Origin of the sequence: Mediterranea sp. An20 (assembly GCF_002160055.1) — a bacterium.
In the GTDB taxonomy this organism is placed as follows: Bacteria; Bacteroidota; Bacteroidia; order Bacteroidales; family Bacteroidaceae; genus Bacteroides; species Bacteroides avicola.
In genome coordinates this window covers 1-57,671 of the sequence record NZ_NFJV01000015.1, presented here as the reverse complement: position 1 = coordinate 57,671, position 57,671 = coordinate 1, and the positions used below count along the sequence as shown (strand labels likewise).

52 protein-coding genes and 2 pseudogenes (1 of these 54 running past the window's edge) are annotated in these 57,671 nt (G+C 47.6%); 11 read left to right on the top strand and 43 right to left on the bottom strand.

Annotated elements, in window-relative coordinates; translation table 11 throughout:
- Nucleotides 1-207 carry the final stretch of a DUF308 domain-containing protein gene (locus B5F34_RS10160; protein WP_087338384.1) on the top strand. 366 nt of this gene lie to the left of the window's left edge, so only the last 207 of its 573 coding nucleotides appear in the window; its start codon lies beyond the left edge, outside the window; the stop codon is at nucleotides 205-207.
- A gap of 153 nt (nucleotides 208-360) precedes the next feature.
- Here the strand turns inward: B5F34_RS10160 and B5F34_RS10155 are convergent, their stop codons facing one another.
- The 9 genes from B5F34_RS10155 to B5F34_RS10115 form a co-directional block, all read right to left on the bottom strand.
- The gene (locus tag B5F34_RS10155; protein ID WP_087338268.1) at nucleotides 361-1,380 is read right to left on the bottom strand and encodes a hypothetical protein; all 1,020 of its coding nucleotides are present in this window, start codon (nucleotides 1,378-1,380) and stop codon (nucleotides 361-363) included.
- Between the two features lie 386 nt (nucleotides 1,381-1,766).
- Complete coding sequence (locus tag B5F34_RS10150; RefSeq protein WP_087338263.1) at nucleotides 1,767-2,201, bottom strand: dTDP-4-dehydrorhamnose 3,5-epimerase family protein; 435 nt, start codon at nucleotides 2,199-2,201, stop codon at nucleotides 1,767-1,769.
- Between the two features lie 597 nt (nucleotides 2,202-2,798).
- Entirely contained in the window at nucleotides 2,799-4,988 is a 2,190-nt protein-coding gene (locus B5F34_RS10145; RefSeq protein ID WP_087338260.1) for a glutamine synthetase III, read from the bottom strand.
- Nucleotides 4,989-5,123: 135 nt separating this feature from the next.
- Entirely contained in the window at nucleotides 5,124-6,395 is a 1,272-nt protein-coding gene (locus B5F34_RS10140; RefSeq protein WP_087338254.1) for an ammonium transporter, read from the bottom strand.
- A gap of 62 nt (nucleotides 6,396-6,457) precedes the next feature.
- Nucleotides 6,458-6,814 carry a P-II family nitrogen regulator gene (locus B5F34_RS10135; protein WP_087338251.1) on the bottom strand — a complete coding sequence of 119 codons (357 nt, stop codon included), beginning with the start codon at nucleotides 6,812-6,814 and terminating at the stop codon, nucleotides 6,458-6,460.
- A gap of 60 nt (nucleotides 6,815-6,874) precedes the next feature.
- Nucleotides 6,875-8,107: an LL-diaminopimelate aminotransferase gene (locus B5F34_RS10130; RefSeq protein WP_087338249.1), complete on the bottom strand. Its 1,233-nt coding sequence runs from the start codon at nucleotides 8,105-8,107 to the stop codon at nucleotides 6,875-6,877.
- A gap of 50 nt (nucleotides 8,108-8,157) precedes the next feature.
- Complete coding sequence (dapF, locus tag B5F34_RS10125) at nucleotides 8,158-8,982, bottom strand: diaminopimelate epimerase (RefSeq protein WP_087338245.1); 825 nt, start codon at nucleotides 8,980-8,982, stop codon at nucleotides 8,158-8,160.
- A 326-nt stretch (nucleotides 8,983-9,308) separates the two neighbouring features.
- The gene (locus tag B5F34_RS10120; protein ID WP_087338242.1) at nucleotides 9,309-9,494 is read right to left on the bottom strand and encodes a hypothetical protein; all 186 of its coding nucleotides are present in this window, start codon (nucleotides 9,492-9,494) and stop codon (nucleotides 9,309-9,311) included.
- A 5-nt stretch (nucleotides 9,495-9,499) separates the two neighbouring features.
- Nucleotides 9,500-10,567: a DUF4468 domain-containing protein gene (locus B5F34_RS10115; RefSeq protein WP_087338381.1), complete on the bottom strand. Its 1,068-nt coding sequence runs from the start codon at nucleotides 10,565-10,567 to the stop codon at nucleotides 9,500-9,502.
- A gap of 210 nt (nucleotides 10,568-10,777) precedes the next feature.
- Between B5F34_RS10115 and B5F34_RS10110 the strand changes: the two genes are divergently transcribed.
- Nucleotides 10,778-11,260, top strand: coding sequence for a ferritin (locus B5F34_RS10110; RefSeq protein WP_087338238.1), 483 nt, complete (start codon nucleotides 10,778-10,780; stop codon nucleotides 11,258-11,260).
- A gap of 340 nt (nucleotides 11,261-11,600) precedes the next feature.
- On the opposite strand, the gene B5F34_RS10105 is transcribed toward B5F34_RS10110, so the two are convergent.
- From B5F34_RS10105 to B5F34_RS10095, 3 genes are all read right to left on the bottom strand, one after another.
- Nucleotides 11,601-13,382, bottom strand: coding sequence for an ATP-binding protein (locus B5F34_RS10105; protein ID WP_087338235.1), 1,782 nt, complete (start codon nucleotides 13,380-13,382; stop codon nucleotides 11,601-11,603).
- Nucleotides 13,357-14,046: a response regulator transcription factor gene (locus B5F34_RS10100; RefSeq protein ID WP_087338232.1), complete on the bottom strand. Its 690-nt coding sequence runs from the start codon at nucleotides 14,044-14,046 to the stop codon at nucleotides 13,357-13,359. The genes B5F34_RS10105 and B5F34_RS10100 overlap by 26 nt, the downstream gene beginning before the upstream one ends.
- A gap of 232 nt (nucleotides 14,047-14,278) precedes the next feature.
- Nucleotides 14,279-16,114, bottom strand: coding sequence for a YgiQ family radical SAM protein (locus B5F34_RS10095; RefSeq protein ID WP_087338229.1), 1,836 nt, complete (start codon nucleotides 16,112-16,114; stop codon nucleotides 14,279-14,281).
- Nucleotides 16,115-16,546: 432 nt separating this feature from the next.
- Here B5F34_RS10095 and B5F34_RS10090 point away from each other — a divergent pair, with 432 nt between their 5' ends.
- Nucleotides 16,547-18,472, top strand: coding sequence for an NAD(+) synthase (locus tag B5F34_RS10090; protein WP_087338378.1), 1,926 nt, complete (start codon nucleotides 16,547-16,549; stop codon nucleotides 18,470-18,472).
- On the opposite strand, the gene B5F34_RS10085 is transcribed toward B5F34_RS10090, so the two are convergent.
- Nucleotides 18,450-19,238, bottom strand: coding sequence for a patatin-like phospholipase family protein (locus B5F34_RS10085; protein WP_087338225.1), 789 nt, complete (start codon nucleotides 19,236-19,238; stop codon nucleotides 18,450-18,452). The two genes, B5F34_RS10090 and B5F34_RS10085, sit on opposite strands and share 23 nt — an antisense overlap.
- Nucleotides 19,239-19,317: 79 nt before the next feature.
- Here B5F34_RS10085 and B5F34_RS10080 point away from each other — a divergent pair, with 79 nt between their 5' ends.
- On the top strand, nucleotides 19,318-19,890 hold the full coding sequence (locus B5F34_RS10080) for a flavodoxin family protein (protein ID WP_087338222.1): 573 nt from the start codon (nucleotides 19,318-19,320) through the stop codon (nucleotides 19,888-19,890).
- A 1-nt stretch (nucleotide 19,891) separates the two neighbouring features.
- Here the strand turns inward: B5F34_RS10080 and B5F34_RS10075 are convergent, their stop codons facing one another.
- Nucleotides 19,892-20,272, bottom strand: a complete 381-nt coding sequence (locus tag B5F34_RS10075) for a hypothetical protein (protein WP_087338219.1) — start codon at nucleotides 20,270-20,272, stop codon at nucleotides 19,892-19,894.
- Nucleotides 20,269-20,823: a sigma-70 family RNA polymerase sigma factor gene (locus tag B5F34_RS10070; protein WP_087338216.1), complete on the bottom strand. Its 555-nt coding sequence runs from the start codon at nucleotides 20,821-20,823 to the stop codon at nucleotides 20,269-20,271. Before B5F34_RS10070 ends, B5F34_RS10075 begins: the two co-directional genes overlap by 4 nt.
- Nucleotides 20,824-21,020: 197 nt before the next feature.
- On the opposite strand from B5F34_RS10070, the gene B5F34_RS10065 reads away from it, so the two are divergent.
- Together B5F34_RS10065 and B5F34_RS10060 are read left to right on the top strand one after the other, a co-directional pair.
- Complete coding sequence (locus tag B5F34_RS10065) at nucleotides 21,021-21,446, top strand: DUF6249 domain-containing protein (RefSeq protein ID WP_087338213.1); 426 nt, start codon at nucleotides 21,021-21,023, stop codon at nucleotides 21,444-21,446.
- Nucleotides 21,447-21,567: 121 nt separating this feature from the next.
- Nucleotides 21,568-22,956, top strand: a complete 1,389-nt coding sequence (locus B5F34_RS10060; protein ID WP_087338209.1) for an MATE family efflux transporter — start codon at nucleotides 21,568-21,570, stop codon at nucleotides 22,954-22,956.
- A gap of 18 nt (nucleotides 22,957-22,974) precedes the next feature.
- On the opposite strand, the gene B5F34_RS10055 is transcribed toward B5F34_RS10060, so the two are convergent.
- The 3 genes from B5F34_RS10055 to B5F34_RS10045 all read right to left on the bottom strand — a co-directional run bounded on the left by B5F34_RS10055 (nucleotide 22,975) and on the right by B5F34_RS10045 (nucleotide 28,834).
- Nucleotides 22,975-24,351: an efflux transporter outer membrane subunit gene (locus B5F34_RS10055; protein ID WP_087338206.1), complete on the bottom strand. Its 1,377-nt coding sequence runs from the start codon at nucleotides 24,349-24,351 to the stop codon at nucleotides 22,975-22,977.
- 230 nt (nucleotides 24,352-24,581) lie between these two features.
- On the bottom strand, nucleotides 24,582-27,713 hold the full coding sequence (locus tag B5F34_RS10050; protein WP_087338203.1) for an efflux RND transporter permease subunit: 3,132 nt from the start codon (nucleotides 27,711-27,713) through the stop codon (nucleotides 24,582-24,584).
- A gap of 20 nt (nucleotides 27,714-27,733) precedes the next feature.
- Entirely contained in the window at nucleotides 27,734-28,834 is a 1,101-nt protein-coding gene (locus B5F34_RS10045) for an efflux RND transporter periplasmic adaptor subunit (RefSeq protein WP_087338202.1), read from the bottom strand.
- Nucleotides 28,835-29,040: 206 nt separating this feature from the next.
- Here B5F34_RS10045 and B5F34_RS10040 point away from each other — a divergent pair, with 206 nt between their 5' ends.
- Nucleotides 29,041-29,955, top strand: coding sequence for a helix-turn-helix domain-containing protein (locus tag B5F34_RS10040; protein WP_140392992.1), 915 nt, complete (start codon nucleotides 29,041-29,043; stop codon nucleotides 29,953-29,955).
- Here B5F34_RS10040 and B5F34_RS10035 read toward each other — a convergent pair.
- On the bottom strand, nucleotides 29,927-31,069 hold the full coding sequence (locus tag B5F34_RS10035) for a glycerate kinase (protein ID WP_087338196.1): 1,143 nt from the start codon (nucleotides 31,067-31,069) through the stop codon (nucleotides 29,927-29,929). The two genes, B5F34_RS10040 and B5F34_RS10035, sit on opposite strands and share 29 nt — an antisense overlap.
- Before the next feature lie 73 nt (nucleotides 31,070-31,142).
- On the opposite strand from B5F34_RS10035, the gene B5F34_RS10030 reads away from it, so the two are divergent.
- From B5F34_RS10030 to B5F34_RS10020, 3 genes are read left to right on the top strand one after another with little or no spacing between them, the layout of a single operon-like run.
- The gene (locus tag B5F34_RS10030) at nucleotides 31,143-31,742 is read left to right on the top strand and encodes a YigZ family protein (RefSeq protein ID WP_087338193.1); all 600 of its coding nucleotides are present in this window, start codon (nucleotides 31,143-31,145) and stop codon (nucleotides 31,740-31,742) included.
- Between the two features lie 29 nt (nucleotides 31,743-31,771).
- The gene (locus B5F34_RS10025) at nucleotides 31,772-32,887 is read left to right on the top strand and encodes an HpaII family restriction endonuclease (RefSeq protein WP_087338190.1); all 1,116 of its coding nucleotides are present in this window, start codon (nucleotides 31,772-31,774) and stop codon (nucleotides 32,885-32,887) included.
- Nucleotides 32,888-32,907: 20 nt separating this feature from the next.
- Nucleotides 32,908-33,471: a nitroreductase family protein gene (locus B5F34_RS10020; protein ID WP_087338187.1), complete on the top strand. Its 564-nt coding sequence runs from the start codon at nucleotides 32,908-32,910 to the stop codon at nucleotides 33,469-33,471.
- A 292-nt stretch (nucleotides 33,472-33,763) separates the two neighbouring features.
- Here B5F34_RS10020 and gcvP read toward each other — a convergent pair whose 3' ends face one another.
- The 5 genes from gcvP to B5F34_RS09995 form a co-directional block, all read right to left on the bottom strand.
- Nucleotides 33,764-36,613: an aminomethyl-transferring glycine dehydrogenase gene (gene gcvP, locus B5F34_RS10015; protein ID WP_087338184.1), complete on the bottom strand. Its 2,850-nt coding sequence runs from the start codon at nucleotides 36,611-36,613 to the stop codon at nucleotides 33,764-33,766.
- A 31-nt stretch (nucleotides 36,614-36,644) separates the two neighbouring features.
- A complete protein-coding gene (locus B5F34_RS10010) occupies nucleotides 36,645-37,286 on the bottom strand; it encodes an MBL fold metallo-hydrolase (protein ID WP_087338181.1) in 642 nt (213 codons plus the stop codon).
- A 121-nt stretch (nucleotides 37,287-37,407) separates the two neighbouring features.
- A complete protein-coding gene (gene rsmG, locus B5F34_RS10005; RefSeq protein ID WP_087338375.1) occupies nucleotides 37,408-38,043 on the bottom strand; it encodes a 16S rRNA (guanine(527)-N(7))-methyltransferase RsmG in 636 nt (211 codons plus the stop codon).
- Between the two features lie 33 nt (nucleotides 38,044-38,076).
- Nucleotides 38,077-38,925, bottom strand: a complete 849-nt coding sequence (locus tag B5F34_RS10000; protein ID WP_087338178.1) for a DUF3298 and DUF4163 domain-containing protein — start codon at nucleotides 38,923-38,925, stop codon at nucleotides 38,077-38,079.
- Nucleotides 38,926-39,050: 125 nt separating this feature from the next.
- Nucleotides 39,051-39,890 carry a helix-turn-helix domain-containing protein gene (locus tag B5F34_RS09995; protein ID WP_204245596.1) on the bottom strand — a complete coding sequence of 280 codons (840 nt, stop codon included), beginning with the start codon at nucleotides 39,888-39,890 and terminating at the stop codon, nucleotides 39,051-39,053.
- Nucleotides 39,891-40,189: 299 nt separating this feature from the next.
- On the opposite strand from B5F34_RS09995, the gene lipB reads away from it, so the two are divergent.
- The gene (lipB, locus tag B5F34_RS09990) at nucleotides 40,190-40,876 is read left to right on the top strand and encodes a lipoyl(octanoyl) transferase LipB (RefSeq protein WP_255376962.1); all 687 of its coding nucleotides are present in this window, start codon (nucleotides 40,190-40,192) and stop codon (nucleotides 40,874-40,876) included.
- A 107-nt stretch (nucleotides 40,877-40,983) separates the two neighbouring features.
- On the opposite strand, the pseudogene B5F34_RS18070 reads toward lipB, so the two are convergent.
- The 19 genes and pseudogenes from B5F34_RS18070 to B5F34_RS09895 form a co-directional block, all read right to left on the bottom strand.
- Nucleotides 40,984-41,079, bottom strand: a pseudogene (locus tag B5F34_RS18070) (helix-turn-helix domain-containing protein); the annotation flags it as partial.
- A 111-nt stretch (nucleotides 41,080-41,190) separates the two neighbouring features.
- On the bottom strand, nucleotides 41,191-42,147 hold the full coding sequence (locus B5F34_RS09985) for a hypothetical protein (protein ID WP_087338172.1): 957 nt from the start codon (nucleotides 42,145-42,147) through the stop codon (nucleotides 41,191-41,193).
- A gap of 279 nt (nucleotides 42,148-42,426) precedes the next feature.
- On the bottom strand, nucleotides 42,427-42,978 hold the full coding sequence (gene rfbC, locus B5F34_RS09980; RefSeq protein WP_087338169.1) for a dTDP-4-dehydrorhamnose 3,5-epimerase: 552 nt from the start codon (nucleotides 42,976-42,978) through the stop codon (nucleotides 42,427-42,429).
- A 9-nt stretch (nucleotides 42,979-42,987) separates the two neighbouring features.
- A pseudogene (locus B5F34_RS17890) lies at nucleotides 42,988-43,230 on the bottom strand (glycosyltransferase family 2 protein); the annotation flags it as partial.
- Between the two features lie 72 nt (nucleotides 43,231-43,302).
- Entirely contained in the window at nucleotides 43,303-44,064 is a 762-nt protein-coding gene (locus B5F34_RS09970) for a glycosyltransferase family 2 protein (protein ID WP_239448915.1), read from the bottom strand.
- Between the two features lie 32 nt (nucleotides 44,065-44,096).
- On the bottom strand, nucleotides 44,097-45,026 hold the full coding sequence (locus B5F34_RS09965) for a glycosyltransferase family 2 protein (RefSeq protein ID WP_087338366.1): 930 nt from the start codon (nucleotides 45,024-45,026) through the stop codon (nucleotides 44,097-44,099).
- A 90-nt stretch (nucleotides 45,027-45,116) separates the two neighbouring features.
- Nucleotides 45,117-46,289 (bottom strand): glycosyltransferase, encoded by a 1,173-nt coding sequence (locus B5F34_RS09960; RefSeq protein WP_087338166.1) that lies wholly within the window; start codon nucleotides 46,287-46,289, stop codon nucleotides 45,117-45,119.
- Entirely contained in the window at nucleotides 46,286-47,380 is a 1,095-nt protein-coding gene (locus B5F34_RS09955; protein ID WP_087338163.1) for an EpsG family protein, read from the bottom strand. Before B5F34_RS09955 ends, B5F34_RS09960 begins: the two co-directional genes overlap by 4 nt.
- A gap of 119 nt (nucleotides 47,381-47,499) precedes the next feature.
- Nucleotides 47,500-48,264, bottom strand: a complete 765-nt coding sequence (locus B5F34_RS09950) for a glycosyltransferase family 2 protein (RefSeq protein WP_239448908.1) — start codon at nucleotides 48,262-48,264, stop codon at nucleotides 47,500-47,502.
- 31 nt (nucleotides 48,265-48,295) lie between these two features.
- Nucleotides 48,296-49,459 (bottom strand): adenylyltransferase/cytidyltransferase family protein, encoded by a 1,164-nt coding sequence (locus B5F34_RS09945; RefSeq protein ID WP_239448906.1) that lies wholly within the window; start codon nucleotides 49,457-49,459, stop codon nucleotides 48,296-48,298.
- Nucleotides 49,460-49,522: 63 nt separating this feature from the next.
- Nucleotides 49,523-50,698, bottom strand: coding sequence for a glycosyltransferase (locus B5F34_RS09940; RefSeq protein WP_162609316.1), 1,176 nt, complete (start codon nucleotides 50,696-50,698; stop codon nucleotides 49,523-49,525).
- 367 nt (nucleotides 50,699-51,065) lie between these two features.
- A complete protein-coding gene (locus tag B5F34_RS09930) occupies nucleotides 51,066-51,788 on the bottom strand; it encodes an SDR family oxidoreductase (RefSeq protein WP_087338148.1) in 723 nt (240 codons plus the stop codon).
- Nucleotides 51,785-53,008: a fatty acid--CoA ligase family protein gene (locus B5F34_RS09925; protein WP_087338147.1), complete on the bottom strand. Its 1,224-nt coding sequence runs from the start codon at nucleotides 53,006-53,008 to the stop codon at nucleotides 51,785-51,787. The genes B5F34_RS09930 and B5F34_RS09925 overlap by 4 nt, the downstream gene beginning before the upstream one ends.
- Entirely contained in the window at nucleotides 53,008-53,232 is a 225-nt protein-coding gene (locus B5F34_RS09920) for a phosphopantetheine-binding protein (RefSeq protein WP_087338144.1), read from the bottom strand. Before B5F34_RS09920 ends, B5F34_RS09925 begins: the two co-directional genes overlap by 1 nt.
- Nucleotides 53,192-53,794 carry an acyltransferase gene (locus B5F34_RS09915; RefSeq protein ID WP_087338141.1) on the bottom strand — a complete coding sequence of 201 codons (603 nt, stop codon included), beginning with the start codon at nucleotides 53,792-53,794 and terminating at the stop codon, nucleotides 53,192-53,194. The genes B5F34_RS09920 and B5F34_RS09915 overlap by 41 nt, the downstream gene beginning before the upstream one ends.
- Nucleotides 53,794-54,903, bottom strand: a complete 1,110-nt coding sequence (locus B5F34_RS09910; RefSeq protein WP_087338138.1) for a DegT/DnrJ/EryC1/StrS family aminotransferase — start codon at nucleotides 54,901-54,903, stop codon at nucleotides 53,794-53,796. Before B5F34_RS09910 ends, B5F34_RS09915 begins: the two co-directional genes overlap by 1 nt.
- Nucleotides 54,904-55,036: 133 nt before the next feature.
- Nucleotides 55,037-56,485, bottom strand: a complete 1,449-nt coding sequence (locus B5F34_RS09905) for a lipopolysaccharide biosynthesis protein (RefSeq protein WP_087338135.1) — start codon at nucleotides 56,483-56,485, stop codon at nucleotides 55,037-55,039.
- 281 nt (nucleotides 56,486-56,766) lie between these two features.
- The gene (locus tag B5F34_RS09900) at nucleotides 56,767-57,258 is read right to left on the bottom strand and encodes a hypothetical protein (RefSeq protein WP_087338132.1); all 492 of its coding nucleotides are present in this window, start codon (nucleotides 57,256-57,258) and stop codon (nucleotides 56,767-56,769) included.
- Between the two features lie 26 nt (nucleotides 57,259-57,284).
- On the bottom strand, nucleotides 57,285-57,671 hold a 387-nt coding region (locus B5F34_RS09895), incomplete at its 5' end, for a PD-(D/E)XK nuclease family transposase (RefSeq protein WP_204245595.1).

Here is a 57,671-nt window from a genome sequence, read left to right as displayed (position 1 = left end):
CCCGTGCTGATTCTGCTGGCAGGTTTGTTTGCCTTGTTCAATCCCTTAGGAGCACGTTCGACGGCGTTCATCATCATCGGCATCAGTTGCCTGGTGTATGCGCTATCGGAGTTGGTCAACTGGTTTGGCTTTTCCCGGAAGCGTCCCCAAAAGAGTATTTTGTCCAAGCGTGGGGAAGACGTGGAAGAAGCTGAAATCGTGGACTGATGCAGTATTTGACCCAGAGTTTCAGAGCTACGTTTAGATACAGATAACGCAGGTTCTAATGATAAAGAAGCAATTATCCATTAGAACCTGCGTTATCTGTTTTTCCAAGTACCTGGAAAGAAAAACATGCCAAGCAACCTTTGCGCCCTTTTCTTATTCAGATAGCAAAGCAGATACCATTTCCTCAGACACCGTCAATACAGAAGCTATATCTTTCACGGACATACCGCGCTGAGATAGATTTCGGACAGTTGTGCGCAAGATAGATTTTTGTTGCTCGATTTCTTGAGACTTCTGCTTGATCTCTTGCGATTTCTGCTCGATTTCTTGCGATTTCTGCTTGATCTCTTGCGATTTCTGCTCGATCTCTTGCGATTTCTGCTCAATCTCCTGGGTATTCAGTTCAATCTCTTTATCTTTCATCATGATGGCTGTATCCCGTGCCTCTATTTCAGACAGAATTTCGTCTTCTACCTGCATCTCCCGTCTGACATCGGGAGAAGCTGCCGCCATCACCAGGCGGTTCACCAGCAACCGCCCTTCCTTATCCATGTCCTCGTCATTTATCTGAAGGAAATGAACATCCGTAGCCATCCGGCATTCCTGGTCGAAAACGCTCAGTAGACGTTCCAGATGATTGCGTGCCCGTCCCTGCAGGTAAGGGATTTGGACGATGATGCTGTCATGCGTCAGGCTTTCGATGAAAGGATCCGGAACGCCCTGCACGATATCCCGGTTGTCATAATCCAGATAACGGCGGCGCACGTACACCACCGGTTCGTTCAGGTCTCCCAATTTATGTCCCAGGATATAAATCGAAATGATGGGCAAGCCGTATCCGGCCCCGCTCCCCGACGACGAGATATTCTCCATGTCCAGATATTGGGTGCCCAGATACTGGCGGAAACGCAGGGTCTCCGTCATCAGCCAGGTCTTCTGAAGCTCTATCAGCACCAACTGCTCCCTGCCCGCAGCATCCTTAATACGGGCTGAGAAATCAATGCGGAACAATGATATACGGGTCTGGTTAAGATTGGTATATTCATTGCGGCGCATCTTCAGGTCATGCACCTCCTGCTGCAGCAGGGCAGAAAGCAGCACCTTTGCCGCACGTTCATCTTCCATCAGGAACTTGAACACGGAATCGTATATCGGATTGGCGATGATGGTCATAAAGCGGAATGTTATTGGTTACTGATGCAAATATATAACAATATAACGAATTTATGAAAAAGACAACAGAAAAAACTCTTGATAATCACAAGCACTAATTGCAAACACTCAATTTAGAGCATCCCCATTGAAAGAAGTATTTTCAGCGCCCTAAACTGATTCGTTTTAAAAAATCACCTTGGCTACAAGCCAAGGTGATTTTCTCTGGGAATATATTCACATAGTTCCTGCATCCTTTAAAGATAATTTTGAGAAAAATCCCAATGAATATCTTTATACCATTACTGGAAAATGATATAAAGTACCTTGTCTTTCAGAAAAATGAACGGGAGAATTCTATTTTTTTTAGCCCTAAATTGAGTGCTTACATATTTATTGGGATTGATTTAAATCGAATTCCAGTTCATCCAAAGATGCGAGTCATATCTCCAGCTGTCATTCACAGCTTCCGACAATATCTTATTGGAAAACACCAACAGGATAGAATCCGGTTCCTCTGCTTTGAAACCGTTGGCATACCCTTCAGGGACACAAACCACACGGCTCGTCTCAGCCGACAAGTGGAAAACCTCCGGCTTCAAGTCCAAAGACGGTTGCTCCCAATTATCAATCTTCACAAAAGCGCTGGTAAACGCGCCCTTCAACACATAAAACCATTTCTTTTCCTTCTGATGTGCATGCCAGGCACGAACCACGGAAGTGTCACTGTGATAAATTGCATAAAACCTGGCCACCTCGCTCATGTCCAAATCATTGACATGAGATATCCGCCCACGACTATCGGTAAAGATACCGCCTTCTATAATCTTGATTTCACTCATGTTCTAATTTGTTTAAAGCAACTGTTTCAATGCACTATCTATAATATCCATGCAAATATCCTTATGAAACAAGCCCATTGGCAGAGTCAAGTATGCGCTGACTTAATTCCGCCAACGGGTGAGAATATATAAAGTAATAAGGAGAGAACCCGCTTCTCAGCGTTTTCCCTCCTTGCAAACTTAAAACAACCAACAAAAGAATCTAATAAATGAAGATTTAAGTATGAAGAATCTGTTTAAACTGTTATTGCCTCATTTAAAAGATGCGGAGAAAAACCGGAATATTCTGCTTTGCGTATGGTGAGCCTTGTTTTTCCCTTCTTCATCTCTCCTTCTTCATTTCTTATTTTTAGAAGTGATTTCAACTTTTTATGCCCTGTACTGATGCTCCGTGTGTATAAGTCAGCTTCCTGATAAGCTCTTCCTGAAAAGTAGCCAAGCTATAAGCAGCGTATTGCCAAGCTATAAGCTGCATGCTGCTAAGCTATAAGCAGAGTGCTGGTTGTATATTAGGAGTAGCATGCTGATTATTCATAGAATACACGCACCCCGAGTAGGGCGAAAAGTTTAAGTCACTTCTCCATTCTTTATTAAAAACTATCTGATAAACAGAAGTTCCCGATATTTGGGCAATGTCCACATCTGGTTGTCTACAATCAGCTCCAGCTTGTCGATATGATAGCGGATTTCCTCCATGGCAGGAACGATGGTGTCATGATAAGCCACGGCTTTCTCGCGCTGGTTCTCTATCTTGTTGGCCACCTTGCGGGCTTCTACCATCGCATCTACATGCTCTTTGATGAAGGCAGTCCGGTCGGCAATCTCCTCGATGAGCTCCAGGTTCTTGGCAGAAAGCTTGTCTGCCTTGTCGGCGGGGAAGAGCTGGTGTATTTTGTAGACATTGTCAATAAGTCCCGTCTGGTATTGTGTGGCCACGGGGATGATATGGTTCATGGCCAGATCGCCCAGTACGCGGGCTTCTATCTGTATCTTTTTGGTGTACATTTCCCACTTCACTTCGTTGCGTGCCTCCAGTTCCTTGCGGTTCATCACGCCGGTCGATTCAAACATGCGGATGCTGTCTTCCTTGAGATAATTATCGAAGATGACTGGTACGCTTGTCTCACAATCCAGACCGCGGCGTGCGGCTTCTTCTTTCCATTCATCGCTGTAGCCGTTTCCGTCGAAGTGGATAGGCTTGCACTTCTTGATGTAGCGTCGCACTACTTCGAGGATAGCCGAGAATTGAGGCTCCCCTTTTTCTGTCAGTTCGTCCACATCGTGTTTGAAGTCTGTCAGTTGTTCGGCCAGAGCCGTGTTGAGAGCTATCATGGCACTGGCACAATTGGCCTCGGAACCTACGGCGCGGAATTCGAAGCGGTTGCCCGTGAAAGCGAAAGGCGAGGTGCGGTTGCGGTCGGTATTGTCGATGAGCAGTTCGGGAATCTGGGGAATGTCCAGCTTCATGCCCTGCTTGCCGCCAAGGTTGATGAGCTCATCCTTGTCGCTGGCTTCGATGTGTTCCAGCACCTGGCTGAGTTGCTTGCCCAAGAAAGAAGAGATGATGGCGGGCGGTGCCTCATTGGCTCCCAACCGATGGGCATTGGTGGCACTGGAGATGCTGGCTTTGAGCAAGCCGTTGTGGCGGTAGACAGCCATCAGCGTATTGACTACGAAGGTGATGAAGCGCAGGTTGTCTTCGGGAGTCTTGCCGGGAGCGTGCAACAGGATGCCGGTGTCCGTCCCTAAACTCCAGTTGTTGTGCTTGCCGCTGCCGTTGACTCCTTTGAAAGGTTTCTCGTGCAGCAGGACACGGAAGCCGTGGTTGCGTGCAATCTTGCGCATCAGCGACATGATGAGCATGTTGTGGTCTACGGCCAAGTTGCATTCCTCGAAGACAGGAGCCAGTTCGAATTGGTTAGGAGCTACTTCGTTGTGGCGTGTCTTGACGGGGATACCCAGTTTCAGCGCTTCTATCTCCAGGTCTTTCATGAAGGCTGCTACACGGGGCGGGATGGCTCCGAAGTAGTGGTCTTCCAGTTGCTGGTTCTTGGCTGAGTCGTGTCCGGTCAGGGTGCGGCCTGTCATCAGGAGGTCGGGTCGGGCTGCATAGAGGCCTTCATCTACGAGGAAGTATTCCTGCTCCCAGCCCAAGTAAGCATAGACCTTCTTCACCTCCGGGTTGAAGTAGCGGCATACATCTGTGGCGGCCTTGTCAACGGCACGCAGTGCCTTGAGCAAAGGAGCCTTGTAGTCCAGCGACTCACCCGTGTAGGCAATGAATATGGTAGGGATGCACAGCGTATCGTCCACGATGAAGGCAGGCGATGAGGGGTCCCAGGCCGAATAGCCGCGTGCTTCGAAAGTGTTTCGGATGCCTCCGTTGGGGAAACTGGAAGCGTCCGGCTCTTGCTGTACGAGCAGTTTGCCGGTAAATTCTTCCATGACACCTCCCTTTCCGTCGTGCTCGATAAAAGCATCATGCTTCTCGGCCGTGCCTTCGGTCAGCGGGTGAAACCAGTGCGTGTAGTGCGTAGCACCCATTTCGATGGCCCATTTTTTCATGCCGGCTGCCACTTCGTCGGCAATGCTGCGGTCCAGTGGAGCACCGTTGTCGATGACGTCGGTCAACTTTGCGAAGACTTTACCGGGCAAGTAACGGAACATCTTATCCCGATTGAAAACATACTTGGCGAAATACTCCGAAGGGCGTTCCGCCGGTGGAGTTACTTCGACGGGACGTTTCTTGAACGCCGTCTCGACCACTCTGAATCTTAAATCTGACATAGTTGTCTTTTTTTGTCTGTTGGTTTATAATGTTGTTAGAGTAAAGTTCTGCTTTCCGCCCTTTCCGCTGGGGAATGGTACGACCTGCGGAGATGGGTGTCTGAAAGGACTTGTCGAGGGATGTCGGGCCTCAGGTTAATTGTAGGCCGTTTCGCCATGTTCGTAGATGTCCAGACCTTCCTCTTCAATGCGTCGGTCTACCCGTATGCCTACGAACTTGTCTACTATCTTATATAGGACGAAAGTCACTGCGGCACTGTACACGATAGAGAACACCGTGGCGACTATCTGTACCCATAGCTGGTGCCAGTCGCCGTACAACGCTCCCTGTACCCCGCCTTCGCCGGTGACGGCCTGCGTGGCAAACACGCCTGTGAGGATAGACCCTACGATACCTCCCATGCCGTGCACACCAAAGGCATCGAGCGCATCGTCATAACGCAAGCGGGGCTTCACGGCAGCTACCATCAGGAAGCAGATGACAGGAGTAATGAGCCCGATGCAGAAGGCACCAAGGAGACTGACCGACCCGGCTGCCGGGGTGATGGCTACAAGCCCTGCCACCGCTCCCGTACAAGCACCCACCGTCGTCGGCTTCCGGTTGCATAGCCAGTCAATCGCCATCCAGGTAATGGCTGCTGTTGCCGTAGCGATGTGTGTCACTACGAAAGCATTGGCGGCCAGTCCATCGGCGGCCAGTCCGCTGCCGGCATTGAAGCCGAACCAGCCCAGCCATAGGAATGAGGTGCCCATGAATACGAAGGTCACATTGTGAGGAGTGATGTGACGGCCCCGGTGGAAATCTTCGCGCTGTCCCAACAGGATGCACATAACCAGGGCAGAGATGCCCGCGTTGATATGTACCACCGTGCCGCCGGCAAAGTCGATGGCTCCCATTTGTTGCAGGAAACCGCCGCCCCACACCCAGTGTGCCAGCGGGAAATAGGCCAGGATGACCCATAGTATGATGAACACCACGTAGCCGCTGAACTTGATACGCTCGGCGAAGGCCCCGAGAATAAGGGCCGGAGTGATGATGGCAAACATGCACTGAAACATGACGAAAGCCAGTTCGGGTATCTGGCCCGTTGTCAGCGTATCTACATGGATGCCACACAGGAATGCCTTGTCAAAGCCCCCGATGACTTCCCCCAACGGGTTACCCGTTTCAGTGAATCCTGTGCCGAACACCCAACTATAGCCAATGGCCACCCATAATACGCTGACCACAGCCACCAGAAACAGAGTCTGCATGATGATGCTCAGTACATTCTTCTGCCTCACCAATCCGCCGTAGAACAGGGCGATGCCGGGAATGCTCATCAGCAGGACCAGGATAGAGGCTGTCATAATCCATGCCGTGTTGCCGCTGTCCAACACGGGAGCAGAGGTTAGAATCGTTTCCATAATGCTTGATGTTTAGTTGTATTTGTATAGGATAGTGTGAACTTGTGGTTTTGCTGTTCGTATCATTCTTCCTGCTCGGCATTATAGAGTGCGATGTCTCCTCTCTCTCCCGTGCGGATGCGTATGGCGTCTTCTACCGGGCTGATGAAGATACGTCCGTCTCCTATCTCTCCCGTCTGTGCTGAGGCGATGATGGCTTTCACTGTTTTCTCTACGTTTCTGTCACGCACCACGATGGAGAGAAGGATGCGTTCGATGGAACTGGTGTCATACATGATGCCCCGGTAGATACGTGCCTGGCGCGACTTGCCCACGCCTCGTACATCGTAGTACGAGAACCATTCGATGCCTGCCTCCAGCAAAGCATCTCTGACCTCTTCAAACTTGGTCTTTCGGATGATAGCTTCAATCTTCTTCATATTCGTTTTCCCGTTAGAGTTAGAGTATCCTGATGAATGTCGGTTATCTGGTCACGCCTGTCATCGCAACCACTGGCGGATGCGTTGCATGGCTTCCTGGCAGTCTTCGTGTGTGCCGAAGGCTGTAAGGCGGATGTATCCTTCGCCGCTGGGACCGAAACCTACGCCGGGCGTACCAACCACGTTGGCGTTGTAGAGCATCTGTTCGAAGAATTTCCACGAGCCGGTTCCGTCTGGAGTCTGTAGCCAGATGTAGGGGGAGTTGACGCCGCCGTAAACAGTCAGTCCGGCGGCTTCAAGCTCCGTTTTCATAGTTCGGGCATTGGTCATATAGTATTCAATGTTTTCTTTCACCTGCTGTTTGCCTTCGGGCGTATAGATGGCTTCGGCGGCACGTTGGGTGATGTAGCTGGTGCCGTTGAATTTGGTGCATTGGCGGCGGTTCCATAACTGGTTGAGAGGGATACGTTCACCGGTCAGCGTGGCGGCAGTCAGTTCCTTGGGCACTACGGTGTAGCCGCAGCGTACTCCCGTGAATCCGGCCGTCTTTGAGAAGCTGCGTATTTCGATGGCAACCTTTTTGGCCCCTCGTATCTCGTAGATAGAGTGGGGGACGTTGTCTTCGTGTATGTAGGCTTCGTAAGCAGCGTCGAATACCAGCAGGGTGTCGTTCTCCAACGCATAGTCTACCCATTTCTTCAACTGGTCGTGGGTCAGCGTGGTGCCTGTGGGGTTATTGGGATAGCACAGGTAAATCAGATCTACCCGGTGGTCGGGTAGGGCAGGGACGAACTGGTTCTCTGCCGTGCAAGGCAGGTAGGTGACATTGCTCCATTTGCCGTCTTCCCCCAACACTCCAGAGCGTCCGCACATGATGTTGCTGTCTACATAGACGGGATAGACGGGGTCGGTGATGCCCATGCTGTTGTCCCATCGCAGTAGCTCGCCTATGTTGCCCGTGTCACTTTTGGCTCCGTCACTGATAAAGATTTCTGAGGTGCTGAAGTGGATGCCGCGGGGCGCATAATCGTTTTTGATAATTGCCTCAGTCAGGAAGTCATATCCTTGTTCGGGACCGTATCCGTGGAAAGTGGCGGCGTCTGCCATTTCATCCACAGCTTTGTGCATAGCTTCGATGCAAGCAGCAGGCAGGGGACGGGTGACGTCGCCGATGCCCAAGCGGATAAGGCGCTGTCTGGGATGCGTTATTTTAAACGTATTTACTTTTTTTGCGATGTCCGAGAACAGGTAACTGCCTGGGAGTTTCAAGAAATGTTCGTTTACTAATGCCATATCTTCGTGTTGTTTTAAGTTGTTCTATAATATATTATGGTATGCAGCTTTTATTGTGTTATTTCAATTTCTCCGTCAAATACCTTGGTGGCTCCCCCCGTCATCAGTACATGTCCGGTGTCCTTATCCCAATCGATGGTAAGGTCGCCACCATCCATCCGGATGACAGCATGCCGTCCGGTACGTCCTGTGAGGCAAGCAGCCACGGCAGTTGCACAAGCTCCGGTTCCGCAAGCTTGTGTGATGCCCGAACCGCGTTCCCATACCCGCATACGAATGCTTCCATCCGGCCATATCTGGGCGAATTCAACGTTGATGCGGTCCGGAAACCACGGGTGATGCTCCAATTGGGGACCGACCTCAGACAAGGGAATCTGTGCTAAGTTGTCGGTAAAGATGACCAAGTGAGGATTGCCCATAGATACTGTTGTGCCGATAAAGGCATATTCTCCGGCTCCAATGGTTTGTTCCCGTAGGTTACCGGGACCGGGTGTCGGTATTCCCATGTCTACTGTGACGGTTTCGACCCGGTTATCTTTAGTATGTAGTTGCAAGGTCTTGATGCCAGACAACGTGTCGAGGGTGACAGTTGTTTTCTCTGTCAGTCCGTAGTCATATACATATTTGCCGATACACCGGCTGGCGTTGCCGCACATCATGGCTTCCGATCCGTCTGCATTGAAGATGCGCATGCTGAAGTCTGCTTGGGTAGAGGGGCCGATGAGCACCAGTCCGTCACTTCCTATCCCCGTATGGGGCGCACTCCATTGGCGGGCAGCCTCCTCGGGGTGTTGCACGGGGTAGCGGAGCGTGTTTACGTAGATGTAGTCATTGCCTGCTCCCTGCATCTTGGTAAATCTGATTGTTTCTGCCATTTTGATTGCGGTTTAATTATAATTGTTTCTTTTTGTCTTGTTGGTTGTGCAAAAGTATGTCGTTTTGCTTAAATAAATGGCGTGTTTGCCTGCTTTTTTAGTTAAAATTGCAGGATTGTTTTATTCTGATGAAAAATGGTGTTGGTAGGTTTTGTATTGTAAGTTGTTTTGTGTGTTTTTGAAACAAATTGATAGTTCTCTTTGGCAGAAGCAGGAACGGCGTAGCTGAATAAGGAGAAAAAGAGAGAGCAGAGCGCACGACAGCAGGTGTTCCCTTTCGGTTTCGTTGCGCTCCGCTCTCTTGAGTCGAGAATTTTTAGGGGCGTTTATTTTTTATTCCGGTTGGCCCGCCGCCGTCTTATGTCGGCTTTCATTTTGGCAGATGCCGAGCCATGTTGCCCCGTAATATATGTTTTCTTTTTGGCTTTCGTCTTTATTTTGTTTTCTTCCTGCGGCTTGTCTTTTTTCCCTTTAAAGACAATGCCTTCCATGATAGCTTTTTCTATGCTCATAACATTTACTGGTTTACTTTCTCGGCTTTGACAATTTCGCCCATGTAGGTGCGAGGCATTCCGTCGGGTGTTGCGGGCGAAGGCAACTTGCGGCACTGTAAGATGAGTGTCGGTTCGTTGCTGCCGTTAGGATAGAAACGGACAGTATATTCCGTGGCCTGGTCCAAGGCATCGTGGGCCTGTTCGGGCGAAAGGATAGTGAACACCACGGGTTTGCCCTCTACCTGTCCCAGCGAACCTCCGGCATTGGCCGTCATGACTGTCTGGTTGAAGGGATCGGAGCCTATGGCGATGACCAGCCGTCCGCTGCCTGTCTGAATATCGTTGGCCGTCAGGGAAGCGGGAGCTACCTCACTGTAAGCGGCGGGCGACTTTTGCGGAGTATCGGCTTCTTTGGCGACTTCTACTTTTTTCTTAGGTACAATCACCATCGGTGCCTGGGCAGCTTCTGCAGGTGCAGTGACTTCGGCCTTTTCTGTTTCTTGGGTTTCGGTCGATTCAACTGCGCTCAGGGCATCAGCTACCTGTTGGTAATAGCTTTCTGCAAAGTCTACGGTCTTGCGGCGCCATTTGGCCAGTCCGCGCACTAACTTGGTTTGCGACTTGTTCAGGGCGTATTTGTCCGTAATCCATTCTTCTGCCGTATATTTCTCTTCGCCCTCCCGGTAGATATAACGTATTTTCTCAATGCTGAAATCACACTTTTCGGGCTGGCAGACTACCGTGAGCTGGTAGATGATGCGTGTGCGGTCCAGCGACAAGGCAGTGGAACTGAATACAATCCAATCGTCTCCTGTGCCCACAATCTGTCCTTTCTCCCGGTTGTGGTAGAGTACGCGGCTGTCGTTACCGTTCTCTTTCAGGCGGGTTTCCATCCACTTCAGCATCCGGTCGAAAATCTCGTCTTGCGACATGCCGGGAATGCTGTATTCTTTGCTGAACACTACTTTTCCTTCTACTTCGGGCACAGCCCCTTTCAGGTATTTGCTGTCGTTATTCTCTTGGGCATGCAGGATGCCTGCCGTAAGAATCATGCAGAGCAGCAGAAGTCCCTTTTTCATCAAATTCTTCATGATATACATTACTTGTTTTTTGAATTAAAATTGAGTGCAATATTACAAAAAACGCCCCAGAATGCTTTTCTTTTTCTTGTTATTTTTCCGTAAAAACGCCATATTCCCTTTTCTGTGTGTATCTCCTGTTTAAAAAATGTTATAATGAGAACAATCTCCATTGATTCTCGTTACATTTGTGGCGTTTTCAATATAAAACTAATTAAGATTATGATTACAGAGAAATTGCAAAAAGCTATCAATGACCAGATTGCAGCAGAGCTGTGGTCGGCTAACCTTTATTTGTCGATGTCTTTCTATATGGAAAAAGAAGGTTTCGGCGGCATGGCCAAATGGCTGAAGAAGCAGTCAGAGGAAGAAAACGGACACGCTTGCGAAATGGCTTCATACCTGATTAAGCGCGGTGGTGTGGCTTTGGTGGACAAGGTAGACGTGGTGCCCAATGAATTCGGCACTCCGTTGGAAGTGTTCCAGCAGGTGTACGAGCACGAATGCCGTGTGTCGAAGATGATCGACGAGCTGACAGACATCGCTTCTGCCGAGAAAGATAAGGCCACGCAGGACTTCCTGTGGAGCTTCATCCGCGAGCAGGTGGAAGAAGAAGCTACGGCTGCCGGAGTAGTTGAGGTGCTGAAGAAGGCAGGTGAAGCAGGCATCTACTACATCGACGATAAGCTGGGTGCCCGTCAATAAGCATTGTTCGGACATTCGGATACGAATAAGTAAAAAGAGAGAGAAGGTTGCTCCGGAGATGGATGCCAATCTTCTCTCTCTTCTTTTTGCTGTGTGGATTTTGACCTTTATATGGCGATGCGCAGGCGGGCTTGGCTGCCAGATTGCCTTCGTTGGTATCTGGAGCCAATTTCCAAGCGCTTGGAAGCAGACTTCCGAAGGCTTATAAGCTGGCTTTGAATATATGACAACCAACGGCCTGTCTGATAGGTTGTTGCCGTTGACAGTCTACAACGTGCCATTGCCCTGCCGGGTGCGGTATGGCGTCACTCTTCCGAAGGCAGGACCTTGCCAATCCCTATTACTTTTCTTTTGCGAGGGTGAAAACGAACTCCAGTCCTCCACCCGGACTGTTCTTGGCAGAGATGGTGCCCCCGTGTATGAGGACTGCGTTTTTCACAATGGCCAGTCCCAGGCCGGTGCCGCCCAATTTGCGCGAACGCCCTTTGTCTACGCGGTAGAAGCGCTCAAACAGGCGATTCAGATGTTCGGGGGCTACGCCTACACCTGTGTCGGCAAAGCTGAAATAATAGAAATTCTCGTCTTCGCGGAAGCAGGAGATGTTGATGCGTATGTTGGTGCCCGCATAGGCTATGGCATTGTCCATCAGATTGCGGAAGATAGAGTAGAGCAGCGAATAGTTGCCACGCAGCTGTATCTTGGACTTCAGTGAGTTGACCACCGTGATGTGTTTCTCTTCCAGTTCCAGGGCCACTTCGTTCACGATGTTGGCCACCAGCAGGCTGATGTCCACCTTCTCCATGTCAATCATATTGGCAGCTTCGTCCATACGTGTCAGTACGGAAATGTCGCGCAGCAGTCGGGTGAGCCGTGTGCTTTGGGCATAGCAGCGTTCCAGAAAGATTTCCATTTTGTCGTGCGGCAGGTTTTCAGTGCTGATGATGGTTTCCAGATAGCCCTGTATGCTGCTGACGGGTGTCTTCAGTTCGTGGGCTATGTTTTGGGTCAGCTGCCTTTTCAGTCGAATCTGTTCTTCTTCCTGGCTGACATCGTTGATGGAAATCTCAAAGCAGAGGTCTTGGAAGATGATGCATTCCACAATGAACATCCTGCCGTTCTTGTTGATGTGGATAGACATCCGTTTCTCTTCGTTGGACGGCCTCTTGGGAGTTTTGTCGATGAAGTCCGTGATAGGCTTGAACTCATTGATGTTAAAGATGTCCTCTGTTTCTTCCAGGTTGGAGTCGGAAATCAGGTTGCTGTATTGCGTAAACAGATTGTTGACCAGGATTTCTTTTTTGTCTTTATTGAACACCCCCAAGCCCTCTCGTGAAGTCTGCAAGTGTGTGATTAGCTTTTCCCGCTCGATGTAGAGAGCTTCCTTGGTTTCCCGCAGCCGCTTGTAAATCTGCACAATGTGCTCCGAAATCTCTCCCAGCTCGTTGTGTGGGAAATCTGAATCCATGTCGATGGGTTCGTTCTTGTCCGCCCGTTTGGCAAATTCGCGCAACTGGTTGATGGCTTTACCCAGTCTGGCAGTGAAACGGTAGAAGAAGAAAGCCAGCAGCAGGGTGATGGTTACTGTAAACCAGATGTAGTGCGGGTCGGCCGAAAGATGATTCAGCAAGTTCAGGCTGTAGGGTAGTGCAGAGCGTATGATGAACTTGTCGTAAAGTGTGCTGGAATAGAAATAAGACACACCGGTCGTTTCCGATACGCGTCTCACATCGTACCCCTTTCCATCGCGCAGCGCCTTCTGTATTTCAGGTCTGCCAATGTGGTTTTCCATGAGCAGGCTGTCTCCCATGTTATCATACAGCACCTTTCCCTGAAGGTTGATAATGGTTACTCTCAGTCCTTTGCTGACGTACCTGGCAATGTACCGGTCCAGTACGGAATCCCATAAGCTATCGTTCAGCGCATGCAGTTCCATGTACATGCGTTCGTTGTAGTCTTGTAGCTGCATGTTCAGCAATTCTACCTTGTATTCTTTTTCGCGCTGATATTGATAAGCAATAAAACACAAGGCAAAAACGATAAACAGCGATATGACAGACAGGAAAAGTTTCCAGCTGAACGAGATGCAGTGTCTGTTTTTATTCGGCTTCAAAGCAGTATCCATATCCTAATCGGGTTACTATGCATTTACCATACGCACCGATTTTTTTGCGCAGGCGGGTGATGTTCACATCGATGGTGCGGTCGAGCACATAAACTTCGTCACTCCAGATGCGGTGCAGGATGTCTTCGCGGGAGAAGACCCTTCCTTTGTTTTGCAGCAAGAGGAGGAGAATCTCGAACTCTTTTTTGGTCAGAGAGGCCTCTTCGCCGTCGATGCTTACTTTTTTCTTTACTATATCCAGAACCAGTGTCTTGTAGGTAAGCTGTTCGGGCAATGCAGCCACTTCTTCCTGTTTGGTGCGTCTCAGCACGGCCTTGACGCGTGCGGTGACTTCGCGCAGGGAAAATGGTTTGGAGATATAGTCGTCTGCCCCTAAGTTGAACCCGGTGATGGTGTCGTTTTCCGTGTCTTTGGCCGTAATGAATATGATTGGGATATGTGCCGTTTTCCGGTCTTTCTTCAGGATATTGGCCATTTTGAATCCGGAAATTTCTCCCATCATAACGTCAAGCAGCAAGAGGTCATAACTGCTGATGTCCATTTTCAGGGCTTCTTCGGCAGAATTGGCTGTTTCTATTTCATAGCCTTCATTCTCCAGATTGAATTTCAAGATTTCGCACAAATCTTCTTCATCATCCACTACTAAAATCCGATAATTGCTCATTGCTATACTTTTTTGATTGTTCCGGCTATCTTTGCTTCTTGGTATCTCAAAGTTTTCAGGCACATCTTTTCTTGTGTCTGTCTGCAAAGGTAAGCGTATTTTCTTTTGTGCGGCAAAAGTGCGTCAGATTTGTTACGTGGGAATGAAACAGAGGTTACATTTCTGTTACATCCGGTATATTTTGTATTATTTGTTGCATGCCATTACCTTGCCCTCCTGATTCCGTCTGTCTTTATTTCCTTTTCCCGTAGAGTTTATCAATCAGGTCATCTCTTTTCAGTTTTCTGAGTTCCTGAATGATGTTACGTCTTTCCTCCGGTTTGTACCAGAAGAAGAACTGGCGCTGGGCCAGCTTTTCCTGTTTGGTCCGTGCGCTGAACACCGGTTCGAGCGTATAGGGGTGATAACCGGTGTACCAGGTTTCGGTAGCCACGGTCATGGGGGTGGGAGTAAAGTCCTGCACCTGTTCCAGATGGAAGTCCAGCCGCTTGGTGATGACAGCCAGCTCGGCCATATCTTCTTCGTGGCATCCCGGATGGCTGGAGATGAAATAAGGGATGAGCTGTTGGCGCAGCCCGGCTTCGCGGTTGATTTGGTCGAATATTCTCTTGAAAGCTTCGAACAGTCTGAAAGATGGCTTGCGCATGATGCGGAGTACGCGGTCGGACGTATGTTCGGGAGCCACTTTCAGTCTTCCGCTGACATGGTGGGTGATGAGTTGCCTGGTGTATTCGCGGGCAGCCTTATCTGTTTGCGGGTCGTTGGTGGTATGCAGCAGCAGGTCATAGCGCACTCCACTTCCGATGAATGATTTCTTGATGCCGGGCAGCGCATCTACCGCTTGGTAAATGTCGAGCAGCGGGCGGTGGTCGGTGTTGAGGTTAGGGCAGACGGCCGGGTGGATACACGACGGTCGCTTGCATTTGTGACACAAATCTTCGTTCCTGCCTTTCATCCGATACATGTTGGCACTGGGACCTCCCAAGTCGCTCAAGTACCCTTTGAAGTCGGGAAGTTCCATAATGGCCTTTACCTCACGCAAGATGCTTTCCTTGGAACGGCTGGTGATGAATTTTCCCTGATGGGCCGAGATGGTACAGAAGGCGCATCCACCAAAGCATCCCCGGTGAATGTTGACGGAGAACTTTATCATGTCATAGGCCGGGATGCGCTTGCCTTTATACTTGGGATGGGGCATGCGCGTATAAGGCAGGTCATACGAATGGTCCAGTTCGGCTTCCGTCATCGGTGGATAAGGAGGATTGACCACTACGGTCTGTAGGCCGGTCTGTTGCAGAATGCGGCTGGCGGTGTATTTGTTGCTTTCTTCCTCAATGTGCCGGAAGTTGGCTGCCTGTTTCTTTTTGTCCTGCAGGCACTCTTCGTGCGCATACAGCACCACGTCGCCCTCCTGAGGCTTCAGGGCTGTTGGGGTCAGGTAAGCAATTTGCGGCACATCCTGCACCAGTGCCAACACTTCGGAAGCCGGCGTATGGGGTGGGACGCGTCTGGCGAGTTCTGTTATCGGCTTTTCGCCCATGCCATAAATCAGGATGTCCGCTCCGCTGTCTTGCAGGATACTGGGACGTAGTGCGTCTTGCCAATAGTCGTAGTGCGTCAGGCGGCGCATGCTGGCTTCTATGCCTCCCAATACGACGGGTATGTCGGGGAAAAGTTTCTTCAATATCTGTGTATAGACAATAGAAGGATATTCGGGGCGCATGTCGGGGCGTGCATCGGGTGTATAAGCATCGTCGCTTCGCAAGCGTTTGTTGGCGGTATAACGGTTGACCATGGAGTCCATGCAGCCGGCAGTGATGCCGAAGAACAGGCGTGGACGTCCCAGTTTCTTGAAGTCGCGCAAGTCGTCCCGCCAGTTAGGCTGCGGCACGATGGCCACACGCAATCCCTCTGCTTCGAGAATGCGTCCGATGACTGCCGCTCCGAAAGACGGGTGGTCTACATACGCGTCACCGCTGAACAGAATCACATCCAATTCTTCCCAGCCGCGCAACTCTATCTCTTTCTTGGTGGTAGGTAACCAATCTGTCAGTTTGTATTCTTTCATGTCGCAAACTTAGAAAAAATCTGTGAGATAATTGCATGGAATGTGCAGATTTGCATAACCGGGAATCGGGGATAACGGTTCGGGAAGCAGTTTTCTTCGCAAAAAACAGCGGGCGCACAGGCTGTTGGTTCCTAAGCAATAAGCAGTCTGCTTCCAAGCGACAAGCAGCCTGCTTCCAAGCGATAAGCACTTGGGTCGTTATACGTGTGAATTAATATTGTGATTGTCAGTTGTCTGGCTGTTTTGTGGCTTTCAGTCCGCTAACTATGACTTTCAGTCCGCTAACTGTGACTTTGAGCGTCGTAACTCTCCATTTGAGAAATCCAAGTGTAAAGATTCAGATTCTTTTCCTCAACCTGGAAGGCTTACTTTTTTTGACTTATGAAGAATTTGTCGTACTTTTGTTTACTCATTTATATAATTAAGGTATTTATGAATTACGGATTCGTGAAAGTAGCAGCAGCCGTGCCGCGGGTAAAGGTGGCCGATTGCAAGTTCAATGCTTCTCAGATAGAGAAAGAAATCATCATTGCCTGTGGCAGGGGAGTAGAAATCATTGTCTTCCCCGAATTAAGCCTGACGGGTTATACGTGCGGTGACCTGTTTGCCCACCAGCTGTTGTTGGAGAACGCTGAGATGGGGCTGCTGCAGATTCTGAACAATACGCGACAGCTGGAAATTATTTCCATTCTCGGGATGTCGGTACCTTTGAACGGAATGTTGCTCAATGCAGCGGTAGTTATTCAGAAAGGACGTGTATTGGGAGTGGTTCCGAAGACCTATCTGCCCAATTATAAAGAATTTTATGAAAAACGCTGGTTTACCTCTGCCGCTCAGGTGAGCGAACGGAGCGTGCGTCTTTGCGGGCAGACCGTCCCGATGGGAGTAGATTTGCTGTTTGACACGGTGAATACTACTTTCGGCATTGAACTGTGCGAGGATCTTTGGGCGCCCGTTCCACCCAGTTCGGCATTGGCCTTGCAGGGTGCGGAAATCATTTTCAACCTGTCGGCAGACAATGAAGGGGTGGGCAAGCATGCCTATCTGCGTTCGCTCATTGCCCAGCAGTCTGCCCGGTGCATTGCAGGCTATGTGTTCAGTTCGTGCGGTTTCGGCGAATCTACCACCGATGTAGTCTTTGCAGGCAATGGCCTGATTTATGAGAATGGCAGTCTGCTGGCTGCAGGCAAGCGTTTTTCATTGGAAGAGCAGGTAGTGACGAGCGAGATAGACGTGGAACGTCTGCGTGCCGAACGCCGGGTAAATACGACATTTGCCTCCTGCCGTTCGCTGGTGGCCCAGGATGCCCCCCGGCGCATTGCTGCCGAATATGTCAACCTGCCGGAGCTTCAGCTGACCCGCACTTTCGACCCGCATCCTTTTGTTCCTCAGGGACCCGCACTGGATGAACGTTGCAGTGAAATATTCTCCATACAAGTGGCCGGACTGGCCCAGCGGTTGACGCATACCCACGCCAAGTCGGCAGTAGTAGGCATATCCGGCGGGTTGGATTCCACGCTGGCCCTGCTGGTGTGCGTACAGACGTTCGACAGACTGGAATTGTCGCGCAAAGGCATTATCGGTGTGACGATGCCGGGATTTGGCACTACCGACCGCACGCACGACAATGCCGTCAGACTGATGGAACTGCTTGGCATTACGGTGCGTGAGGTGAGCATCCGGGCCGCTTGCCTCCAGCATTTCCACGACATCGGACACGACCCGGAGGTGCATGATGTGACCTATGAAAATTCGCAGGCCCGCGAACGTACCCAGATTCTGATGGACATAGCCAACCAGACAGGAGGTTTGGTTGTCGGCACGGGCGACCTTTCAGAGCTGGCGTTAGGGTGGGCTACCTACAACGGCGACCACATGTCGATGTATGGAGTCAATGCCAGTGTGCCCAAGACGCTGGTGAAGCATCTGGTGAAATGGGTGGCAGGCCACAGTGCAGACGAAGCCACACGCGACACATTGCTGGACATCGTAGATACGCCCATCAGCCCCGAACTGATTCCCGCTGCTTCGGACGGCACTATCCAGCAGATAACGGAAGACTTGGTAGGACCTTACGAACTGCACGACTTCTTCCTTTATTATTTCCTGCGCTTCGGCTTTGGGCCATCCAAAATCTATTACCTGGCTGTGCGCACCTTCAAGGGTACCTACGATGAGGCTACCATCAAGAAATGGCTGACCACATTCTGCCGCCGTTTCTTCAACCAGCAGTTCAAGCGTTCCTGCCTGCCCGACGGGCCCAAGGTGGGAAGCGTGTCGCTCAGTCCGCGTGGCGACTGGCGCATGCCGAGTGATGCTTCGGCTGATGCCTGGCTTAACGACGCAGCATCTCTTTAGCAGCCCGGCGCCCGGCCTCCACGATTTTTTCGGCGTGGAAGAATTCCATCATGTCGTAGTCTTCTCCGCAAAGGCTGATGAGAAGGTCGGGTGGAGTTTGAGCCAGTTCGTATCGGGTGATTTGCTGCATCATCAGGCGCGAGGATTTGGTTATCAGTTGGTAGGGATTCAGACGCTTCCTGCCTTTCTTTCCGGCGGGAGCGTTTACATCCACTGCCACGAGCAGGTCGCCGGGTGTGCGCACGGCATGGTTCAGGGGAAGCGGATTCAAGATGCCGCCATCCACCAGCAGTTGGTGGTCACCCCGGTGGAAAGGACGGAACAGCATCGGGATGGAGATGGAGGCACGGATGGCATCGAACAGGCTGCCCCGGTCGAACTTCACCTCCTGTTCGCTTACAATGTCGGTAGCCATGGCCACGTAGGGAATGGGCAAATCCTCGATGTTGACATCCGGCAGGATTTGTTTCAGTTCGCGGATAAAGCGGTCGCCTTTCACAATGCCGTCGCTGCTCAGGCTGAGGTCGGCGAGGTGCCACATTTTCCGTTTGTTCCAGGTGCAGAGCCACTGTTTGCATGCCTCCAATTGGCCGGTGGCATACATGGCGCCCACCATGGCTCCCATTGAGCTTCCGGCGATGGAGGTTATCTCATAACCCTGTTTCACCAGTTCTTCTATGACGCCGATGTGGGCAATGCCTCGGGCACCACCCATGGAGAGGACCAGGGCGACGCGCTGTCCGGTGTTCGGTTGTTGCAGTTCCATATACTTGAAAATAGATGTTTTATGCGGGCAAATATAGTGATAACCTCTTGTTTGCCTGTTTTATTCCTTCTTAAACAAAATGAAAATACTGATATTGAATGCCAGTCCCCGGTGCGGAGGAAACATTTCGCGTATGCTGGATGCCATGAAGCAGGAGGCCGAAGGGTTAGGATATGAGGTGATGTATGAAACGGTGTCGCATCTGGCAGTCCGTCCGTGTACGGGCTGCATGAAGTGTCGCACAAGCGGGCATTGCATCTTGCCCTCAGACGATGCACAGCGGATGTTGTCGCTTATTGGAGCGGCAGATGTGCTGGTCGTCGGTTCGCCGTGTTACTGGGGCAATATGCCGGGTACATTGAAAGTGCTGTTCGACCGCATCGTGTATGGCCTGATGGGGGAGAGCCCGCACGGAATGCCGTTGCCGCTGCACAAAGGGAAACGGGCCATACTGGTTACTGCCTGCACCACGCCCTGGCCTTTCAACATCTGGTTCCGGCAGTCGCGGGGCACCGTGCGGGCCTTGCGGGAGATTCTGAAGTGGAGCGGTTTCCGTATTGTGCGTTCTATCGAGCGGGGAGGCACGAAGACGCATCCGCTGACGGAACGCAACCTGGAGCGGTGCCGCAGGGCCGTGCGGCGTTTAGACTGATTTAAGAGCTTTTTCGCTTGTTCTGTCGGGAATAGTAGGTGCGGCGCATCATGTAGTCAAGTCCCAGCAGGATAAGGACCAGTGCAGCCAGGAAGAGCATCGGTCCGTAGTCGGCATTTCTTCCTGTCTCCCACAATTGCCTGAACGCTTGCCGCAGTCTGTCGCCGAAGAGGCAGAAAAGAACAAACACACCGCTGCCCGCCAGCAGAACTGCTGCCGTCGTGATGGCTGCCAGTTGCCGTCGTTCAGCCTGTTTCTCGCGCAGTCGTGCCAGTTCGTCTATCCGTTGCAGGGTGCGGAAACAGAAATTGGGAGAGAGGTGCGGCATGTTCTCTTCCCGTTTCAGAGCTTTTCTCAGGGCTTTGTCTTTCAGTTCATTCATAGTTTTTCCTCCTCTTTTTTCATCAACAGATACAGTTTCTTGCGGATGCGGTGCAGCTTCACCTTCAGGTTGCTTTCCGTCAGTCCCGTGATGCGTGCCAAGTCGTGCAGGCTTTTTTCTTCTTCGTAAAATAGGGTGACGATGGCTTGTTCTTCCGCTTCCAGTTGCCCGATGGCGTGGTGGAGCAAGGCGATGCGTTCTTCGTTCTCTTCGTCCAAGGCTTCGTCTACCACTTTGTCCGAAAGAGCAGACAGTTCCTGTTCGTCCATGACACTGGTAGCGAAATTCTGTTTGCGCACATGCGAAACGGCCGTATGGTAGGCTATGGCGTAAAGCCAGGTAGAAAAGCTGCTCTTTCCCCGGAAACCGGACAGTTGCCCGAAGGCTTTGAGAAACACATCCTGCGTCAGCTCTTCGGCATCTTCGCGGTTGCCCACGATGCGGAGAATAAGGTGAAACACCTGTTCGCCGTACTTCTGCAGGAAGTACCCGAACAAGGAAGTCTCTCCGTTAAGGATGCGCAGGATGATATGTGCTTCGTTTCTGTCCATATTCGTTTGTTAGACGCAGTTTTGTTGGAAAGGTTACAGGAAGTCTGCTTTTTTTCTTTTCCGGAGCGCAAACCTGTTACAGTATAGCCGTTGCAGTTGGCCGAATATTTTTTCTTGCGGATGTGTAACCTTTCTTGCGGGGCTGCGTCTAACAGGTACAACGAATTCGATTATTAACCTTTAAAACGATTGAAAGTATGTTTGATTTTGATTTTTTAGTTCCTATTGTTGTTGTTGGCACTATTACATTAGGTATTTACAAGTTGTTTGAACTCTTTGTGTGCCGTCGTGAGCGGATGATGATGATTGAGCGTATGGCCGACCTGCACGTACAGGGAATTCCCAAACTGCAGTATGGGCTGAACTTCAAGTTCAGGCTCTCGTTCTCCCCTCTGAAGTGGGGCTGTCTGCTGATGGGCATTGGTCTCGGCGTCTTGCTGGGTTATTTCATCTGTTGGAATACCATTCCTGAGTTTCCCGGCGACTTGTATTATAATTCTAACACGATTGTGGCTACAATCTTTAGTGCCTGTGTCTTGCTGATGGGCGGTGCCGGTCTGCTGGTGGCTTTCCTGATTGAACTGAAAGTGAAGCAGAAAGACGGGGAGGAGAAACTGTTATAAATTTTGTTTCTCAGTTTCCGCACAGGATCAGGAGCCGGGTATGCCAGGCGTATGATTCCGTTTCTTGATACATTGTCCGGATTAATTCCGTACCTTTGCGTCCCGAAACAAACCTGAAGATATGCAACCGACTCCGAATCTACAGAAAGGCGACCTGACGCAAGGACCCATTACCGGTACCCTGCTTCGTTTTACCCTGCCCATGATGGCAGGGTCTCTTTTGCAACAATGCTACAACATAGCCGATACGCTTATCGTAGGACGGTGTATTGGTTCGGGGGCATTGGCGGCGGTAGGTTCGGCTTACGCACTGATGACGTTTCTCATCAGCATCCTGTTGGGGTTGTCGCTGGGTAGCGGCACTGTGTTCTCGCTCCGTTTTGGAGCGGGCGACAGAGTAGGTTTGAGGCGCAGCATCTTTGTGTCGTTTTCGTTTATCGGGGCAGTGGCAGTGGTGCTTACGGGGCTGATGCTGACCACGCTCGACCCGGTGTTACGCCTGCTTCAGACACCAGACGACATCTATGATATGATGCGCAGTTATCTGTGGGTCATATACTGGGGCATTCCCTTTACTTTCCTTTACAATTACGGGGCGGCGTTGCTGCGTGCCGTGGGCGATGCGGTGACGCCTCTGTGGTTCCTGGCAGGTTCGGTGGTGTTGAACATTGGGCTGGACTTGCTCTTTATCTTGACTTTCGGCTGGGGCATTGAGGGAGCAGCGGCTGCTACGGTAGTGTCGCAGGGCTTGTCGGCTGTGGGGTTGTCCGTGTGGCTGTGGGTGTGCAGGCCGGAGTTGAGAGTGCGGCGTGCAGATGCTGTGTTCGACCGGGTGACGCTGCACGAGATTACGTCTTTCTCCTTTCTTACTTGTGTGCAGCAGTCGGTGATGAACTTTGGTATCCTGCTGGTTCAGGGCTTGGTGAACAGTTTCGGCACGGTGGTGATGGCTGCTTTTGCCGCTGCGGTCAAGATAGATTCGTTTGCCTATATGCCTGTGCAGGAGTTCGGTAATGCCTTCTCAACATTCATAGCACAGAATTTCGGGGCGCAGAAGCATGAACGTATCCGCCGGGGAGTACGGAGCGCGTTTGTCACCTCGGTGGTGTTTTCGCTGGCGGTGTCAGTGCTGGTATTTGTGTTTGCCCGACCGCTGATGCTGGTGTTTGTACGGCCGGAGGAGACAGAGATCCTGCGTGTCGGGGTGGAGTATCTGCGCATTGAGGGAGCATTCTATCCGGGCATCGGCATTCTGTTCTTGCTTTATGGTTACTATCGGGCCGTCCGTATGCCGGGCATGTCGGTGGTGCTGACAGTATTGTCGCTGGGGGTGCGTGTCGCTTTGTCTTATTGGCTGGCATCTACGTTCGTAGGAGTGTCGGGCATCTGGTGGTCCATTCCTATCGGGTGGGCGTTGGCGGATGTGGTAGGCATATTCTGTTATTATCGGATGAAAATAGCCGCTCCTATCTGTCACAGACGGGAACGGTCTTATGAGAGTTATTTATGAAGAGTGATTGCAGGTGTATCAGGGTTCGGTACCTCCGCCTAAGGCATGGTACAAGTTTATTACGCCCTGTATTTCGTCGTAACGGTCCGAGGCAACTGTCAACTGTGCCGAAAGCAGCGACTGGCGGGCAGTGAGCACCTGGAGGTAGTTCGTGTCTGCCGAATTTTCCATCAGTAGTTCTGTGTCGTCCACGGTGAGGGCGAGCTGTTCTACCTGACCGCTGTCCAGCCGGATGCGTTCGCGGGCAGTCTGCCATTGGACCAGGGCGTTGTTCACCTCATTGCCCGCATCAAGCAGCGACTGGCGGAATTGCAGTACAGCTTCCTCCTGCTGTGCCTTGGCAATTTTCAGGTTGGCCAGGTTCTGTCCACGGTTGAAAAGGGGTTGTACCAGCGAGCCGACGGCCTGAAGCAGCCATGCGCCAGGATTAGTGATGGCTGCCCCCCCGCTGTTGGTCCATCCTGCCGAACCGCTGAGGGTTATCGAAGGATAGAAAGCTGCACGGGCAGAGTTTGTAGCATAGAAGGCTTGCATCAGTTGGGCTTCGGCCTGGCGCACATCGGGACGACGTGCCAGGAGTTCGAGCGGCACCCCCACACTGAGATTGGAAGGAAACTGCTGCCTGTCCATTGTACTGCGTTCCAGGTGCCGGGGAGTCAATCCTACAAAGACGCAAAGGGCATTTTCCTGCTCCACGGCCTGCTGCTGGAGACTGAGTAGTGATGATTCGGCAGCCAGCCGCGAGGCCTCTGCCTGGGTCAGTGTGGCACGGTCGGCCTGACCCGCTTGCATCAGGGCTGCAAGGCTGCGGACATATTCGCGCCAACTCTCGGCCGTCTGTTCGGTGATGCGTATCTGTTCGTCCAACATCAGCAGGGCATAGTAACTGTCGGCTACAGTAGCGATGACTTGTGTCTGCATGGCTTGCCTATAAGCATCGCTGGCGAGGAGCGATGCCAGGGCTTGCCTCTTGCTGTTGCGCAGCTTACCGAAGAGGTCGATTTCCCACGATGCCGAGGCACCGAGGCTGTACGTCTTCTGTGTCTTCTGACCGTCGAAGCTCGACAGGGTGCCCGTCGGGTCCAGTTGTATGGAGGGCAGATAGGCCTGCTTCGACTGGCGTAGAGTGGCTTGCGCTTCCTCCACCTGCAGACGGGCTACTGCCAGGTCGGCATTCGCCGTAAGTCCCTGCCGGATGAGGTGTTGCAGGTGTGGGTCAGTGAAGAGTTCTTCCCACCGCAGTGTGGCGATGGAGCGGGTGGTGTCCGGTCGTGCTTCGGGGCGGTAGAGGCTGTCGATGCCTGCCACAGCTTGTGACGGACGCTCATAGTTGGTGTATATGCCGCACGAAGTCAACATAAAGACGGCAAATATTATCAAGGTATATCTCTGCATATTCATATCAGTAAAGAACTTACAAACTAATAAACTTAAGTAAATCATTGGAACTAATCTGTGCGATGTAATAGCTGCGATGTTACAGTGTAACAATAGGCCTGTTACACTGTAACAATAGGTATGTTACGGCGTAACATTAGCTGTGTTACATCTCTACAGCCGTACTGTGAAATAACAGTTATAGCATAAGCTTACTTTCAACATCTGTTTTTTACTTCCAATTAGGATTATTCATCATGTTTCCGTTCGGGCATCAGTCGTTCCTGCATGGCCTGGAAGACAATGAATAAGACGGGTACTACAAAGAGCAGCGCCAGTGTACCCACCAGCAGTCCACCCACCACACCGGTGCCGAGCGAGATGTTGCCATTGGCTCCTGCGCCGCTGGCGAAGACCAGGGGTAGCATGCCGATAACCATACAGAGCACCGTCATGAGGATAGGACGCAGACGGATAGCGGCAGCCGACACGGCAGCCTGAGCCAGCGTCATGCCTTGACGGCGGCGGGTGGCGGCGTATTCTGTGATGAGGATGGCTGTCTTGGCCAGCAGACCGATGAGCATGATGAGTCCCGTCTGCATGTAGATGTTGTTCTCCAGCCCGTACAGATTGCTCAGTGCGAAGCTACCCACCAGACCGAAGGGCACGCTGAGCATCACGGCCAAGGGTACGAAGAGGCTTTCATAGAGCGCACACAAGATGAGGTAAATGAAGACGATGCAGATGGCGAAGACGATGACCGTGTTCGACCCGCTGCCCGCCTCCTCGCGGGTGATGCCGCCAAACTCGTAGCCATAGCCCACGGGCAGGGTTTCCTTGGCCACTTCGGCCACGGCGTTGATGACGTCGCCCGACGAGTATCCGTCGTTCATCATGGCGTTCACCTGGATGCTGCTGTAGAGGTTGAAGCGTGTCAGCGTCTCCGGCCCGTAAGCTTTGGTCAGGGTAAGAAACTGTCCGATGGGAGCCATGTCGCCGTCTTCGGTGCGGACAAACATGTTGTTCAGCGCGTCCTTGTCCAAACGGAAATCCTTGTCGGCCTGTATGTAGACGCGATAGAGCTTGGAGAAGCGGTTGAGGTTGGACACGTAGTTGCCGCCGATGTAGCCAGACATCACGCTGAGAACGTCGCTGGGCGAGACACCCATGCGCTTGCACCGTGCAGCATCCACCTCGACAAGGTATTGCGGGAAGCGGGTGTCGAAAGTCGTGTAGGCCGTCTGCACTTCGGGGCGGGCGTTGAGGGCGGCAATGAAGCGGTCGGCATGTTCCTTCAGTTCGTCGATGTCGCCACCGGCGCGGTCCTGCACGTACAGTTCGACGCCACTGCCCGTGCCGTAGCCCATGATAGTGGGCTGGGCGAAGGCGAAGAGCTTGGCGCTGTGCACGTTGGCTGTGCGGCGGTATATCTCGCTGATGACCGCACTGATGTAATCTTCGTCACTGGTGCGTTCGCTCCAGTTCTTCAGCTTGATGATGAGCATGCCGCCACTAGGCGCCTGTCCACCGAGCATACTGTAGCCTGATACGTTGGAGTATCGCTCAATCTGCGGGATGTCTTTGATGCAGGCTTCAATCTCCTCCATCGCGCGGATGGTCTGGTTCAGGCTGCTGCCCGGCGGGGTGGTGACGTTGACGAAGATGCTGCCCATGTCCTCATCGGGCACGAGGCCGGTCTTGGTGGTGCGCATCAGCACGACCAACAACACGACTGTGGCCCCGATACCCACGCCCACGAGCCACTTGCGGCGGAAGAACCACTTGACCCCGCCCTTGTAGCGCAGCACAATCCGCTGGAACGAAGCCTCAAACGCCCGGTGGAAGCGCGAGGAGAAACTCAGCTTCTGCCCCGTGGTGGCATCGGTGTGCGGTGTCATCAAGAGAGCGCACAGGGCGGGACAGGTGGTCAGGGCATTGAGGGCCGATAGTCCCACGGCCACGGCCATCGTCAGGCCGAACTGCATGTAGAACGTGCCGCTCGTGCCGCCCATGAACGACGTGGGGATGAATACCGCCATGAATACCAGCGAGGTGGTGACGATGGCCGACGCAATGCCGTCCATGGCCCGGCTGGTAGCCTGATAGGGTGAACGCACGCCTTCGTCGAACTGCGCCTGTACGGCTTCTACCACCACGATGGCATCGTCCACCACCGTACCAATTACTAATACTAAGGCAAATAAGGTTAAAAGATTAAGGGAGAAACCCGCTATATAGAGGAAGGCGAACGTACCCACCAACGACACAATGACCGAGATGGCGGGAATGACCGTGGAGCGCACACTTTGCAGGAAGACATATACCACCAGGATAACCAGGATGATGGCCTCGACCAGTGTCTTCACCACCTCGTGGATGGAAGCGTCCAGAAACTCCTTGACGCTCATCACGTCCACCAGTTCCAGACCTTTGGGCAACTCCGCGCGTACCTCCTCCATCAGCTTGTCTATCTCCTGAATGATTTCGTTGGCGTTCGAGCCGGCCGTCTGCGCTATCATGGCCGTGGCGCTGGGGTGGCCGTCCACTTCGCTGCTGTGCGAGTAGCTCTGCGTGCCCAGCTCTATGCGGGCGATGTCGCCTAAACGTAAGATCTCTCCGTTGTCCAGCGACTTGACAACGATATTGCCAAATTCTTCGGCAGTCTCATAGCGGCCCCGGTACTTCAGGGTATATTGGAAGGTGTTCTCCGAGTCCTCTCCCAGTGTGCCCGTGGCGGCCTCTATGTTCTGCTCGTCCAGCACGGCAGTCACGTCGGCGGGCACCAGTCCGTATTGTGCCATCCGCTGCGGGTCGAGCCAGATGCGCATGGCGTAGTCGTCGCCCATCACGTTGACATTCCCTACACCGCTGACGCGCGAAAGGCGTGGCTCGATGTTTATCTTGAAATAGTTGTTGATGAACGTCTGGTCATACGAATCGTCCGGGCTGTAGAGGGCGATGATTTTCAACATGGAGCTTTGCCGCTTCTCCACCGTCACGCCGATTTTAGTCACCTCTGCGGGAAGCAGACCCTCAGCCTCGCTAACGCGGTTCTTGGTGTTGATGGTGGCCATGTCCGGGTCGGTTCCTTGTTTGAAATAGACAGTAATGCTGCCCGAACCGGTATTGGTGGAAGTGGAGGTCATGTATAGCATGTCCTCCACGCCGTTGATAGCCTCCTCGAGGGGGACAACAACGGATTTCTGTACGGTTTCAGCATTGGCACCTGTGTAGGTGGCAGACACCATGACCGTGGGAGGCGCAATGTCCGGATATTGTTCCATCGGCAGATTGACCAGACCGATAAGCCCCACCAGCAGTATCAGCACCGATACGACGCAGGCCAGGATGGGGCGGTCTATAAAGAGTTTCAGTTTCATGATTTTCTATTCTTAGTTCTTTATTTTTCATTAATCAATGTCCCTTCTTGCAGCAAGCCGGCACCTTCGGCCACAATGACATCGCCTGTTTTCAGTCCGCTCTCCACGATGTACTCCTTACCGTCGTTCACGGGGAAAACAGTGACTTGCGATGAGGCTGCCTTTCCATCCACAACCTTGTAGACGAATACCTTGTCTTGAATTTCATAAGTAGCTTCCTGCGGAACGACCAGCACGCTGTCCCGCTGGTAGGGGAAGATGAGTGTGGCACTGCTACCGTTGCGCAACATCCTTTCCGGGTTGGGGAAGGTTGCCCTCAGGCTTACTGCGCCCGTGCCGCTGCTGATGGTACCGCTAATGGCATCAATGTGTCCCGTGTGGTCATACAATTGTCCGTCGCTCAGGCGCAGCGATACTTCAGGCATCTGCGCCAGTGTCTTGTCCAGCGTGCCATGCTCGCGGATGAGGCTCAGCACCTGGCTTTCGGTCAAAGAGAAGTAGACGTACATCTCCTCGTCATCGGAGACGGTGGTCAGCGGAGTCGAGATGCTGGCATCAACCAACGCCCCCACGCGGTAAGGAATCATGCTCGCCACACCGTCCACGGGGCTCTTCACTACGGTGTACGACAGGTCGTTTCTGGCACTCGTCTCCTGCGCCTTGGCCTGAGCCAATGCCGCCTCAGCCTCCAACAACGAGTTCTTGGCTGTTTGCAGGTCGAAGGCAGACACTACTTTATTGTCGAAAAGCGTCTGCTTGCTGTCTGCTGTCATACGGGCGGTGGCCACAGCCGCCTCGGCACTCTTTACATTGGCTATGGCGGTTTCCAACGCCGCCTGGTAGGGCACTTGGTCGATGATGAACAACGGCTGTCCCTTGCTCACTTTCGCACCTTCGTCTATGCACACTTCGGTGATGGTGCCGCTCACCTGAGGGCGAATCTCCACACTTTGCCTACCTTCGACCACAGCGGTGTATTCACGCGTCAGCGTGCGGTCAGCAGGGCTGAGTGTCAATGTCTTGTACTGTGCTCCGCCATTCTGTTGCGGGGCATCCTTGCATGCGGCCAGACACGCGAGGCACAGGCCACAGACGGTAGTCCGTCCAAACAGTCTTTTCATCCTTGTCATAACGTATTTATTGAAATCGGGGGCAAAGTTACGGGGCAACAGGCGCGGGATTCTCGTCTGAATCCCGCTGTGATTGGTATTGAATCGGGCGTTACCTTTTTTTTGCTTTAAGAGTGCTAAGAAGATGGAAAAGACTTTTGCACACGCTGTCTTTCCGCTACATTTACGCCGTGATTCACTTGTATATACTCAGTAATATGGACCAATTTGAAGATAAAATCTCTGCCTGGATACGTTCCGGGCTGTCTGTGAACGGAAAAATGGAAATGGCTACTTATGGCAACAGCTTGCTGATGGTACGGCTGGCAGGAACGGACTTCCGTTTGAAGGAGAACTGGTTGCCAGACCGGTGGCATGTGTTTCTACAAGTGTACGAAGGTGAACTTCGCTTGACAGTCAATGCCGACCGCTTAGGGTTTGATGCTCCGGTGTATGTAGACTTTCTGTCCAGGTTTGCGTGGTCGGATGTAACGCTGGCCGGACGCTATCGTGCCTGTATTATTGTGGCAGAGCAGGAATTCTTCATCGAAGCAACCCAGTCGATACGTACTAAAGTGACCGATGGCATGATGTACTTTTCCCAATCTCCTTTTACTTCATTGAAAGAAAATGAAGCGATACGCCTGCAACAGTTGGAAGATGTCATATTTGGTACTCTGCGTGAAGAAAGCAATGTCTTTACCCGCGAACTTCTGCAAACAATGGCCTGTGCGTGGCAGTATGAATTGTGGAATGTTTTTTTTCACCACCACCAGACAGTCCGTACTGAGGGTAAAGTCCACTGGAACGATATTGTGTCGCATTTTCTCTATCTGGCCCATACTCATTGCCGCGAACATCATGAGGTAGGATGGTATGCCGCGCAGACCGGTGTGTCGCCCGATACACTTTCTGCAGCCTTAAAGCGTCTGTTCGGCAAAACAGCCGGCATTATCCTGAACGAGTTGCTCGTCAACGAGGCTAAGGTCTGTTTGAACAATCAGGCTTTTTCGGTACAAGAAGTAGCTGAAATGTTGGGATTTGCCGACCAGTCGGCCTTCGGGAAATTTTTCAAGAGGCAATGCGGAATGTCTCCTTCTGAATTCAGGAAGCAGGAAAATACTGCCGGATAAGGCATTCGGCCGTGCGTGCCAGTTGTGCGCGGGCAAATTCCGGATGTAGGGCGAGCGGGAGGGGAGTGCCGGGTGGATTGATGCAGTGCACGCACTTAAATCCAGCTTGCAATAACAGTCCGGCATCTTCTACTTGTCCTGCCAATAGAGCAACAGGGATGTTCATCTGTCGGGCAACCTTTAAAACACCGGCAGGAACCTTCCCCATCAGGGTCTGTCGGTCGGACTTTCCTTCACCGGTAATAACAAAATCTGCTCCCTGTATTTTTGAAAGAAATCCCGTGGCTTCCAATATCAGTTCAATGCCTGGACGCAAGTCGGCCTGGAGCAACGCATAAAGTCCGCCGCCCATTCCTCCCGCCGCACCGGAACCAGGCAGCAGCTGGACATCTTTACCGGTATATTTGCGGATGATTCTGCTAAAATGCCGGAGTCCCTTGTCTAAAGTCCTCACCTGTTCCCGATCCGCTCCCTTTTGCGGGGCAAATATGCAGGCGGCTCCTTCCGGACCGTAAAATGGATTCCTGACATCGCAGGCTGCTGTAAACAAAGCTTCCTTTACTTCGGGCATTACCTGTGCAGCATCAATGTGTTCCACCCTTGTCAAAGCCTGTCCGCCCAAGCCAACCTCTTGTCCGTTATTGTCTGTAAACTGGTATCCCAAAGCCTGTAACAGCCCCATGCCGGCATCGTTGGTAGCGCTTCCTCCCAGTCCGATAAGGATACGTCGGCATCCTCGTTTGAGCGCGTCCTTTATCAGTTCGCCTGTTCCATACGTAGTGGTAATCAAGGGGGATCGTTGTCCTTCGGGTACCAGAGGCAATCCGCTGATGCGGGCCATTTCTATAAAAGCAGTCTTCCCGTCTTCCGACAGTCCGTAACATGTATTCCGCATTTCCATAAGAGGCCCGTGTGCTTGTAGTCGTACCCATGTGCCTTTCGTTGCATTTATCAGGGCCTCCAGCAGACCTTCTCCGCCATCAGCCACGGGAAATACTATAGTTTCACAAGTCGGACATGCTTTCCGTACGCCTTGTGCGGCAGCCATTCCTGCTTCTGTAGAAGTCAGGCATCCTTTGAGTGAATCGATGGCAAGGACAATTTTGGTTGACATCTTTTTTGTTTGGTAAAATGATTTTGATGCAAAGGTAAGCATTTACCACCAAATAATCGTACCTTTGTCCCCCATGACAGAAGATACATATAAGACCATCACTGCTCCGGCTGAAGGTATTTATACCGAAAAGCGCAGTAAGTTCATAGCTATTGCCCTGCCCGTACAAAGCGTGGCTGCGGTGAAAGAATACTTGGAGACCTACCAGAAAAAGTATTACGATGCCCGTCATGTCTGTTATGCTTATATGTTGGGGCCTGAGCGCAAGGATTTTCGCGCTAACGACAACGGTGAACCCAGCGGCACGGCAGGTAAGCCTATTTTGGGACAAATCAATTCCCACGGGCTGACAGATGTATTGGTTATCGTAGTGCGTTACTTTGGGGGAATCAAGCTGGGTACGAGTGGACTTATCGTTGCCTATCGGATGGCAGCAGCCGAAGCTTTGGGAGCTGCTACTGTGATAGAGAAAACAGTGGACGAGGAGGTGACATTCTTCTTTGAGTACCCATTTATGAATGATGTCATGCGTATAGTCAAGGAAGAGGGACCTGAGATCGTTGACCAGGGTTACGATACCGATTGCCGCATGACGCTGCGCATTCGCCGTTCACGCATGCCCCGTCTTAAGGAGCGGCTGGCAAAAGTCGAAACGTTGCGTATGGACGAGTAAATTAAACATTATCAACTATTATACAACTTATGGCATTTCAAACCACCAAGCGTGAAGCGGGAGAACTGTATGCTTTCTTCCGCTTGTTGGCACAGGGAGAAGCGACCTTCGGCACAGCCCAGGCTGAGCCAGGAACTGCTTGGCCTATAGCATTGATTGAAAGAGAAGAACACGACGGCCTACGCCGTTATTATATCGAGCATACAGATATCCGTCTGGTGTCGGGTGAAAAAGATAAGGACGGCTTTTTTCGGCCTCTACCGGGAGGAGAAGTCTGTTTCCCCCGTGCGGATTTCAGAGCTGCAGCAGACCTTCTGCTTGGTCTGTTGCGCGAGAGTGGCGACAAGATAACAGTTCCTGATGCCCTCGAAAGCTTTTTGGATGCCGTGTGCATATACGACCTCGAAGCCTATACTGAAGACCGTACCGATTTGCGCATTGCTTTCTGGCATCCTGATGCACCATTATCTGGTTTCGTGGTGCGATGCCGGTTGAGCCCCATGAACCCCTTGTTGGACGGAGGGCGTATGGCTAATCTGAAACTGGAGCAGACCGGTGTGAAGTTTGCTTCTCCTACCGTTAATAAAATCAATGCCTTACCCGAGGGACCTAATGAGGTGGCAGAGCGTATGCTGATGATAGAGCGGTTGGGGGGCATACTTAAATATAGCGATGTAGCCGATCGGGTATTTCGGGGTAACTTGCTGATGATAGACTTGCATTTTCCACGTATGTTGTGCGAGATGGTACGTCTCATGCATATTGAGGGCATAACGCGTACTCCTGAGTTAGTAGAGCGTATCAAGCAGATTAATCCGTTGAAGATAAAGGATGAACTGATTCAGAAACATGGCTTTTATGAATACAAGATGAAGCAATTCCTTCTGGCGTTGGCCTTGGGAATGCGTCCTGCCAAACTGTTCAGGGGCATTGATTCGGCCGTGGAGGGCATTCTTCTGGTTGATGGCGACGGACAGGTCTTGGCTTACCATCAGTCATGCCGGCAGGTCCTGGCCGATTTTCTTTATCAGAACTCCCGCTTTGAGAAAGGACCGTTGGAGAAAAACAAATATGGTTTTCTGGAAAGGGAGAATGGGACTTATTACTTCAAACTTAACGCCAAGATTGGACTTGTCAAACGATAAATTTTAACCAAAGACAGATTATGAACGAAGTTTTAAAAAACATCCGGACCCGTCACAGTGTTCGGACTTACACCCAACGTCAGGTAAGCGATGCTGACCTGGCTCTCATTTTGGAGGCTGCCACGATGGCGCCTAACGGTATGCATCTGGAAACCTGGCACTTTACGGCTATTCAGAACCCTGATGTGTTGGTGCGTTTAAATGAGGCTGTGAAAGGGGCTTTTGCCAAGAGTTCCGAACCGCGTCTGAAAGAACGGGGACATAGCGCGACTTACTGCTGTTATTATCACGCTCCCACTTTGGTTCTTGTTTCCAACGAGCCTACTCAGTGGTGGGCTGCCATGGATTGTGCCTGCGCGTTGGAGAATATGTTTCTGGCAGCCGCTTCTTTGGGTATCGGCTCTTGTTGGATTAACCAGATAGGACAAACTTGCGACGATTCCGGTGTGCGTGCCCTGCTGACTGAGTTGGGAGTACCTGCCAATCATAAAGTCTATGGTTGTGCTGCTTTAGGCTATGAGCCGGAAGGAACGCCCGTCAAGGAAAAACGTGTGAAGGAGGGCACTATTACGATAGTGCGTTAGTCTTTCTGAGGAGGATAACCTGCTTTAAACTTGTCCGTATATGGGTGGCTGTGGCTTGTAATATATATCGGTTACGTTTCTTAGCGCTTGGCAGCCTGCTTCTTAGTGCTTTGAAAGTTGCTTCTTAGCGCTTCGGAGTTTTTCTTGAGCGGCATGTTGGATTAGCAGTGCTGCCCGGCATAAATCTACGGCATGTTTAGGCAAAAAAAGCGCGGATGGTACGGTTGTGCGGAATGATTTATCCGCTATTCCCGTCGCATCCGCGCTTTTTAAGTCTGATAGCTATTGGGCTTTATTCAAATGTCTCGTATCGTGTAGTCAATAACCTACGGTCTCCCAACGTATTGTCTACACGGGCAACGTTGATCCAGAACTTGTTGTCACGCACAGCCTGTGTAGGATATACCGCCTTCTGCCTTGTATACGTATGGTCCCAAACGTCGGCCACCGCTTCATATTCGGGATGCGGTGCATTCAGCAACACGTTGTCTGTCTGGTCGGCACGTCCGTCTTTTACTTCCTGAATCTCTTCCCAGATGGTCAGCATTGCTTCTACGAAGTTGTCCAGTTCGGCCAAGCTTTCACTTTCGGTCGGTTCGATCATCAGCGTGCCGTGTACAGGGAACGAAAGGGTAGGAGCGTGGTAACCATAGTCCATCAGTCGCTTGGCGATGTCGTTTTCGCTGATGCCCGTTTCTGCGTGTACATTGCGGCATTCCAGAATCATTTCGTGACCGACGAAGCCGTTGGTGCCGCGATAGACTACTCCATACGTGTCTTTCAGACAAGCAGCGAGGTAATTGGCATTCAGGATGGCAATCTTGGTGGCGCGGGTCAGACCTTCTGTTCCCATCATACGGATGTATCCGTAGGTGATGGGCAGTATGCCGGCACTTCCCCACGGTGCGGAAGCCACTTCATTGGTATCGTTGCCGAACAGTCCGTGCCCGGGCAAGAAAGGTACCAGGTGAGAAGCTACACAGATAGGTCCTACGCCAGGACCGCCTCCACCGTGAGGAGAAGCAAAGGTCTTGTGCAGGTTCAGGTGGCAAACATCAGCGCCAATTGTTCCGGGATTGGTCAGGCCTACTTGTGCATTCATGTTGGCACCATCCATGTACACCTGTGCTCCGCAAGCATGGATAATGTGGCAGATTTCCACAATATCAGCTTCGAAAATGCCATGTGTCGACGGATAAGTAATCATCAGTGCAGCCAAGTCATCGCGGTTCTCTTCTGCTTTGCGACGCAGGTCATCCATGTCTACGTTGCCATGGTCGTCGCATGCACAAGTTACCGGGGTAAATCCGGCCTGTACGGCGCTGGCAGGATTGGTTCCATGGGCACTGGCAGGAATCAGCACCTTATGGCGGTGTCCCTGTCCGATGCTTTCCAGATAAGCACGGATGACACGCAGGCCGGCATATTCGCCGGCGGCACCCGAGTTAGGTTGGAGACTGATGCCTGCAAATCCGGTGATGGTCTTCAGCTCCTCACCCAGGTTGTGAATCAGCTCTTGCCAGCCGGCAGCCTGCTCTTGTGGAACAAGTGGGTGGATGCCGGTGAATTCCGGGCGGCTCAGCGGAAGCATTTCGGCTGCTGCATTCAGCTTCATGGTGCAGGAGCCTAAAGAAATCATGGAGTGAGCCAGTGAGATGTCTTTCCGTTCTAACCGCTTGATGTAACGCATCATTTCTGTCTCGGTGTGATAGAGTCGGAATACTTCATGTGTCAGATAAGAAGTGGTGCGACGCAGCGGTTCGGGCAATCGGGAAACTTCGGGAAGTCCGTCAATAGCAGGAACTTCTTTGCCTAATGCCTCTGCAAAGATGGTCAGCAGAACATTTACAGCCTGTTTGTCCGTGGTCTCGTCGATGCTCAATCCGATGTGGCCGTCGGTTCGATAATTCAGATTGACTTCGTGTGCCAGTGCAACAGTGCGTACTTGTTCTTGTGATACGCCTTCGGGCAGTGCAATGAGAAGTGTATCGAAGAAAGTCGGGTTCAGTTGGCGGCATCCCCAGTTTTCCAGAGTGTTTGCCACCAAAGCGGCCGAGTGATGGATGCGCAGGGCAATGTCGTGAATGCCTTCCGGTCCGTGCCATACGGCATACATACCTGCCATGGTAGCCAGTAAAGCCTGTGCCGTACAGATGTTGCTGGTGGCTTTCTCGCGTTTGATGTGTTGTTCGCGGGTTTGCAGAGCCATGCGGTAGCATAGATGTCCGTATTTGTCTTTGCTCCAGCCAATGATTCGTCCCGGCATATTACGTTTGTACTCGTCGCGGGTAGCAAAATAGGCAGCAGAGGGACCACCATAGAACAGAGGAGTACCTAAGCGTTGCGTAGAACCGAATACAATATCCGCTCCCCATTCACCCGGAGGTGTCAATAAGGCCAAACTCAGTATATCGGCTGCTACGGCTACTTTGCAACGGGCTTCATGTGCCTTTTCGACAAAGTTGCGATAATCGGGCACATTTCCGTTGGCATCGGGATATTGAAGTACGCAGGCAAAGAGATTGGGTGTAAACTCCAGTTCCTCATAACGGCCTACTTGCAGCGTGATGCCTTGCGGAATGGCACGTGTACGCATTACAGCCAGTGTCTGAGGAAAGATGCGTTCGTCTACAAATACCGTGTTGGCTCCATTCTTCTGTAAGTCACGCGGACGGAGGGCATACATCATGGTCACGGCTTCGGCAGCAGCAGTGCCTTCATCCAACAAGGAACAGTTGGCCAACGGCATACCGGTCAGGTCACAGACAGCTGTCTGGAAGTTCATCAAGGCTTCCAACCGTCCTTGTGATACTTCTGTTTGGTAAGGAGTATAGGAGGTGTACCATACCGGATTCTCGAATACGTTGCGTTGGATAACAGCCGGCGTGATGGTGTCATACCAGCCCTGCCCGATGTATGTAGTGTAGAGCTTGTTTTTTGCAGCCAATGCGGTGATGTGAAGAGCAAATTCATGTTCGTCCATCGCTTCCGGCAGGTCGAGGGGTTGTGGGAGCCGGATATTGGCAGGCAGGGTTTTATCAATCAGTTCATTTAGGCTTTGCACACCTATTTTACGAAGCATCACGGCTTCGTCGGTTTCGTTCACACCGATGTGACGGGTGTAGAATGGATGCTTGTTCATATTGTTGTTACTTTAGGTTTATTTTTGAATGTCAGATTCGGAAGAAAGGATTTTCTGCTTTTTCAATCCCTATGGTGGTGGGTGCTCCGTGTCCGGGATAAACAATGGTTTCGTTGGGCAAAACGAAGAGACGGCTGCAAATGTTTTCAATGAGTTGGTCAAAGTTTCCTCCTGCTAAGTCTGCCCGTCCGATACTTCCTTGAAACAGCACGTCGCCCGAGAACATGCAATGTTCGCTGGCACAATAATATACCAGGCTTCCGGGAGAATGTCCGGGGACGTGGATAGCTTCTAATTGTGTGTGGCCGAAGGTTATGATATCTCCATCATGCAGGTACTTGCCCAGCGGGACTGTTTTCTCCTGCAAATGAAAGCCGAACATACGGCTTTGTTTCGGAGCTTCTTCCAGCAGGAATTCATCTGCCTGGTTGGCTTCGGCTTTCCATCCGAATTCTCTTAAAAGGAATGGGTTGCCGAAGATGTGGTCTAAATGCAAATGCGTGTTCAGCAAGTGTTTTACATCTAACTTCTCTTTAAGGATGAAATCTTTCAGTGCCAGCTTTTCTTCTTCATAGAAGCAGCCAGGGTCGATAACTACCGCTTCGTTGGTTTCATCCCAAAGCACGTAGCAGTTCTCCGGGAACATATTGAATTCAAATCGCTTTATCTTCATGGTGGTTGATGGTGTTGATTTTTTAGTTGAGTAAATAAGTTTATCCGTTTATAGGAGGTGTGTCGACATGCAAAGCGGCTATCATGCAGCCCAGCCGAACGTATGTAGTACCTCCTTCATTTCAGGCTTTTCTTTTATTGATGGCTACAAATACGGCTTTTTTAGTTACGAAGAATTCTTCGTTGAAGAAATCTTTCAAGTCCCAAGTCAGTATTTCGTGTTTGAATGGTCTTATTTCGTTTTCTACCTCCCCTCCTTTCAGGCAGATAAGCCCATTGGGCAATGCGTTATGCTGGTGGGGCGAGATGTTTTTGCGGCAGGCTTTCACTAAGTCGGGCAGAGGCATGACAGCCCGGCTCACTACGAAATCGAACAACCCTTTCTCTTCCTCAACGCGCGAATGGCAAAAGGTTACATTCTTTAGTCCGATGGCTTGAGCCACTTCAGTAGCTACCTTTATTTTTTTGCCGATGCTATCTACCAGATGGAATTGCACATCCGGGAATAAAATGGCCAGTGGAATGCCTGGAAATCCGCCTCCGGTGCCTAAGTCCATTACTTGGGTGCCTTCCCTGAAGCGGATAACTTTAGCTATGCCTAAGGAGTGGAGTACGTGGTGTTCATACAAGTTCCCGATGTCTTTACGGGAAATGACATTGATTTTGGAATTCCAATCTGTATATAACTCTTCCAGTGAACTCAGTTGGCGTATTTGCTCTTCGTTCAATCCGGGAAAGTAATTCAATATTTGCTGCAGTTGTTCCATAATGATATAATCAGTCTGTGGGAGTTACCGGACAGAATCCAGGATTTTGGTTTCATCTTTCAGCAGGTGTGACATGATTTCGTAGGGGAGGGAGATCTCAATGGCTCCCATCACATAAGGTGCAATGTCATATACATTATAATAGAAAGTGATTCCTTCCTGTCCGATATAAAAATTCTCGGTAGGTACTATGTCGCCTGTGCTTCCATAGCCCAAGTCTTCCAATTCTTCGCGCGTAGCTACATGGTTGTCTGCCATCAGCTGATTCCAAAGCAGGTCTGTCAGGGCTTCTTCATAATTGTCGGTAAATAAATCTTTCAGGCGTATGGGAGTCAACGTACGCAAGTCCAGATTCAGAAAAGAAGTCATATAGATGCCGTGCGCCCCTCCCGTGTATTCTTCGAAACGCGTACGGTATACCAGGAGATTTTTGCTGTAAAGCTGCACCTGGCTTTGGATGTATTTATAGTACGAATACCAGGCACGTTGGTCGGCATCTCCAAATTCAGCTTCTTCTTTCCGATAGAGTTTCTCCAAATCGTTGCGGTAGTCGTTGACATATTGCTCTTTGTATCTTTTGACAGCTTCTTGCGGTTGAAAGGTCGAATAGGCGTCGCCGAAGCTGGCAGTCAGGAAATAGCGGTTCAGGCTGTCTTTAATTTGTTCGTCATCCGACAGCCGTGCATAGGCAAAGTTTATTACCAGGTTACAGGCAGGTTTTGCTGTGTCGCCGAAGAGGTGTGCCGTTTCGTTCACCTGAATACTGTCGAACTCCACGGCCCATTTGTTCCTGTTCGTTTTGTTATTGCAAGAAAACAAAATAATGCTTGTCGCAAGCAAAAGGACAAGCTGGCTGACATTTTGCTTTTTCATTCTGAACTTTTATTTAAAAAACAATATTCATTTATTTAATCACCATGCACAAATATAGGATATATTGTCGAACCATCCTCTAATTTGCGAGATTTTTTTTCAATACTGTCCGGAGGAGGTGTCATTTAGCTGTTTCTATATTCCAGTGGGCTCATTCCGACATATCTTTTGAAATATTTTCCGAAGAATGAGGCACTGGGAAAGTTGAGTGAATAGGCTATTTCCTGCACGGTCATATCTGTCGATTTCAGTTTGGCTTTTACGTCCATTAATACTACGTTGGCAATGATATCCAGCACGTTTTTACCTGTCACTTGCTTCACGGTTGTGCTCAGATGCTGTAACGAGATGCCCAGACGGTCGGCATAAAACTGTGCATGCCGTTCGTGTGTATAGTTCTCTATGACCAGTTGGATGAGTTGGTGGCAGATTTCTTCTTTCCGGCTTTTGGCAATCCGCTGTTCTTGCGGATGAATGTTGTAGAGCCGGTCTATGACATACAGCATATTTTTCAATATTTCCTGAGACAGATGGGTGTCTGGTGGATAATCGCCTGTCGTTACTCTGGACAACAAGGCGAAGTAGTCATTGAAGTAAGAGGTTAATGTGTCATTGATGCTTAGGACAGGATATTCTAAAATCGTAGAGAAAGAACTTAATATGGATTGGATGACGTTGACTCCGGTCACGCAATGGGCAGAGAACCCGATGAAGGCCAGGCGGAACTTCTCCCTTTGCCCGTAAAACTGGATGATGGTGCCGGGCAGCAAGGTTATCAGGTCGCCGCGTTTGATTTCTGTTTCCATCAGATTAATAGAAACCGTGATCGACCCTTCTAAACAGAGTGCGAAGATGCACGCTTTCAGTCTGCATGACTGTTTGTAGATGTTCAAGACTTCTTCCGTCACATCCGTCCAGGCTATGACGTCAACGGGGAGGTCCACTTGTGGAAAATCCATACGCATATTGCTTCATTTTGTCTGCAAAGATAGACCTTTTCAAAGAATTGTTGCTATTTTTGTCCCGGATTTCAGAGCTTGTTTTTATTTTTAACCGACTGTTGAGAATCCGGTTTATAGTAAGCACAGAGAGGCTTTGGGGCGTTTGTCCGGCTGAAAGCGGCAGCACAGCTGACGGATTTGCAGCAGGAGCGGTGAATTATAGTTCTATGAGTGAGCTTGCACAAGCTTTATTCTACATGCTCTGTTCCTTCGTGATTCAATGTTTTATATAGGTTCATTCTTGTCATCTACTTATCAGATTATTGACTATGAATACAGAAATATCCGATTGGGGGCTTATCGAATACGAGAAAGCCTGGAAGCGTCAGGAAGAATGGTTCGACGCATTGGTAGAAGCTAAGCAGGGCGGGCAGGCATACGTCAATCACATCATCATGTGCCAGCATCCTGCAGTATATACGTTGGGGCGTAGTGGCAAGGAAGGCAATATGTTGTTGGGCGAAGAGCAATTGCGCCGTATCGGAGCTACCCTTTACCATATTGACCGTGGCGGAGATATTACCTTTCACGGCCCCGGCCAGTTAGTGTGCTATCCCATTCTTAATTTGGAAGACTACGCATTGGGGCTCCGCGACTACATTCATGTATTGGAAGAAGCGGTGATTCGTGTCTGTGCCTCTTATGGCATTCAGGCTGGGCGGTTGGAAAAAGCAACAGGGGTATGGCTGGATGCGCATTCACCCCGTGCGCGTAAGATTTGCGCTATCGGTGTCCGTTCCAGTCATTTTGTGACGATGCACGGGCTGGCTCTGAACGTGAACACCGATTTGCGCTATTTCAGCTACATCAACCCTTGTGGCTTTGTGGATAAGGGGGTTACTTCTCTGCAGAAAGAATTGGGGAGGGAGATTGATATGGAGGAGGTAAAGACCGGACTTTGCCGGGAACTGCTGGATCTTCTTTCTGCTTCTCGCAGAAAGGGAGAGTAAGCATTTGAATAAATACAGAGATTGAGATGAATATTTACCCAAAACGCAAATATCCGGAGATGCGGAAGTGCGTCTCCGGATATCTGCGTTTCTAAGATTTGTCACATTTACAAGGAAGCCACTGCTTCCTTCGAGAGTCCTGTAATATCTGCGATATCCTCTATCGGATAACCTTTGGCCTTCATTTTACGGGCATGCTCCCACTTCGCTTCCTTCTGCCCCTCTACACGGCCCTCAGCCCGCCCTTCAGCGCGGCCTTCTTCAAGTCCATCGGCACGTCCCTCATACCAGCCAGTCTTGTCTGTAACCTTTCTTTATTCAGATAACAAAGCAGATACTGTTTCTTCAGACACCGCTAATACAGAAGTTATATCTTTCACGGACATGCCACGCTGAGACAGATTCCGGACAGTTGTGCGCAAGATAGATTTTTGTTGTTCTATTTCTTGCGATTTCTGCTCAATCTCCTGAGTCTTCTGCTCAATCTCCTGGGTCTTCAGTTCAATCTCTTTATCTTTCATCATGATGGCTGTATCCCGTGCCTCTATTTCAGACAGAATTTCGTCTTCCACTTGCATCTCCCGTCTGACATCGGGAGAAGCTGCCGCCATCACCAGGCGGTTCACCAGCAACCGCCCTTCCTTATCCATGCCCTCGTCATTTATCTGAAGGAAATGGACATCCGTAGCCATCCGGCATTCCTGGTCGAAAACGCTCAGCAGACGTTCCAGATGATTGCGTGCCCGTCCCTGCAGGTAAGGGATTTGGACGATGATGCTGTCATGCGTCAGGCTTTCGATGAAAGGATCCGGAACGCCCTGCACGATATCCCGGTTGTCATAATCCAGATAACGGCGGCGTACATACACCACCGGTTCGTTCAGGTCTCCCAATTTATGTCCCAGGATATAAATTGAAATGATGGGCAAGCCGTAGCCGGTCCCGCTCCCCGACGACGAGATATTCTCCATATCCAGATATTGGGTGCCCAGATACTGGCGGAAACTCAGGGTCTCCGTCATCAGCCAGGTCTTCTGAAGCTCTATCAGCACCAACTGTTCCCTGCCCGCAGCATCCTTAATACGGGCTGAGAAATCAATGCGGAACAACGATATACGGGTCTGGCTAAGATTTGTATATTCATTGCGGCGCATCTTCAGGTCATGCACCTCCTGCTGCAGCAGGGCAGAAAGCAGCACCTTTGCCGCACGTTCATCTTCCATCAGGAACTTGAACACGGAATCGTATATCGGATTGGCGATAATGGTCATAAAGCGGGATGTTATTGGTTACTGATGCAAATATAGGGGATTCTATCGGCTTATGCAAGCTTCATGGAAAGTATTCGTTTGCGAATATAGAGGCTCACACAAACTCTGCGATATGTTTTTATTCATCATGGAACTGCGTTTGCAAGCTGCTCCTTGACAGGTTGACACTATATAATTGTGATAAAACATACGCGCGCCTACGCGAGACAAATTACGTTATATCATATTGTCTCGCGTAGGCGCGCGTAGTATAAAAGTTATATTTTGCTGTCACACCTGTCAAGGTACATCAAGTGAAGTTTGTCTCAACAACGGGTGATGCCTGTCTTTCTCGCTCAACACTACCTTGTCTGCCGGTATGCGCCAATCAATACCTAAATCCGGGTCATCCCAAGCTATCGCACCTTCACTTTGCGGAGCGTAGAAGTTATCGCACTTGTATTGAAAGATTACCTCCTCACTTAGTACACTGAAACCGTGTGCCAGACCGCGGGGAATGAAAAACTGACGATGGTTGTCTTCGGTCAACTCCACAGCTACATGTCGGCCAAAGGTGGGAGAATCTTTGCGAATATCCACTGCTACATCCAGCACCGCACCTTTCACTACCCGTACCAGTTTGCTCTGTGCAAAAGGTGGTTTCTGAAAGTGCAGACCACGAATAACACCATACGAAGATTTGCTCTCGTTGTCCTGTACGAAGGTTATTTTACAGACTTTCTCTTCAAACTTACGTTGGTTGAAGGATTCGAAAAAATAACCGCGGGCATCGAGAAAGAGGCGAGGCTCGATGATGACAACGCCGGGGATAGGGGTTTCGATTATGTTCATAATTGTAGTCTACTTATTGGGCAAAGATTTCAAACGTTCCAGACACGCTTTGTTTATTTGGGTGCGTTTCTTATCAAGAATCCATCCCCATTTGTTGAAATATTTAACAACTGAACAGATGTGATATTTCAGCAGTTTCCTGTTTTTGTATGACCCTTTTCCGTATGCGTGATAAATAGACACACCCGGATAATACATGGTTTTGGAAACTTCGCCTATCCGACGGCACAAATCCAAATCCTCCGCATACATAATCTTTTAATTTTAGTTCGCAGCAAAGTTATGCCTTTCAATTAATAGCCTTTTTTGACTGCTTACCGCTATTCACTTTAAAAACTTCAAAAAACCTTTTACTAAAAAAGTTGACATAAAATAGATAGCCGGTACTTTTTTTACATTTTCCACCATACGTAAGACATACCATTGTTTCCGAATCATATCCCATTTATCCCCAGAACGGCTGTTTTTAGATTCTCGATAAATGGCATGGATTTTATTTGTATTATATGCGGTGACGTTTCGAGTACGCATAATTGTCAACCAGAAAACATAATCTTCTTTGGGTGTTTGTTGAAAGCGAATATCACCAATTATTTTCCGCCTTAACAAGGCTGTCAAACAAGGGATGCCGTTACTCTCAAGAATATCCCAATAAGTAGAAACAGAACGTGCACACACAATCCTGTTATTACGTTTTCCTTGATAATTCATTTTTTCATAATTGGAATATACAAAATCAAAATCATTCATTTCCAGAAACTCCAATTGTTCTTCCAATTTATTAGGAAGCCAAGTATCGTCTGCGTCCAGAAAAGCGATATATTGCCCCTTGGCTGCTTCCAAGGCTATATTACGAGGCTCAGAAGGGGAACCCGTATTTTTATCGGTGCTTAACAATTTGATACGAGGATCTTTTATGCTATATTGATTAATTATTTTCACAGAATCATCTGTGGAACAATCATCCACAATCAATAATTCCCAATTAGAATAAGTTTGTAACAATACAGACTGAATAGTTGCTTTAATAGTATTTTCCGCATTGTAGCAAGGCACAATAACAGATATCAAACGTGAAATCTTCATTTGGAATAAAAAGAAAAGAATATGATATAACCTTATTCATAATTACTACTCTTAACTAGACTTAGACAATAAATGAGCAATACATAAATTGCTTTATACAAAGGGATTCTTGTGATTGCTGAAAATTTAAAATGCTTTCTCATAATTGTTCGCACAAAAGGATGAGCAGCACCAAGAATGCTTCTCCGGGTAGAATTGGAATAAAAAAGCAAAAACATGGCATCTATTTCAGGTTTTATCTTTTGATAGTAATGAGTATTTTTTAGTATATCTTCAATAAAAAAGGCAGCCTGTAATGTCTCTTCTGCATATTTCTCAGAACGAATGTGGGAAGCTGATTGTGCATATTGTATATAATTATACACCTGTTCGGACAAGATTTTAACTTGTCTAGAGGCACACACCAGTTGAATAAAGACTGCCGCATCTTCACCGATGCGTATTCCTTGAGTAATCTTTATAGAGGTGGTAAACAGCTCCTTGCGATACATCTTAGCACATAATTCCCAACCATATTTCCCGCAAAGAACTTTCTTTAGATAGTCCATGGAAGGCAACTTGCATGGGTGCAGAATCTTACGACGGACAGACTGGCCTTTCACTATATTGAATCCCGAAACGACAATGTCCGTATCCTCATCAAACGCACGAAGCATTTGTTCCAAAGCATTCTCTTGCAAAGTATCATCCACATCCAAGAAAGTTATAAAATCACCGGTGGCTTTGCTTATACCATACTCACGCGCTTTGGCAGTACCTTGATTGGATTGAGAATACATCTTAATACGTTGATCTTGCAATGCATAATTTGTCAATATATTAAGAGTATTATCTTTACTACCGTCATTTACAAATATTGCTTCCCAATCATGATACGTTTGTATAAACAAAGAAGTTACACATGATACTATATATTGTTCACTGTTGTAACAAGGAATAATTATAGAAAGAGGATAAGACATAATTATATGATAATTAGAGAACAAACTTCTAATAACCAATTTTAGGGTGCAATGAAGACAAGAGCTTATATCTATTCAACGACCGTTATTCTATGCTATATACATCCGATCTTTTAATATTTTCTCCAGTAAAATGGTATTTTTACGAATACTTACTTTATTTCTCAATAAATTGAATCCTTCACTATAATCAATCTCAACTGTTGTCTTTAATAGCTGATTGATTATGGTTATCAATTCGTAAATATCATTTACAACATAACCTATACAAACGTTCTTCAACAAATAATCAAAATAATCATTATGCAATGCCAAAATCGGCTTACCAAACTTTACAGCATCCATAATAGCTCCGCTAGCTGTAAGCTTATATGAATCGGAAGGATATAAATAAAGTATATAGTCTAATGATTGTATAGCTTCTTCAAAAATATCTCTAGGCAACAAGTTTTTATTTCCAATCCATTTTATATTTCGATAAATAGATACATCTACTGTTTCAACCTTTCCTATTGCTTTTATTATTAATTTTCCTTCTTTTATGGGATTACTCAATTTCTCCGAAAGAATTAACAAAGAATCAAGCCCCTTCTCTTTTGTCATTACTCCTACAGTTCCAATAGTTAACACTCTTTGTTTCTTATTTATAATACAATCATCCATAAAATACGGGTGACAAATGGAGTATATATTTGAAGAAATAGCAGGAAAAATATCACAAAGATTACTCTTAATAGACTCACCTAAAACCAAGAGAATCGCTTCATTTCTCTTAAATAAATGTTTCAAACTTAATCTATGGAACAGACGATACCAAAATGCAGGTTTCAATATTGATATATTTTGTTTGAGTTGAAGTTCCAGTTCCCCATGCATCACAAACACAACTTTCTTCTTCAATAGATAATTTAGGAACAAGATAAGAGGCATAGAAAGAGGATTGGTATAATTAAAAAAAAGAATAGTCTTTTTCCCTAAAAAAATATACTCTGCTATTGTAACGAAAAATCCCAATATAGTTCGAATAAAAGTACCTAATTTTGTATTTGCCTCGCAAATAGGTCTCCTATGAAATATAATAGAACTTGCTTCATCCCCAATGTGTGAATAGTAATACTTTTTAATATTTTTAATAGACGATTTACCGGCATAGTATTGAACATCATCGAACAAATGTGTACACATAATGACCAATGCCGTATTAATAATCTCGTGAAATGAGTGAACCGAAAAGTAGTCAACAATTTTTACTCTATTATTCATCTGAAGAAACAAAATTTATAAGGGATATATACATCATAATAGTTCATTACAATACCATTAAATCTAATGAAAAAATAGATTATCAATAAGGAAACAATTATATAGACTGTGCCTCTGTTCATCCTCATTGTAAAGATATAAGGTAGCAGCATAATCTGAGCCATATCCGTAAATACTGTTAACCGAGCTAGAGCTACAGATAAAGGAACGGTTATTAGAAATAATATAAAACTATATAGATACATGTTGAAAAAAGCATTCAAACAATAATCATTTTTACGTCTTGCATTGAGTAGGAAAAGAGGAATAAAAAAATAAAAACTCCTATTTACACATCCTCTTATCATTACCTGTATTGGTGAATAAATCATTCCAAATGTTTCGTTGGATTGATCCATATAATACGATAACTTACTTTCAAAAAAATCTCCACCAAAAATGAATAGCAAATTGGAAAATAAATGTGATGTAGTAACTGCCATAACAAAAACAATAGCAATAGCACACATTATATATTTAGCAGGAATATACTTTTTCCATAAAAAATAAATAGGTAGAGTTATCAAGGCCGTATAATGAAAAGTTGTGGCAATGATAATAGTTACTAAATAGAAGTACCATTTTCTTTCAATAATGTATTTCCATGAAAAAACAAACAAACTAATTGCAATTGTTTGTCTTACTGGGAATAGATGAGCGAATATTACACAAAACCAAATGAATAATGAAAAAAAAGGAAAAGGAGAATATTGTTTAATCCGTTTTGCAACTGGAAGTATACATAATAATGCCATTATTCCTAAATGGAAAGTATATGAACCATTAACCAGCTGATAATTAATAAAACAGAGCCAGGTATATCCAAACTCCAGATATCCTGATTCTGGTGACACTCCTACTTGAATATAGTATTCATAATAAGAACTCCAATCAGTTCCGTTTTCCCAACGAAAAGTAGAAAGAAATATTATTACACAAACAACTCCCCAATAAGCCACTTTATAAAAATTGGGGTTATCTTTAATTCTAAATTTCGCTAATTCCCCAAAGGATATTAGAGCTAAGATATAAAATAGTACGTATAAATACATTTATAAAGTAAATGTCCAATTTTGATGCATCCTCTGTTTTTACAGATAATACATTTAAAAAAATTCCATAATCGCGGTTACCCACAATTATCTTGGTTAACTATGGAAATCATTTATTTTCAGATAGTTTTTTTCAATATGAGAACAACTTTCCGCGGGAGTATACTTTTCAGAGAACTTTTTATAGATACAAGTATCCAAGTCTTATAATAAAAGAATTTCCATGATATAGTATCTTTCCTACCATTAATCCTTGCATCTTCTTTCAAGCAGACTAAACAATTTCTACTGGAAACACCATCTACAGCATCGAAATTTGAAATACAAATCGATAAATATGAAAAACGCCTACTCAACATATATTGTTGATAAAAGAAATTATAATCCCCTGATATTTTATATTTTAAACTGAACTTATATTTTTTCATTATATTCATTTTCACAAAAGCGGATTGATGACAAAAAATCATGTGTTTTCTAAGTTCCGATAAAAAAAAAGGTTTACGTATAATATCCCCCCACTCATATATATATTTTGCATCTCCATAAACAATATCTGCAACCTGTCCCTCCATGAATGTACAAACCTGTGCCAAAGTATTGGCTTCATAAAACGTATCCCCACTATTCATAAAATTAATCCATTCCCCCGTTGCCGCCTTTATCCCCTTATTCATCGCATCATAAATCCCCTTATCCGGCTCGCTCACCCAATATGCCAATCTATCCGCATATTTCTTGATGATGTCAACGGTTCCATCCGTACTGCCACCGTCAATAATGATATACTCTACATACGGATAAGTCTGGTTCAACACAGATAACATCGTTTTTTCAAGGGTCTGGACAGCATTGTAACAGACCGTTACTACAGAAATTTTCATAAGAATATTTAGAGGGTATCAGTCTATAAATTCAGTTATTATATCTTCTTATCTTGATAGGTATCGCACCTTCAGGTACCGAATCCACCACTAAAGCCAAATAACCACCACCTCCGGCACCTGTCATCTTCCAAGCCAGGGAATGATGCCCCCAGGTGTCAATGTAATCTTGAACACCTTCTGCCATCATGGATGGAAACATGGCAATCTGTGCTTCAAATGAAGCATGGTATGCTTTGGCGAAAGCCGTTAAATCTTTAGCCAATATGGCATTCCAACAATTTTCTGCTGCCATAGTCAATGCCTTTACCTTTTCCGTTGTAATATCTTTCCCTTCCACGACAGATGTGCCCGGACGGCGCGGGAACATAGGTACCAAGCACAGATGGCTTTCCAGCCAAGACAAGATTTCTTCATCATGGCAGGTTTCTATGCGCGACGGCCAATAGCGGTTGTCATAATAATGGCGACACAACCCGGACATGCAGATGCCAATAGCATCTTGTGCTCCAGAAATATGTCCTTCACGTTCCGGATCATTCTCAAAACAAAACAGCAGCTTGGCCAACATTTCCTCATTGTAGGCAGGCAGTTCGTAAGGCCATATCTTACGTGCCGCATTGCGGGTAGAGGTTGACATACCGGCACGTTCCATAAAATCAATCGTAGGCTCTATGGATATGGTTATTGCCCACCCGGCACCATAGCAGGAAACGTAGGGTTGGTCAATCCAAGTTCCAGCGAGGTCTATTCGATAAGGAAGATGTGAACCAACCTTACGCAAATCAGTAGTGGAACGGGCTTGCAAACCAGCTTCCGGCATACGCTTCAGTTCAATGTATTCAATACCGTGTTGCCGACAAAAATTCCTTTTTTCTTCCGAACCACCATCGCTGTTGACCACGAAAATATCCGGTTTCACTCGCTCAACGGTTTCAGTGAAATCCATCAGTCCGGACCCCGAATTTATAAAGGCATCCGTCACATACCGGATGGCTTTTACCATGTACAACCGTTCGCGCTCAGAATAAACTGTTTTACGTTTCTTCAATTGTTCAATGGTAGCATCCGATCCGATGCCAACATATAAGTCACCGTATTGCGAAGCTTCTTTGAAAAAGGCTACATGACCGCTATGAAGCATGTCGTAGCAGCCGGAGACAAAGACACGTTTGTGCATTGCCGTTGTATTCATAATGATATATTGTAATTATTTTTAATTACCTGAAATCTCCTAACTAAATTAACTTAAATGAACTCATCTACTCTTCAAACAGATATTTATTGTTTTACGTATACATTTAGTGATAAAATTCTTGCAAGTGATGAGCCCATAATAAAAATAAAAATCAAGAGGAATTCTAATACGAGGGGTATCTGCATCATTTTGCTTAGTTTGCAAATCCCGATATAGTTGATTATAACTATCTATAGTCTTACACATGGGAAAATCCCGCAAGGTTGTCTCCCGGGCATGCTCACCTAAAGTAGTCCTTAACTGTTCGTCTGACAATAATAGGTTACAATATTTTATAATATCTTCCTTGGAAGACGCTACCAATGCATTATAACCATTAATTAAACGTTCTTTAGGCGCATCTGGTCCATAATAAACAACAGGCTTTTTTAACAACATGGCATCCCCTAGAGTGCCGTCTATAGATGAATAAGCAGACAATGGTAAGTAATATAAAAACACATCGAAGTTTTTTAACACTTCCAGCCATTTTTTATAAGGCAATCCCTGAATGATTTCGACAGTATAATCATCACGTTTTCTCGCCTCTTTTTTTATCCATCTGTCATCACCATTTCCTACAATCACAAAATGTTTAGGAGAATTAATACCATCAAAGATTTTAAACATATCTTTAGGACACTTGTTTAATGTACTTCCTCTGCCATAAATTATTTCAAGTTTCTTCTTATCAGAAGTTTCTTCTTCAAGCACAGAATTCAAAATCTCCAATGTATACTTACTTGTACCAAAGTAGATCATTCTTTTTAGTTCTGATGGTATGAACGCATACAAAGAATCATTGTAAGCGGCTTTATCAATAAAAACCAAAGCTAAAGAATGTTTGATTTCAATCGGAGACAATAAGTGCAACTTGAATGATGGACGTTGACAAACTGTCGTTATGATATTAGGGTGCAAATGACGTCTATGCGCTTCCCGAACTAATTCTCTGAATAATTTAAAACCAGCAGATTTAAACCAATGTATAAAATCGTAATTTCCTGACAGATATTCTTCAATTATCTCTTTTCCGCTTTTCTTAAAAACAAAATGCTCAGGTAGCGTACAATTCCTGCATGCTATTATATATTTTTCTAATTTAGGATTAGACTTAATTGTTTCAATCAATGCAATTGAAGCACCTCCAGTAATCTCATAATAATCTATACAATATATCACTTTATATTTGTACATATAATACATAGTCATTTTAAGGAGTAGAAAATATCTTATGCAAATAATAATTCTGTACCTTCGAATTATTCAATGTTTTGAAGAATAAAATTTTTCCATATTCTGGATAAGCATCATGCATACCATTACTAATCATTTTATCTGCATTTCTGAGATCTGTGTATATTACAATGCCGATTATTGGAAGAAGGAACAATAATCCTTTATTCTATCAAAGCGAAAATTAGTTTTCTTCATAATAAAACTCTCCAAACATTGGCGGATATAGGGTTCGTGGTTGTAAGTTATGCAGCGAATAGTAACCATTAAAGGCCGTTCTTCAATTCTTTCATTCATTCGTTTAAGGTATGAATATTGCACGTATCAATTAAATCGTCCCTGAATCAACATGAATATTCTGACCTGTAATACTTTTAGCACTGTCCGATAGCAAAAAGACCACCGTAGCTGCCACAGATGATATTAAAGTCGCTTGTTTTAAAGAGGTTCGTTTATATATCCTGTCTTTTTGTTCTTCTGTCAAAGAGGAACTCATGGCTGTTTCCATAAATCCTGGTACCACTACGTTAGACCGGATACCTAAACCGCCCCATTCACGAGCCGTATTTTTGGAAAAAGCTTCTAAAGCTCCTTTACTTGAAGCATACATGGCCAGTCCTTTATACCCTGTATGAGCACTTATAGAAGAGATATGTATAATGCAGCCTGCTGTATGGTGTAACAACATGTTGCGTAATGCATATTTAGTAAACATCATAGGAGTAAGCACATTGACTGCATACATTTCTTCTAATTTGTTTAGATTCAAATTGGTGATAATGTCATCATAAGCCATCGCAGCATTATTGACATAACCATGTAACACTACTTTATTGCCAAGAAACTCTTTAAACACTACTTTATAAGCGTTCTCAGCATCTGACAAATCGACATTCTTAAAATAGACAAAACCCTTATACATATCTTCAAGTTGCTGAAACTCTATTGTATGGGTTCTAGCTATACCATATACAGTATGCCCCTGCTGGAGCAACTGACGGCAAATTTCCAATCCTACTCCCCGGGAACAGCCAGTTACTAAAATATTCATACGCGTTTTAATTTTCCTGTACGGGTTAAAGACAAATGTTCTACAAAAATCACTTTACGGGGTATTTTAAAATCCTGTAAGTGGATGGATAACTTTTTCCTGATATCCAGCTCACTGAGTACATATCCCGGCTGTTTAACGACTTCAGCAAATAACATATTACCCAAGATGGAATTAGTTTTTCCATAGACATAAGCCTGCTCTACCCCCTCGATATTACAAATAGCTTCTTCCACTTCATTGGGGTTGACTTTATATCCACCAACATTAATAAGCTCATTTTTCCGGCTGACGAATCTAAACATGCCTTTGGATTCATCAACCCATTCTACGATATCACCGGTATGATAATAATCATTCTGATAAATAAAGCTGTCAGATTTTCCTAACAAAGATTTATGTACCAATAATTCACCTTCAGGAGATATCTTACATTTATCCACGATGCTATCAGGTATTTGGAAGTTTTCTCCCTTAGCCACAAATAAAGAACCGGCCTCTGTAGAGGCGTATATGTTGGTCAGCTTTGCAGCAGGAAACAATTTGAGAATATTCTCATAAAGAGAGGTGTTTGATTTTTCCCCACCCAAAGTTATTCTGCGGACAGAACAGAAACTTTGATCGGCAGGAAGAAGAAGCCGGTAAAAAGTTGGAGTGGCAGATATATGAGTTATATGATAGCGTTGTATAAGTTCAAATACGGTCTTGCGGGGCTGGTTAAAGCTATTTACCAATGCATTCTTATTGGCAAATGCCTGAAAAAATACCTGCAAGCCGGCCATGTGAGTCGGATTATAAGCAAACAGCCAAATGTCTTCAATATGTTTGTCTGAACGACGTACGGATCGTGTTAATGTACCTATTGTATGTACTACTTTTTTAGGTTGCCCTGTCGTTCCTGAAGTAAAAATCGTTATTTCAGACGAAGAAGAAAGAACTGTATCCCGAAAAGTTTCCCAATTGTTCCAAGCTGACGCTTCTTTAATACTCCTAGGTTTATTGATTTCTCCGACTGCCAATGAATTGATTTCCTGTTCTGACATGTCTGAATCTATCAATACCAAACTTTCATTAAAAGCCAAAGCGGTCAACAGATTAAAGAAGTAGTCATACAATGAATGAGTGCGTAAAACTGGGATATAATCCTTACATGTTTTAATCTGACTTAGTAATAAATCATAACTATATATGTCAGAATCATCAACCAAGAAAGTATCCATTACTTATTCAGTTTTTCAAGAATTTCACCGATTGTTGATACCAGACCATCCTCAAATACATCCACTCCATATTCATCCTCCAAACGGACGGTCAATTCTGCCAAATCAAAAGAAGTAAATCCTACATTGTCCCGCAAATCATCTGAAGCAGTCAGCTTTGTTAAAGGAGACATTCCTTTACTTTCACGAATTTGATTGATAATCTTCAAGATTTTTTCTTCCATGTTGTACTTGTTTTAATTGATTTTCTAATATCCGATATTTTTTTGATCTTGGTATAATTTTTTTCAGGGGATTACCGCAATATATTACATCGCTGATGCATGAATGATCAACCAATGATAAAGCTCCTATTGCAACTCCTTCTTCTAACGTAACTCCAGGCAATATGACGGATGCACATCCTATGATTACATGCTTATTTAAAATAACTGGAGCATTTGTCACGTTGGTGAATTGAACTGGAACCATCGGATTAGTCATGTAACGACCAGAATAATCATCACTACTTGAATAAATACTAACTCGACCTGAAATAGAACAGAAATCCGAGATAATTATGTCTTCCGCACCTATGAGTGAAGTATAACAAGCAATATGTACATAATTTCCGATAATTATTCTCTTGCCTGCCGACAGTATACAAAAGTCATCAATGCGGACATTATCTCCTATTGAAATATGGGAGATACCGTAAAAGCTAGCTTTCCGACTAATTTTACACCCTTCACCCACAGACTGAAAACCCATAGATGAAAGTTCTTCTTCAGTATAAAATGATGTCATTATTTTTGTATGCAATTTATTACCCGTTCTATATCTTCCTTTGTCAGGTTATAATACATCGGCAGACAAATTACACAGTCTGCAATTTTCGTAGCCACCGGCAGATTCTCCGGACGTGCCGACTCCAGTCCTCTGTAAGTAGAAAACTCACTGATCAGAGGATAGAAATAACGACGACCTAACACGCCGTTCTCTTTCATCTTGAAATAAAGTTCGTCGCGCGTCATGCCGTATGCTTCCGCGTCAATGAATATCGGGAAGTAGGAATAGTTGTGGCGCACGCCCGGCATATCTTCCACCACGCGGATGCCTTTCACGTCGCGCAATGCCTCACGGTACTTGATGGCTACCTGACGACGTGCCTCAATGGCTTCATCCACCTGCTTCAGGTTCAACAAGCCGTAGGCGCTGCGGACTTCATCCATCTTGCCATTGATGCCGGGGGCTATCACGGTCGTCTCACCTGCAAAGCCGAAGTTCTTCAGGTAGTCGATGCGCTTCTTTGTCTGCTCGTCGTGACATACCAGTGCGCCGCCCTCCACCGTGTTGTAGACTTTCGTGGCATGGAAACTCAACGTAGACATATCACCGGCTTCTAGAATGGACTTGCCGTTTACCTCTACTCCAAAGGCATGGGCGGCATCGTAAATGACTTTCAGACCGTACTTGTCGGCGATCTCCTGAATGCGTTCCGTGTCGCAAGGCTTGCCATATACGTGCACCGGCATGATAGCCGTGGTCTTGGGAGTAATGGCTGCCTCTATCTTGTCTGGGTCAAGGTTGCAAGTCTCCGGATCAATGTCTACAAACACCGGCTTAATCCCGTTCCACCACAACGAATGAGTGGTGGCTACAAAGCTATAAGGGGTGGTAATGACTTCACCGGTGATGCGCAGGGCCTGCAAGGCGCACATCAAAGGCAAGGTGCCGTTTGTGAACAGGCTGATATAAGGCACTTTCAGATACTCGCACAAAGCCTTCTCTAACTCCTGATGATAATGGCCGTTATTGGTCAGCCATTTACGCCCCCAGATGTCTTGCAAATAAGGCATGAATTCTTCCAAAGAAGGAAGCAAGGGAGAAGTAACCGTGATTACTTTCTTTTCCATATTCGATATTTTAAGAAAAGTACACACTGATAAGACGGATGATGAAGAACACATCAGACTGGTTTACCTATATTCAGATAGCAACCACAATCTGCGTAAACACGTCTAATCCGCGTAATCCGTATGTAATGAATTAATGTTTTCTTTTCAGAAGGGAGAAAGCCATCTGTCTGGCCTCCAAATATTCAGGAAGCTGTAGCCGTTCATAAATCAGCACGGACAGACTGATGCCCAGCAGACACTGTAAAGGCAAAATCAGCCAATAGGGAAGGGACAATAAAGTCAGGCTCCACATGGCAGCAGCCGTCACAAAGGAGACTAGGAAAGTTGGCAGAATATCCTTTACCTGTGCTTTGGTTGGGTAGTCAATTAGATCGGCAGAATAATAACTATTCAGAAAAAAGGCTATGATTGAAGTTAAAACACTGCCCCATAGCATATATTCGATGCTGAACAATATGCCTAAAACTAGTGGGCCGATAGCAATTATCTTCTTAATGATTTCCAACCTCAGGAACAAATCGGAACGCCCCTTTACCTGCAAGATATTCAGGTTGATGGCATGAAGGGGATACAACATGCCGGAAAAACAGATAATCTGCAGAAATCCTACCGCAGGCAACCATTTCTCACCAATCAGCAATACAATCATCGGTTTTGCCACAGCTGCCATGCCCAACATGCAGGCAAAGCTAACCAGCATGGTGTTTTTAATAACCTTACGGTAAGCTTCCCGCAGGCGTTCCGGTTCATCTTGAATACTACTCAGTACCGGATAACTCACCCGTTGGATAACTGTAGTCAGGTTACTGGAAAATATCTGGTTAAACTGGTTGGCACGTGTGTATTGCCCCAATTGAGCAGAGGTGTAACAGCGGCCTATGACCAATGAATAGATTTCTTTAAATATGGTATCCAGTAAGCCGGAAAGTAATAACTTTGATCCAAATCCGAACAGTTCTTTAAAGCTCTGCATGGAAAATTCCCATACGGGGCGCCAAGTGCAATAAATCCACAGGAACACTGTGTTTAGCAACTGACGGGACAACTGCTGTCCGACCAGACTCCAGACACCCATACCAGCCAATGCCATGCCGATGCCGACAACACCGCTGCTGATAGAGGCGATTAGAGAAACCTTGGTCTGTGTCTTAAAATTGATCTCCTTGACAAACAGAGTGCGGGGAATGATAGCCAGCGCATTGATGACCAATACCCAGCCGATAACCCGCATGACTTCCATCAGCAACGGTTCTTTAAAAAACACACTGATGGCGGGAGCCGCCCAATAAAGGAGAACATAAAGGATTACACTGACTGCCAGATTGAAAAAGAAAACTGTATTATAATCAATCCGTCCGGCATCCGTTTTCCGAATCAGTGCATTAGAAAAACCGTTGTCAATAATCGAGTTGGATACGGCAATGAATATCGTGAGGATAGCCATGATACCGTATTCCGATGGAGTCAGCAGGCGGGCCAGTACCAGTCCCACCAAAAAGGTGATTCCTGAACTAGAGAGATTGTCTATGAAACTCCAGCCGACACCCCTGACGGTTTTATTCTTCAAAGATTCAGACATTTGTATAAACGCCTAATTCTGGCTTTCCCGCCTTAAGACAGCATATTTACGATTCAGAAGTAAGCGGCTATCGAGGCTGCGATAAAGATTAAAATCCCGATTTTTATTCGGGCGTATAATAGTAAGCGGTCCTATAGTGACTACTTACTGATAATCTAATTCTCTATGTGTCATCTTTTGTCGCGTTGTTGGTACGACGCAAAATTGACACTTGGAATATGGTGAAACAATACGGCCGATTAATAGCTGCTTACATAATTTCAGTTCCACCCTCCCATTACTCACCCGTAGAGGTTCACCAACCTCTTCTTCCACTCCGGGAACGGGCATTTCGTCCGTATCTCATGAAACAAATCCAGGCAATAGCTCAGCAACTGTTCCGCTTCATCCAGTATTTTCTCATCACCCGCCAAGGCAATCAGGTTGGGGTTGGGGGCAGCATTCACTTGACGGCTGATGCCCAGCTGACCTCCCCGAATCGTCACCAAGGAGTTACCAGAGGCACCCGTCATCAGATCGATGACTTTCGGACAAGGTTTCTCCAACATACGCATCAGCTTTTCCGGTTCGTTGTGCCCGATGATGAGTTGGAAATAATCCCCCCAATCGGCAAAAAGCATCTGGCCGTCAGCGGCAGGGATCAGATGGATGATGCCATAAAAACCTCCTTGCAACTTGAAAACATATTCGATGTAGTCTTTTCGGAATATCAGGCTCAGGCTGCTGCCACATGTGAAAGTGGCCCCGGCGGTACGTTGAATGAAAGGTCGCATGACGGTAGCAATTAATGGTTCAGAAACTAAAGTGCATTTATCTCATCCACGCTCAACTTCGTAAACAAGGCTATGTCCTCCGGAGAAATACCTTGCGACTTCATCATCCGGGCGATACTCATACGTTCCTCTTCACGCCCCTTTTCAAGACCTTTTTCAAGACCTTCCGCACGGCCTTCCGCTAACCCTTTTGCATGCCCCTTGTCTTCTGCTGTCTTCATCACACTGTACCAGTCGCGGTATGCCTTCAGGCTATCCTCATACGCCACCAGGTCCGGACGGCTGAAACGGGCGATCTCTGCCGCTTCAAACAAACGGGTGAACACGCGTTCCTGCAAGGCGACGGGACGTTCCATCAGGCGGGAAAGGTTGCGGAGCACAAACAGCCACTTGTCGAACATGGTTTCCAACTC

Coding starts and splice junctions, on each gene's coding strand:
- B5F34_RS09940 (WP_162609316.1), bottom strand. CDS start 50,698: ATGTACAAATATAAAGTGATATATTGTATAGATTATTATGAGATTACT.
- B5F34_RS10140 (WP_087338254.1), bottom strand. CDS start 6,395: ATGGAAACGATTCTAACCTCTGCTCCCGTGTTGGACAGCGGCAACACG.
- B5F34_RS09995 (WP_204245596.1), bottom strand. CDS start 39,890: ATGCGTATGGATTTTCCACAAGTGGACCTCCCCGTTGACGTCATAGCC.
- B5F34_RS09925 (WP_087338147.1), bottom strand. CDS start 53,008: ATGGATACTTTCTTGGTTGATGATTCTGACATATATAGTTATGATTTA.
- B5F34_RS10055 (WP_087338206.1), bottom strand. CDS start 24,351: ATGCAGAGATATACCTTGATAATATTTGCCGTCTTTATGTTGACTTCG.
- B5F34_RS10045 (WP_087338202.1), bottom strand. CDS start 28,834: ATGAAAAGACTGTTTGGACGGACTACCGTCTGTGGCCTGTGCCTCGCG.
- B5F34_RS09915 (WP_087338141.1), bottom strand. CDS start 53,794: ATGACATCATTTTATACTGAAGAAGAACTTTCATCTATGGGTTTTCAG.
- B5F34_RS10135 (WP_087338251.1), bottom strand. CDS start 6,814: ATGAAGAAGATTGAAGCTATCATCCGAAAGACCAAGTTTGAAGAGGTC.
- B5F34_RS10070 (WP_087338216.1), bottom strand. CDS start 20,823: ATGGACAGAAACGAAGCACATATCATCCTGCGCATCCTTAACGGAGAG.
- B5F34_RS10010 (WP_087338181.1), bottom strand. CDS start 37,286: ATGAAGATAAAGCGATTTGAATTCAATATGTTCCCGGAGAACTGCTAC.
- B5F34_RS10000 (WP_087338178.1), bottom strand. CDS start 38,925: ATGAAAAAGCAAAATGTCAGCCAGCTTGTCCTTTTGCTTGCGACAAGC.
- B5F34_RS09955 (WP_087338163.1), bottom strand. CDS start 47,380: ATGTATTTATACGTACTATTTTATATCTTAGCTCTAATATCCTTTGGG.
- B5F34_RS10130 (WP_087338249.1), bottom strand. CDS start 8,107: ATGGCATTAGTAAACGAACATTTCTTGAAACTCCCAGGCAGTTACCTG.
- gcvP (WP_087338184.1), bottom strand. CDS start 36,613: ATGAACAAGCATCCATTCTACACCCGTCACATCGGTGTGAACGAAACC.
- B5F34_RS09920 (WP_087338144.1), bottom strand. CDS start 53,232: ATGGAAGAAAAAATCTTGAAGATTATCAATCAAATTCGTGAAAGTAAA.
- B5F34_RS10085 (WP_087338225.1), bottom strand. CDS start 19,238: ATGGAACTGCAACAACCGAACACCGGACAGCGCGTCGCCCTGGTCCTC.
- B5F34_RS10145 (WP_087338260.1), bottom strand. CDS start 4,988: ATGTCAGATTTAAGATTCAGAGTGGTCGAGACGGCGTTCAAGAAACGT.
- B5F34_RS10035 (WP_087338196.1), bottom strand. CDS start 31,069: ATGTCAACCAAAATTGTCCTTGCCATCGATTCACTCAAAGGATGCCTG.
- B5F34_RS09970 (WP_239448915.1), bottom strand. CDS start 44,064: ATGAAGATTTCACGTTTGATATCTGTTATTGTGCCTTGCTACAATGCG.
- B5F34_RS09910 (WP_087338138.1), bottom strand. CDS start 54,903: ATGGAAAAGAAAGTAATCACGGTTACTTCTCCCTTGCTTCCTTCTTTG.
- B5F34_RS10120 (WP_087338242.1), bottom strand. CDS start 9,494: ATGAGCATAGAAAAAGCTATCATGGAAGGCATTGTCTTTAAAGGGAAA.
- B5F34_RS10095 (WP_087338229.1), bottom strand. CDS start 16,114: ATGAAAGAATACAAACTGACAGATTGGTTACCTACCACCAAGAAAGAG.
- B5F34_RS09930 (WP_087338148.1), bottom strand. CDS start 51,788: ATGAATATTTTAGTAACTGGCTGTTCCCGGGGAGTAGGATTGGAAATT.
- B5F34_RS10115 (WP_087338381.1), bottom strand. CDS start 10,567: ATGAAGAATTTGATGAAAAAGGGACTTCTGCTGCTCTGCATGATTCTT.
- B5F34_RS10065 (WP_087338213.1), top strand. CDS start 21,021: ATGTTTGATTTTGATTTTTTAGTTCCTATTGTTGTTGTTGGCACTATT.
- B5F34_RS09905 (WP_087338135.1), bottom strand. CDS start 56,485: ATGTCTGAATCTTTGAAGAATAAAACCGTCAGGGGTGTCGGCTGGAGT.
- B5F34_RS09950 (WP_239448908.1), bottom strand. CDS start 48,264: ATGAAAATTTCTGTAGTAACGGTCTGTTACAATGCTGTCCAGACCCTT.
- B5F34_RS10100 (WP_087338232.1), bottom strand. CDS start 14,046: ATGAGCAATTATCGGATTTTAGTAGTGGATGATGAAGAAGATTTGTGC.
- B5F34_RS10110 (WP_087338238.1), top strand. CDS start 10,778: ATGATTACAGAGAAATTGCAAAAAGCTATCAATGACCAGATTGCAGCA.
- B5F34_RS10150 (WP_087338263.1), bottom strand. CDS start 2,201: ATGAGTGAAATCAAGATTATAGAAGGCGGTATCTTTACCGATAGTCGT.
- B5F34_RS10075 (WP_087338219.1), bottom strand. CDS start 20,272: ATGAATGAACTGAAAGACAAAGCCCTGAGAAAAGCTCTGAAACGGGAA.
- B5F34_RS10030 (WP_087338193.1), top strand. CDS start 31,143: ATGACAGAAGATACATATAAGACCATCACTGCTCCGGCTGAAGGTATT.
- B5F34_RS09985 (WP_087338172.1), bottom strand. CDS start 42,147: ATGACCATTATCGCCAATCCGATATACGATTCCGTGTTCAAGTTCCTG.
- B5F34_RS09900 (WP_087338132.1), bottom strand. CDS start 57,258: ATGCGACCTTTCATTCAACGTACCGCCGGGGCCACTTTCACATGTGGC.
- B5F34_RS10155 (WP_087338268.1), bottom strand. CDS start 1,380: ATGACCATCATCGCCAATCCGATATACGATTCCGTGTTCAAGTTCCTG.
- B5F34_RS10050 (WP_087338203.1), bottom strand. CDS start 27,713: ATGAAACTGAAACTCTTTATAGACCGCCCCATCCTGGCCTGCGTCGTA.
- B5F34_RS10020 (WP_087338187.1), top strand. CDS start 32,908: ATGAACGAAGTTTTAAAAAACATCCGGACCCGTCACAGTGTTCGGACT.
- B5F34_RS09960 (WP_087338166.1), bottom strand. CDS start 46,289: ATGAATAATAGAGTAAAAATTGTTGACTACTTTTCGGTTCACTCATTT.
- B5F34_RS10090 (WP_087338378.1), top strand. CDS start 16,547: ATGAATTACGGATTCGTGAAAGTAGCAGCAGCCGTGCCGCGGGTAAAG.
- B5F34_RS10060 (WP_087338209.1), top strand. CDS start 21,568: ATGCAACCGACTCCGAATCTACAGAAAGGCGACCTGACGCAAGGACCC.
- B5F34_RS09945 (WP_239448906.1), bottom strand. CDS start 49,459: ATGAATACAACGGCAATGCACAAACGTGTCTTTGTCTCCGGCTGCTAC.
- B5F34_RS10080 (WP_087338222.1), top strand. CDS start 19,318: ATGAAAATACTGATATTGAATGCCAGTCCCCGGTGCGGAGGAAACATT.
- B5F34_RS10105 (WP_087338235.1), bottom strand. CDS start 13,382: ATGGATACTGCTTTGAAGCCGAATAAAAACAGACACTGCATCTCGTTC.
- B5F34_RS10025 (WP_087338190.1), top strand. CDS start 31,772: ATGGCATTTCAAACCACCAAGCGTGAAGCGGGAGAACTGTATGCTTTC.
- rfbC (WP_087338169.1), bottom strand. CDS start 42,978: ATGAACATAATCGAAACCCCTATCCCCGGCGTTGTCATCATCGAGCCT.
- B5F34_RS09965 (WP_087338366.1), bottom strand. CDS start 45,026: ATGTCTTATCCTCTTTCTATAATTATTCCTTGTTACAACAGTGAACAA.
- B5F34_RS10040 (WP_140392992.1), top strand. CDS start 29,041: ATGGACCAATTTGAAGATAAAATCTCTGCCTGGATACGTTCCGGGCTG.
- dapF (WP_087338245.1), bottom strand. CDS start 8,982: ATGGCAGAAACAATCAGATTTACCAAGATGCAGGGAGCAGGCAATGAC.